This is a genomic window from Curtobacterium sp. Leaf154, assembly GCF_001424595.1.
Taxonomy (GTDB): Bacteria; Actinomycetota; Actinomycetes; order Actinomycetales; family Microbacteriaceae; genus Curtobacterium; species Curtobacterium poinsettiae.
On the sequence record NZ_LMOS01000004.1, the window covers coordinates 681,115 to 738,785 of the forward strand.

47 protein-coding genes (2 of these 47 only partly in view) are annotated in these 57,671 nt (G+C 71.9%); 25 read left to right on the forward strand and 22 right to left on the reverse strand.

Translation table 11 applies throughout. From position 1 onward, the window contains the following. Nucleotides 1-913 carry the 5' portion of a glycosyltransferase gene (locus ASF75_RS09725; protein WP_056070839.1) on the reverse strand. Its footprint begins 290 nt before the window's first position, so 913 of the gene's 1,203 nt are visible here — the first part of the coding sequence; it begins with the start codon at nt 911-913; its stop codon lies beyond the left edge, outside the window. A 48-nt stretch (nt 914-961) separates the two neighbouring features. On the opposite strand from ASF75_RS09725, the gene ASF75_RS09730 reads away from it, so the two are divergent. Beyond that, on the forward strand, nt 962-2,185 hold the full coding sequence (locus ASF75_RS09730; protein WP_056070842.1) for a polysaccharide pyruvyl transferase family protein: 1,224 nt from the start codon (nt 962-964) through the stop codon (nt 2,183-2,185). A gap of 120 nt (nt 2,186-2,305) precedes the next feature. Here ASF75_RS09730 and ASF75_RS09735 read toward each other — a convergent pair whose 3' ends face one another. Together ASF75_RS09735 and ASF75_RS09740 are read right to left on the reverse strand one after the other, a co-directional pair. Continuing rightward, a complete protein-coding gene (locus ASF75_RS09735) occupies nt 2,306-3,304 on the reverse strand; it encodes a GH25 family lysozyme (RefSeq protein ID WP_200942684.1) in 999 nt (332 codons plus the stop codon). A gap of 125 nt (nt 3,305-3,429) precedes the next feature. Beyond that, nucleotides 3,430-4,713 carry an acyltransferase family protein gene (locus ASF75_RS09740; protein WP_056070845.1) on the reverse strand — a complete coding sequence of 428 codons (1,284 nt, stop codon included), beginning with the start codon at nt 4,711-4,713 and terminating at the stop codon, nt 3,430-3,432. A 115-nt stretch (nt 4,714-4,828) separates the two neighbouring features. On the opposite strand from ASF75_RS09740, the gene ASF75_RS17880 reads away from it, so the two are divergent. Both ASF75_RS17880 and ASF75_RS17885 read left to right on the forward strand, forming a co-directional pair. Further along, entirely contained in the window at nt 4,829-6,691 is a 1,863-nt protein-coding gene (locus tag ASF75_RS17880; RefSeq protein WP_235517599.1) for a hypothetical protein, read from the forward strand. 101 nt (nt 6,692-6,792) lie between these two features. Beyond that, entirely contained in the window at nt 6,793-7,824 is a 1,032-nt protein-coding gene (locus ASF75_RS17885; protein ID WP_017888770.1) for a lysylphosphatidylglycerol synthase domain-containing protein, read from the forward strand. Nucleotides 7,825-8,103: 279 nt separating this feature from the next. Here ASF75_RS17885 and ASF75_RS09755 read toward each other — a convergent pair whose 3' ends face one another. After that, nucleotides 8,104-9,660, reverse strand: a complete 1,557-nt coding sequence (locus ASF75_RS09755; RefSeq protein ID WP_056070849.1) for a DUF2142 domain-containing protein — start codon at nt 9,658-9,660, stop codon at nt 8,104-8,106. Nucleotides 9,661-9,675: 15 nt separating this feature from the next. Beyond that, nucleotides 9,676-10,164 carry a GtrA family protein gene (locus tag ASF75_RS09760; protein ID WP_017888771.1) on the reverse strand — a complete coding sequence of 163 codons (489 nt, stop codon included), beginning with the start codon at nt 10,162-10,164 and terminating at the stop codon, nt 9,676-9,678. Between the two features lie 113 nt (nt 10,165-10,277). Here ASF75_RS09760 and ASF75_RS09765 point away from each other — a divergent pair, with 113 nt between their 5' ends. From ASF75_RS09765 to ASF75_RS09790, 6 genes are all read left to right on the forward strand, one after another. Beyond that, on the forward strand, nt 10,278-11,414 hold the full coding sequence (locus ASF75_RS09765) for a 5-(carboxyamino)imidazole ribonucleotide synthase (protein ID WP_017888772.1): 1,137 nt from the start codon (nt 10,278-10,280) through the stop codon (nt 11,412-11,414). Nucleotides 11,415-11,620: 206 nt separating this feature from the next. Next, complete coding sequence (locus tag ASF75_RS18005; protein ID WP_056070852.1) at nt 11,621-13,276, forward strand: glycoside hydrolase family 6 protein; 1,656 nt, start codon at nt 11,621-11,623, stop codon at nt 13,274-13,276. Between the two features lie 57 nt (nt 13,277-13,333). Then, on the forward strand, nt 13,334-14,434 hold the full coding sequence (locus ASF75_RS09775) for a glycosyltransferase (RefSeq protein WP_056070855.1): 1,101 nt from the start codon (nt 13,334-13,336) through the stop codon (nt 14,432-14,434). Nucleotides 14,435-14,488: 54 nt separating this feature from the next. Continuing rightward, entirely contained in the window at nt 14,489-14,956 is a 468-nt protein-coding gene (purE, locus tag ASF75_RS09780; RefSeq protein ID WP_081612388.1) for a 5-(carboxyamino)imidazole ribonucleotide mutase, read from the forward strand. 66 nt (nt 14,957-15,022) lie between these two features. Beyond that, nucleotides 15,023-15,295, forward strand: a complete 273-nt coding sequence (locus ASF75_RS09785; RefSeq protein WP_056070860.1) for a hypothetical protein — start codon at nt 15,023-15,025, stop codon at nt 15,293-15,295. A gap of 239 nt (nt 15,296-15,534) precedes the next feature. Continuing rightward, entirely contained in the window at nt 15,535-16,302 is a 768-nt protein-coding gene (locus tag ASF75_RS09790) for a family 16 glycosylhydrolase (protein WP_017888776.1), read from the forward strand. 13 nt (nt 16,303-16,315) lie between these two features. On the opposite strand, the gene ASF75_RS09795 is transcribed toward ASF75_RS09790, so the two are convergent. The 5 genes from ASF75_RS09795 to ASF75_RS09815 form a co-directional block, all read right to left on the reverse strand. Then, nucleotides 16,316-17,458 (reverse strand): glycosyltransferase family 4 protein, encoded by a 1,143-nt coding sequence (locus tag ASF75_RS09795; protein ID WP_056071081.1) that lies wholly within the window; start codon nt 17,456-17,458, stop codon nt 16,316-16,318. Between the two features lie 204 nt (nt 17,459-17,662). Then, nucleotides 17,663-18,514, reverse strand: coding sequence for a dTDP-4-dehydrorhamnose reductase (rfbD, locus tag ASF75_RS09800; protein WP_017888778.1), 852 nt, complete (start codon nt 18,512-18,514; stop codon nt 17,663-17,665). Nucleotides 18,515-18,525: 11 nt separating this feature from the next. Continuing rightward, complete coding sequence (rfbB, locus tag ASF75_RS09805; protein ID WP_017888779.1) at nt 18,526-19,512, reverse strand: dTDP-glucose 4,6-dehydratase; 987 nt, start codon at nt 19,510-19,512, stop codon at nt 18,526-18,528. Nucleotides 19,513-19,602: 90 nt separating this feature from the next. Continuing rightward, complete coding sequence (locus ASF75_RS09810; RefSeq protein ID WP_056070863.1) at nt 19,603-22,521, reverse strand: hypothetical protein; 2,919 nt, start codon at nt 22,519-22,521, stop codon at nt 19,603-19,605. Further along, the gene (locus ASF75_RS09815; protein WP_017888781.1) at nt 22,511-23,452 is read right to left on the reverse strand and encodes a glycosyltransferase family 2 protein; all 942 of its coding nucleotides are present in this window, start codon (nt 23,450-23,452) and stop codon (nt 22,511-22,513) included. The genes ASF75_RS09810 and ASF75_RS09815 overlap by 11 nt, the downstream gene beginning before the upstream one ends. A gap of 85 nt (nt 23,453-23,537) precedes the next feature. Here ASF75_RS09815 and ASF75_RS09820 point away from each other — a divergent pair, with 85 nt between their 5' ends. The 3 genes from ASF75_RS09820 to ASF75_RS09830 are packed head-to-tail and all read left to right on the forward strand — an operon-like array spanning nt 23,538 to nt 26,843. Continuing rightward, entirely contained in the window at nt 23,538-24,146 is a 609-nt protein-coding gene (locus ASF75_RS09820) for a dTDP-4-dehydrorhamnose 3,5-epimerase family protein (RefSeq protein WP_017888782.1), read from the forward strand. A 10-nt stretch (nt 24,147-24,156) separates the two neighbouring features. Beyond that, complete coding sequence (gene rfbA, locus ASF75_RS09825; protein WP_056070866.1) at nt 24,157-25,020, forward strand: glucose-1-phosphate thymidylyltransferase RfbA; 864 nt, start codon at nt 24,157-24,159, stop codon at nt 25,018-25,020. Between the two features lie 8 nt (nt 25,021-25,028). Next, nucleotides 25,029-26,843, forward strand: a complete 1,815-nt coding sequence (locus ASF75_RS09830; RefSeq protein WP_056070869.1) for a glycosyltransferase — start codon at nt 25,029-25,031, stop codon at nt 26,841-26,843. Between the two features lie 53 nt (nt 26,844-26,896). Here the strand turns inward: ASF75_RS09830 and ASF75_RS09835 are convergent, their stop codons facing one another. From ASF75_RS09835 to ASF75_RS09860, 6 genes are all read right to left on the reverse strand, one after another. Further along, on the reverse strand, nt 26,897-27,436 hold the full coding sequence (locus ASF75_RS09835; protein WP_056070873.1) for a DUF805 domain-containing protein: 540 nt from the start codon (nt 27,434-27,436) through the stop codon (nt 26,897-26,899). A gap of 159 nt (nt 27,437-27,595) precedes the next feature. After that, nucleotides 27,596-28,450 carry a glycosyltransferase family 2 protein gene (locus tag ASF75_RS09840; protein ID WP_042538805.1) on the reverse strand — a complete coding sequence of 285 codons (855 nt, stop codon included), beginning with the start codon at nt 28,448-28,450 and terminating at the stop codon, nt 27,596-27,598. Further along, a complete protein-coding gene (locus tag ASF75_RS09845) occupies nt 28,447-29,598 on the reverse strand; it encodes a glycosyltransferase family 4 protein (protein WP_056070876.1) in 1,152 nt (383 codons plus the stop codon). Before ASF75_RS09845 ends, ASF75_RS09840 begins: the two co-directional genes overlap by 4 nt. Before the next feature lie 74 nt (nt 29,599-29,672). Further along, a complete protein-coding gene (locus ASF75_RS09850) occupies nt 29,673-30,689 on the reverse strand; it encodes a glycosyltransferase family 2 protein (RefSeq protein WP_056070879.1) in 1,017 nt (338 codons plus the stop codon). Between the two features lie 59 nt (nt 30,690-30,748). Next, entirely contained in the window at nt 30,749-31,978 is a 1,230-nt protein-coding gene (locus ASF75_RS09855) for an ABC transporter ATP-binding protein (protein WP_056070882.1), read from the reverse strand. A 3-nt stretch (nt 31,979-31,981) separates the two neighbouring features. Then, nucleotides 31,982-32,884: an ABC transporter permease gene (locus tag ASF75_RS09860; protein ID WP_017888790.1), complete on the reverse strand. Its 903-nt coding sequence runs from the start codon at nt 32,882-32,884 to the stop codon at nt 31,982-31,984. A 189-nt stretch (nt 32,885-33,073) separates the two neighbouring features. Between ASF75_RS09860 and ASF75_RS09865 the strand changes: the two genes are divergently transcribed. Further along, nucleotides 33,074-33,679: a hypothetical protein gene (locus ASF75_RS09865; protein ID WP_056070885.1), complete on the forward strand. Its 606-nt coding sequence runs from the start codon at nt 33,074-33,076 to the stop codon at nt 33,677-33,679. Nucleotides 33,680-33,756: 77 nt separating this feature from the next. Next, nucleotides 33,757-36,249 carry a hypothetical protein gene (locus tag ASF75_RS09870; RefSeq protein ID WP_156463839.1) on the forward strand — a complete coding sequence of 831 codons (2,493 nt, stop codon included), beginning with the start codon at nt 33,757-33,759 and terminating at the stop codon, nt 36,247-36,249. A gap of 80 nt (nt 36,250-36,329) precedes the next feature. Here ASF75_RS09870 and ASF75_RS09875 read toward each other — a convergent pair whose 3' ends face one another. Further along, the gene (locus ASF75_RS09875) at nt 36,330-37,616 is read right to left on the reverse strand and encodes a glycosyltransferase family protein (protein ID WP_162243015.1); all 1,287 of its coding nucleotides are present in this window, start codon (nt 37,614-37,616) and stop codon (nt 36,330-36,332) included. A gap of 138 nt (nt 37,617-37,754) precedes the next feature. Here ASF75_RS09875 and ASF75_RS09880 point away from each other — a divergent pair, with 138 nt between their 5' ends. Together ASF75_RS09880 and ASF75_RS09885 are read left to right on the forward strand one after the other, a co-directional pair. Then, complete coding sequence (locus ASF75_RS09880; protein WP_056070893.1) at nt 37,755-40,241, forward strand: glycosyltransferase; 2,487 nt, start codon at nt 37,755-37,757, stop codon at nt 40,239-40,241. Next, nucleotides 40,238-40,984 carry a polyprenol monophosphomannose synthase gene (locus ASF75_RS09885; RefSeq protein WP_056070896.1) on the forward strand — a complete coding sequence of 249 codons (747 nt, stop codon included), beginning with the start codon at nt 40,238-40,240 and terminating at the stop codon, nt 40,982-40,984. The genes ASF75_RS09880 and ASF75_RS09885 overlap by 4 nt, the downstream gene beginning before the upstream one ends. 155 nt (nt 40,985-41,139) lie before the next feature. Here the strand turns inward: ASF75_RS09885 and ASF75_RS09890 are convergent, their stop codons facing one another. Beyond that, nucleotides 41,140-42,441, reverse strand: a complete 1,302-nt coding sequence (locus tag ASF75_RS09890; RefSeq protein WP_056070899.1) for an O-antigen ligase family protein — start codon at nt 42,439-42,441, stop codon at nt 41,140-41,142. Between the two features lie 92 nt (nt 42,442-42,533). Here ASF75_RS09890 and ASF75_RS09895 point away from each other — a divergent pair, with 92 nt between their 5' ends. Beyond that, the gene (locus ASF75_RS09895) at nt 42,534-43,886 is read left to right on the forward strand and encodes a hypothetical protein (RefSeq protein WP_056070902.1); all 1,353 of its coding nucleotides are present in this window, start codon (nt 42,534-42,536) and stop codon (nt 43,884-43,886) included. Nucleotides 43,887-43,899: 13 nt separating this feature from the next. Here the strand turns inward: ASF75_RS09895 and ASF75_RS09900 are convergent, their stop codons facing one another. Beyond that, nucleotides 43,900-45,279, reverse strand: a complete 1,380-nt coding sequence (locus ASF75_RS09900; protein WP_056070905.1) for an O-antigen ligase family protein — start codon at nt 45,277-45,279, stop codon at nt 43,900-43,902. A gap of 66 nt (nt 45,280-45,345) precedes the next feature. Here ASF75_RS09900 and manA point away from each other — a divergent pair, with 66 nt between their 5' ends. The 5 genes from manA to ASF75_RS09925 all read left to right on the forward strand — a co-directional run bounded on the left by manA (nt 45,346) and on the right by ASF75_RS09925 (nt 52,600). Then, nucleotides 45,346-46,554: a mannose-6-phosphate isomerase, class I gene (gene manA, locus ASF75_RS09905; protein ID WP_056070907.1), complete on the forward strand. Its 1,209-nt coding sequence runs from the start codon at nt 45,346-45,348 to the stop codon at nt 46,552-46,554. Between the two features lie 143 nt (nt 46,555-46,697). Then, a complete protein-coding gene (galE, locus tag ASF75_RS09910; protein ID WP_031260600.1) occupies nt 46,698-47,660 on the forward strand; it encodes a UDP-glucose 4-epimerase GalE in 963 nt (320 codons plus the stop codon). 188 nt (nt 47,661-47,848) lie between these two features. Then, nucleotides 47,849-48,181, forward strand: coding sequence for a WhiB family transcriptional regulator (locus ASF75_RS09915; RefSeq protein ID WP_017888800.1), 333 nt, complete (start codon nt 47,849-47,851; stop codon nt 48,179-48,181). Between the two features lie 175 nt (nt 48,182-48,356). Beyond that, a complete protein-coding gene (locus ASF75_RS09920) occupies nt 48,357-51,194 on the forward strand; it encodes a glycosyltransferase (protein ID WP_056070910.1) in 2,838 nt (945 codons plus the stop codon). After that, nucleotides 51,191-52,600 (forward strand): DUF5719 family protein, encoded by a 1,410-nt coding sequence (locus ASF75_RS09925; RefSeq protein WP_056070913.1) that lies wholly within the window; start codon nt 51,191-51,193, stop codon nt 52,598-52,600. Before ASF75_RS09920 ends, ASF75_RS09925 begins: the two co-directional genes overlap by 4 nt. Nucleotides 52,601-52,684: 84 nt before the next feature. On the opposite strand, the gene ASF75_RS09930 is transcribed toward ASF75_RS09925, so the two are convergent. Beyond that, the gene (locus ASF75_RS09930; RefSeq protein ID WP_017888803.1) at nt 52,685-53,125 is read right to left on the reverse strand and encodes a metallopeptidase family protein; all 441 of its coding nucleotides are present in this window, start codon (nt 53,123-53,125) and stop codon (nt 52,685-52,687) included. A 59-nt stretch (nt 53,126-53,184) separates the two neighbouring features. Between ASF75_RS09930 and ASF75_RS09935 the strand changes: the two genes are divergently transcribed. Further along, the gene (locus ASF75_RS09935) at nt 53,185-53,400 is read left to right on the forward strand and encodes a DUF3499 family protein (protein WP_017888804.1); all 216 of its coding nucleotides are present in this window, start codon (nt 53,185-53,187) and stop codon (nt 53,398-53,400) included. Nucleotides 53,401-53,502: 102 nt separating this feature from the next. Beyond that, nucleotides 53,503-54,981, forward strand: a complete 1,479-nt coding sequence (ahcY, locus tag ASF75_RS09940) for an adenosylhomocysteinase (protein WP_056070916.1) — start codon at nt 53,503-53,505, stop codon at nt 54,979-54,981. Nucleotides 54,982-55,097: 116 nt separating this feature from the next. Here ahcY and ASF75_RS09945 read toward each other — a convergent pair whose 3' ends face one another. Beyond that, the gene (locus tag ASF75_RS09945) at nt 55,098-55,967 is read right to left on the reverse strand and encodes an RDD family protein (protein WP_017888806.1); all 870 of its coding nucleotides are present in this window, start codon (nt 55,965-55,967) and stop codon (nt 55,098-55,100) included. A 42-nt stretch (nt 55,968-56,009) separates the two neighbouring features. Here ASF75_RS09945 and ASF75_RS09950 point away from each other — a divergent pair, with 42 nt between their 5' ends. Next, entirely contained in the window at nt 56,010-57,008 is a 999-nt protein-coding gene (locus ASF75_RS09950) for a stage II sporulation protein M (protein WP_042538793.1), read from the forward strand. A gap of 13 nt (nt 57,009-57,021) precedes the next feature. Here ASF75_RS09950 and ASF75_RS09955 read toward each other — a convergent pair whose 3' ends face one another. Continuing rightward, nucleotides 57,022-57,671: the final stretch of a DUF58 domain-containing protein gene (locus tag ASF75_RS09955; protein ID WP_017888808.1), read on the reverse strand. The gene runs 703 nt beyond the window's last position; only the last 650 of its 1,353 coding nucleotides appear in the window; the start codon falls outside the window, past its right edge; the stop codon is at nt 57,022-57,024.

Below are 57,671 nucleotides of genomic sequence, written 5' to 3' on the forward strand. Positions count from 1 at the left end.
TCGCCGCCGGGATCGACGGAACGGCGACGACGGTCGCCGCGGCCAGGGTCTCGAGGACCTCGGTGCGGCCACGCTGGCCGAGGAACGACACCGGCAGCCCTGCAGCCTGCTGCTCGAGCTGGGTCCGGTACGGGCCGTCACCGACGACGGTGAGCCGCCACGGCACGTCGTCGCCCAGGCCGCGGAGCGCCTCGATCAGGTTGCCGAAGCCCTTCTTCTCGACCAACCGCCCGACGGCGACCACGTGGTGCTCCTGTGGCGCGACGCGCGCGCGGGTGTCGCGGGCCGGGCCCAGGTCGACACCCATCGGGATCACGGTCGAGCGTGACTCGGGCACACCCCACTCGGTCAGCCGATCACGCATCTCGGAGTTGACGGTGGTGACGTGCGCTGACCGCCCGAAGATCCACCGCTTGAGGCGGACGAGGGGAGCCGCACGGAGCGCGTAGATGTCCCCGCCGTGGGTGGTCACGACGACAGGCACGCCCGGAGCGGCCAGGGTCGCGACGAGGGCCTGGGGGATGGCCCAGTGCGCGTGGATGACGTCGGGCTTCGCGGAACGCACCACGCGCCGCACGGCCAGGTACTGCGCGAGCACCAGGGCGGGCACCTGCACGATGCGGGAGCGGCGTTCCTTGAGGTTGTCGAGGATCGCGCCGTCGGCCAGGTCCTCGAAGCGACGCGGGAAGTACGGGTAGCGACGGACCGCGACCTCGCCGATGCGCTCCTTCGTGGCACCGCCGGGCACGCGGGGCGTGAGGACGAGGGTGTCGAACTCGGTCGCCTCTTGGTGGGCGAGGTCGAGCACGAACGCCGGCACCCCGTCGTCCGGTCGGGCCGGGAACGTCGAGCCCAGGACGAGCAGGCGGGGGCGTCCCTGGGGGGAGCGGGCGGAGCGAGTGGTGCGGGACATCGTGCCTTTCCGGGGGTGGCGGGGGACGGTCCGGTAGGCTCTCACCCCGTGCGCGTACTGATCCACAATAGCGATTCGCCCCACAACCGCGGGGACCGGGCGATCCTCGCCGGCAACGTCGAGCTCGTCCGCCGCCGGTGGCCCGACGCCGAGATCGTGTCCCTGTCCCAGTACCCCGAGCGGGACGCCGCGTGGTTCGGGATCCGGTTCCTGCCGGTCTCCCCGTACAGCACGGGCATCGGCGACCTGTTCGCCCTGCTGCGTGCCGCCCGCGGCGCCGACGTGGTGCTCTGGGGTGGCGGCGAGATCCTGAAGGACTACACGAACAAGCTCGGCCTCGTGTACTGGTTCGGCAAGATGCTGCTCGTCCGTGCGGTCAACAAGAACCTCGTCGGGGCGTTCCAGGGCATCGGCCCGACCACCGCCGGGGTCAGCAAGCGCCTGATCCGCGCCACCGTCGACCTGTGCAGCGCGTTCGCCGTCCGTGACGACGAGTCCCGCGAGAAGCTCCTGTCCTGGGGCGTGACGACGCCGATCGTGTCGTCCTTCGACCCCGCCGTCGTCGGGACGGTCACCCCGCCCGACGCCGAGGTGCTCGAGCGGCTCGAGCGCACCACCGGCCTGACCGCCGAGCAGCTCGACGGCTCGATCGGCTTCGGCGTCCGCCGCTGGTTCCACTACAAGCGCAGCGGCTGGATCCCGTTCCGGTTCCTGCCGAAGCGTTTCCGCCAGACCGGTGTCGACAGCGACAAACTCGTGACCTACCGCCAGGCCGTCGCCGACCTGGCCGACCGCGTCATCGACCGCTGGGACGCCGACGTGGTGTTCTACCCGATGCACATGGAGGCGTCCGAGGGTGACGCCGCGTTCGCCCGCGAGGTCATCGCGCTGATGCGGCACGCCGACCGCACCCACGTGGTCGAGGCCGACGAGTTCTCGCCGTCCGAGTACGCCGGGCTGATGTCCCGCAGCCGCCTGTTCCTGGCGAGCCGCCTGCACTCGGCGATCGTGGCGACCATCGCCGGGGTGCCGGCCGCGGTGCTCTACTACGTCGACAAGGGCCGGCTGTTCTTCGAGCAGATGGGACAGCAGGCGTACTCGAAGCCGATCGAGGCCGCGCTCGAGTCCACGTTCGTCGACGACGTCACGGCGCAGCTCGAGGCGCTCGACGCGGACCGCGACACGGTCCGTGCGCAGCTCGCCGAGGGCGTGGCCCGCATGGCGACCGCACTCGACGCCGACTTCGCCGAGGCGACGCGCGACGTCCGCTGACGTCGTCCGCTGACACGACGGGCGCGAACGCGCGCCCGTGACGGACAGGAGGCCCGTGGCGACACCGCCACGGGCCTCCTGTCCGTCGTGCGCACGGTGCAGCCGCGTGCCTGACGGGCGTCAGCTCGTCCGGGAGGCGAAGCGCTTCAGGTAGGTGATGTCGTTGCGGTAGACGTCCTGGTCGCCGGGGAGCGTGCCGCTGGACGCCCACTGCCAGAAGGTCCACTTCGACCAGCTGCGGCCGAGGGTGCCGGGCGTGGTGAAGTCCTTCACCGGGTAGATCGCGACGAACAACGGGTTCTTCGAGAACTGGTTGCTGTTGTTCGTGCAGCGCTTCCACCAGTCGGTCGTGGTGTAGATCGCGGGGTACCGACCCGTCTTGGCGACGACCGTCCGGTTGAAGTCCTTGATCCAGCTGCGCATCGACGACCACGACTTGCCGTAGCAGGTGCCCTGGGCGGCGCTGCCGTACTCGATGTCGAGCAGCGGCGGCAGGGTCTTGCCGTCCTTGCTCCACTGGCCGCCGTGCGCGAAGAAGTAGTTCGCCGTCGCGGCGCCGCTCGCCTGGCTCGGCTGGGCGTAGACGTAGCCACCGCGGTACAGGTTGCGCTGCTTCGCGGTCGCGTACTGCTGCTTGTACGTCGAGCTGACGTACGAGGTGCCCTCGGTCGCCTTGACGTACACGAACCGGGCGCCGTTGCCGTACGCCTGCCGGAAGTTCACGCTCGGCTGCCACGCGCTGATGTCGAAGCCCTGCACCCGGCCCGGGGGCGGACCGCCGGCGGAGGCGGCAGCGGCGGAGGAGCTGAGGGCCTGCGCGCTCACGCCGCCGGACAGGGCGTCGGGCGAGGCGGTCGTGACGTGGGACTCGCCGGCGTGCGCGGCGATGCCGGCACCCATGGTGTGGTTGCCGGTGCGGTCCATCTCGGCGATGGACAGCTGCTCGGTGGGTGCCTCTGCCGCCGGCGCCGCTGCCGACGTACCCGCCGTGGGGGCCGGTGCCGCGGTCGCGGGGTCGGTCGTGGTGACGCCGACGGCCGGGCCGCTGGCGAAGGTGATGGCCCCGGCGACGACGGCGGCGGTGCCGAGTCCGAGGAGTCTGCTGATCGGTGCACGCATGTGGTCTCGTCTTCCCTGTCGAGATGCCGTGGGCCTGATCTCCCACGCCGAGGTCCGAGTGATGCTACCCGGCCTCGGCGACACATGTCCGTCAGGCGCACACGGGCGGCACCCGCCGCGGTGGGCTACCGCCGCCGGCGCGGCGCTGTGTCGGTGTCGTCGGTCTCGACCTCCGGCAGGCGCCCGCGCGAGGCGACCTCGCGCGTGGCGTGCTTCTGCCGGCGGTTGAGGAAGTTGCGCTCGACGAGCCACCACATCCCGACGCAGATGGCCAGGGTGACCGGGATCACCACGAAGACCATCAGCAGGAACTGCCACTTCGGGTACAGGCCCATCGGCAGGAGCAGCAGGTTGCCGAGTCCGAGCAGCGGGCTGTGGAAGAGGTAGACCGAGTACGACACGAGGCCGGCGAGCACGAACGGCTTCCAGGCGAAGAACCGTGCCAGCCAGGTGTGCTGCCCGGACACGGCTCGGCGTCCCATCCAGGTCAGCAGGATGCCGGCGAAGATGCCGAGGACGACCTCGGACGGCCAGGTCTGGTGCTGCCAGTAGTCGCGGTTGCGGAAGAAGACGAGGAGCATCCCGACGAACATCGCGGCGACGAACACGCCGCCCTGCCACCGCGGGCCGCCGAGCTTCGAGGCGTTCAGCTTGCCGGTCAGGTGCTCGTCACGGGCCTTCACGGTGAGTTCGGCGGCCAGCATGCCGACCGCGAAGAGGCCGACGAACCACGGGTGCATCCACGAGTAGCGGCTCTCGGAGCCCATCCACATGCCGATCAGGACCAGCGAGGACGCCGTCGCCCAGCCGCCGAAGACCCTCCAGAGCGGCAGGATCAGCAGCGGCATGAGGAAGTAGATCTGCCACTCGACGGCGACCGTCCACATCGGGCCGTTGATCTTGCCGATGTACTGCGGGAAGAAGTCGTGCACCAGGAAGAAGTGCGTGAGGAAGGTTCCCCAACCCATCGGCAACTTCGTGTCCCACTGCGTGCCACCCGGCTGCCCCATCACGGGGACGAACAGGATGATGAGCGCGAAGACGACGAGCGACGCCCAGTACGGCGGGATGATCCGTCGTGCGCGGCGCCAGATGAACTTCCAGAAGCCGCCCGGCAACCGGTAGCGGTCGAACCGGGTCACGACGGGGAGCATCAGCACGTAGCCGGACAGCACGATGAACAGCGGGACGCCGAGGTAGCCCCACCCGATGAACGGACGGAGCCACGGCAGCTCGGTCGGACCGGTGCCCCGCATCCCCGTGAAGAGGTACGCGTGGTAGAACACCACGGCGAGGGCGGCGAGTCCGCGGAGACCGTCCAGGTACGGGAACTCGAGACGGCCCCCGGCTCGGGGAGCGGCGGCCCTCGGTTCGGCTGCGGTTTCGGCTGCGCGGGTTTCGGTGGCCAACGAACGTCCTCGTGGTGGTCGGAGCGGGGTCCCCGGCAGTCTCCCACACGCCGAGCGTCCCTCGCGATCCGGCCCGGTGCGGTCCGACAAGCGATCGGATGTCATGATGAAGCACGTGACCGTGACGACGCCCGCAGCACCGCAGTCCGCCCACGAGCCCGTTCGAGGCCGTTCGGGGACGGCTTCCCGACGGTACCGGCACCTGGTCGCACCCCTGCTCCTCGCGGTCCTCACGGTGGTCGGCGTCGTCCTCTGCGCTGCGGTGGCCTACCACAACCGTCTCGGCGTCACCAACGTCGACGGCATCTCCTACATGGGCATCGCGCGCGAGTACGCGAACGGCTGGCTGCCCGATGCGATCAACGCGTACTGGTCGCCGCTGGTCTCGTGGATGATGGCGCCGTTCGTCGCGCTCGGCCTCGGCCTGCAGACGGCCTTCGCGATCGTCAACTGCTTCGCCGCGGCCGTGGTGCTCGGCATCGGCGGGTGGCTCGTCTGGTCGCAGAACCACCGCATCGTCCCGGCCCTGGTCTTCATGGTCACGGCGATCCCTGCGCTGATGAGCGCCGTGCCGGTGCAGACCCCGGACCTGCTCGTCGTCGCGTGGGTCGTCGGGTTCCTCTGGGCACTCCGGTGGGCCGACCAGGCGCTGCACGGATCGACGCGGGCGCGGGTCGTCTCCGGGGCCGTGCTCGGTGCCGTCGCAGCCCTCGGCTACTTCACCAAGCTGTTCCTGCTGCCGGTGGCCATCGGTGCCGTGATCCTCTGGCTGCTGCTGCGCGTCTGGTCCGCCCGCCGTCGCCACGAGCCCGTGCGGCACTGGTGGACGGCGCCCGTCGCGACGATCGTCGTGTTCGTCGTCGTCATCGCCCCCTGGGTCGGTGCCCTGACCGCCAAGTACGACACCGTGACGCTCGGGTCGTCGCTGTCGGTCAACATCGGATCGAAGTTCGACGACGGCGGTCGAGCCACGGACTGGCCGTTCCTGCCGGTCCCGCCCAACGACCACGCCTTCTCGCCGAACGAGGACTTCACCCCGTCGGTCTACAAGCAGGGCCCGATGGACAACCCGGACCCCGCCGTGGTGCCGCCGGCCACCTCGTCGTCCAGCGACGACACCGCGCCGAAGGTCACGAAGGAGTCCGGCATCGCCGCCCGCGCCGGCTACTACCTGCACGAGCGCATGCTCGCCCTGCCGTACTACCTGCAGAAGATCAGCACGTTCGCCCCGTTCGCGGCGCCGATCGCGCTGCTCTTCGCCGCCGCACTCGTCATCGGTGTCGTGCGCTTCCGCCGCTACGCCTTCACCTGCATCGTCGCCGCGACGACCCTGGTCTACTTCGTCGGCTACGGCATGATCACGTCGTCGTCGAGCGGCGGCGGCAACGCGCGCTACTACTGGCCGCTCTTCTACCTGACCGCGATGATCGGTGCGCTCATGCTGCCGGCGGTCTGGCGACTGGTGCGCCGTCGTGGCGTGGTGCGGACGATCGTCGCGTGCCTGGCGATCGCCGTGGTGCCCCTGGCGTCGTACACGCAGAACTGGCTCGGATCGCCGGCGCCGTTCTACCCGTCGGTCAACCGGACCGAGCCGCTGCGCGTCCTCGGCCCGACCCGGGTGCCGGAGATCGTCCGGCTCGCCGACCAGATCCGGGCGAGCGGCGCGCTCCCCGAGGACGCCACCGTCATCGGGTCGAACTACCGGTCGCTGGCGTCGCTCGCCTTCCTGACCGACACGCGTGTGTACGGTCGCTCAGGTCAGGGGTACACCTACCAGTCGGACGCGATGCGCAAGCTGTTCCTCGACCAGGGCGTGCAGTACTTCGTGCAGTTCGACGCGGCCACCGCCCCGGCGCGCGACTACTCGGCGGCCGGCAAGGTCGTCGGCACGTACAACGCGACGATCTCGTGCAGCACCGACCGGTCGACCGACCCCGAGGTGCCCTGCCGCGTCCAGGTCATCAAGCTCGCCCGGTAGCGCGAGCGACGGGGCGAGCGAGGGCCGCAGCGGCACCGCAGGGAGCGGCCCGCCCTACCGTCTACCATGACCTGAGCCCGAGACCTGAGCAGGAGACCCGTTTGTCCGTCAGCACCAGCGACACCCCCGCGCCCGAGGGGAAGCGTCCGTCGAAGCGACGACGGTTCCTCGGCAAGGCGATCCCGATCGTCTTCTACGTCCTGCTCGCGGTGTTCCTCGTGCTGTACGTGCGCGGCGTCGACTGGGGGCAGCTCGCCGGACTCGACTGGCAGTGGTCGTGGGTGGCCCTCGCGACGGTGATCAGCCTCGGGTTCCGCTACTGGGGTGTCGGCATCTGGTTCTACCTGCTGCGACGACTCGGTGCGACCGGGCTGAAGGGCAGTGGCGTCACCCTGACCTACGTGTACGCGAAGTCCTGGATGGGCCGCTACATCCCGGGTGCTGCCACCTGGATCATCGGCAAGGTCTACTTCGCCTCGAAGCACGGCGTCTCGAAGGCCCGTCTCGGTGTGAGCGGCCTGCTCGAGGGAGCCCTGCAGATCGCCGCGACCCTGGCCCTGGCGCTCGTGCTGCTGCTCATCGACCCGCGCACCCACAACCTCGACCCGTGGCTCATCGTCCTGATGATCGCGGCGTTCGTCGGTTGTGTCGTCTGCCTGATCCCGCGGGTCTTCGTGTTCCTGATCGGGATCGCGCTGAAGATCCTGCGCCGCAAGCCGCTCGAAGCCGACGTCCGCCCGAACCTCGGCACCGTCCTCGGCGGAGCCGGTCTCTACGTCGCCGGAGCGGTGCTGTCCGGCACGGCGTACTACTTCATCACCCTCGGGGTGTACCCCTCGCTGAAGATCACCGACGCGGCCTTCGTGATCGGTGCCGCCAGCATGGCCTCGGCGATCAGCATGCTGGCCGTCTTCGCGCCCGGCGGGCTCGGTGTCCGCGAGGGCGTCCAGGCCCTCCTGCTGGCCCTCGTGATGCCGGTGCCGATCGCCCTCGTGGTCGTCGTCGTCACCCGTGTCTGGAGCCTCGCGGTCGACGGACTCTTCCTGCTCTGCGCCGCGGCCCCCACGTGGTTCCGGCGCGACCGGCCGACGGACGACCCCTCCGCGGTCGAGGGTGGCGTCCCCGCCGCCTGACGCGGCAGCGAGTGTGCAGAAGACGTCGGGTCCCGTGTCGGGACCCGACGTCTTCTGCACACCGGGCGGCCGTGGCGCGCCTGGCGACGGACGGGAGGCCCGGTGCCAGCTGGCACCGGGCCTCCCGTCCGTCTCGCAGGGGCGTCCAACCCGCGCCGTGCGCCGTCCGCCGAGGGGTCACGAAGTGTCGCCTCGAGCCGCTCCAGACGATGGTTCGCGACCCCTCGGGGCCGCGCTTGCGGCACGTCGTGCCCGCCCGGCGCTCCGCGGCCGGGCGCGTCAGCGGACGGGAACCGTCGTCGACAGGGCGCGACGGTCGGCGCGCGCGACCTGCACGACCGAGGCGACGAGCCCCACCGCGACCAGCGCCACGACGACCACGAGCACCGCGGGTGGCACCGGGCCGATCTCGGAGTAGCGCAGCAGCCCACGCCCCGTCACCGGGAACACCGCAGCGTTCCAGAACCAGGCGGACGCCACCGCGAAGCCGTACACGCCCACGGCGGGCAGCACGACCGCCAGTGCCACGGCGCCCCAGGCGCGTGCCCGTCCGGCCGGTACCAGCCGCCGCCACGCGAGCGCGCTCAGCACGATCAGGCAGACGATCGCGGGGAAGTAGTACCGGCCCTGGGTGGCGGCGACCTCGGTGGTGGTGAGGTACGAGTGCGCGCTCGTGCGGTTCTGGATGCCGATCAGGAGCGCCGGGAACACCGCGAGGCAGAGCGCCGTCCGCAGGTCCGGGCCGCGGCGGAACGCCCAGCCGACGAGCACCACGAGGGCGACCAGGGTGAGGACGGCGGTGAGCAGATCGCCGATCGTGACCTGTGCCCGGCCGCCGAAGCTGCCCCAGAACGTGCGGGCGAGGGTGCCCCAGCTGACGTCGAGGAAGTGCCCGAGCGTGGGGCTCTCACCCGGCGGGAAGTCCTTCGGGGGCCGCATGGCCGTGTAGCCGTTCGGCTGGATCCGCCCGTACGACACCAGGTTGTGCAGCCACCACCACGCGCCGACGCCGCCGGAGACCGCCATCGCGACGACCGAGCGCACGATCCGTTGCCGCAGGGACAGCACCCCGGCGCCGGCGAACAGCACCACCACCGCGACGAACGGCACCGCCGGCAACCCCGTGCCCTTGATCCAGACCAGGGCCCCGAGCACCGCAGCCAGTGCGATCGTGGTGCGCCAGCGGGTGTCCCCGGTGAGCAGACGCGTGGCGAGCCAGACGACGATCCCGGCGACGAGCAGGACGGGGGCGTCGTTGGAGAACGACGAGCCGATGGACGCGAGCTCGGGCGTCGCGAACACGGCGAGGGCGCCGATCAGCGCGGCGCGGGGGCTGCGGGTCACCCGGCGCACCGACGCCCAGACGAGCAGCGGCAGCGCGGTCACGGCCAGCACGTCGGCCAGGCGGAGGGCGATGAACGCGTGGTCCCAGCGGAGCTCGCCGAAGTCGACGGCACGGAGCACGGCGGCTCCGGCCAGGTAGGCGGTCGGCGGGTGCTGGGTCATCTGGTTGACCGTCGCCGAGGGGCCGGGGGCGTTCTGCAGCAACTCGCCCACCGTCGACCACTCGTCGGACGGCTTCGTCGCCTGCTCGACCTTGGCGGCCTGCACGGCGTTGGTGACGAACAGCTCGCCGGGGGCCGCCCACGCGTCGCCGAGGGCGAGGTGCACCGAGGCGTCGATGTGCGCGGTCTCGTCGGGCGCTTCGAACACCGGGACGATCAACGCCCACGCCACGAGCCACAGCCCGAAGGTCGCCGTGATCACCGCGATCGCGACACGTTCCCAGCGCGCGGTGCGGGGTGGAGCAGGGGTGGTGGTCGTCTCGGCCGTCACCCCACCGATCCTAGGTCAGGCGTCGTGGGGGACCCGCGGCCCGTCGGACACCGACTCGTCGGCGGTGGCCGGCTGCGTGGCGGTGCGCTCGGGGTGGTAGACCCAGACCTTGTAGAGCCAGAACCGGAAGACCGTGCCGAGCACGAGCCCGACGATGTTCGCGACGTTGTCGGCGAGCACCGAGGTGAGCCCCATGGCGTAGTGCGAGACCCCGAGGCAGGCGAGGGCGATGACCATGCCGCCGAGCGAGACGACGACGAACTCGACACCCTCGCGGGTGGCCACGGCGCGACGCTGCTCACGGAACGTCCAGTACCGGTTGCCCATCCAGTTGACGAAGATCGCCACGACGGTGGAGATGACCTTCGCCCAGAACGGGCCCGAGTGGACGTCCTCGGGGTTCAGGACGGTGATGCGCAGCACGTTGAACACCGTGGTGTCCACGACGAAGCCGACGGCACCGACGACGCCGAAGCGTGCCAGCTGGGCGATGAGGCGCCGCACGAGCCCTCCAGGATCCGTAGAGTTGTGACCGGTCGTCCAGAGCACGACCCGAACAGCGATTGTAGACAACGCGTTCCCACCGCACGGTGGGAGCGCCGGAAGGATCACACAGCATGGCGTTGCGCGTCGGGGTCATCGGTGGGGGACAGCTGGCACGGATGATGGTGCCGGCCGCGGTCGAACTGGGGATCGACATCCGGGTGCTCGCCGAGGGGCCGGGCATGTCGGCGAGCATCGCCGCCACCGCCGAGGGTGACTACCACGACGCCGCCACGGTGCTCGAGTTCGCCCGACAGGTCGACGTCGTCACCTTCGACCACGAACACGTGCCCCAGGACGTTCTGCGCACGCTGGTCGACGCGGGCGTGGCGGTCCACCCCGGCCCCGACGCGCTGGCCGTCGCGCAGGACAAGATCACGATGCGTCGCCGGCTGAGCGACCTCGGCCTGCCGGTGCCCGACTGGGCGGCCGTGCACGACCCCGACGAGCTCCGCGGGTTCCTGGCCGACCACGGTGGCCGAGCCGTCGTCAAGACCCCGCGGGGCGGGTACGACGGCAAGGGTGTCCGGGTCGTCTCCGACGCCGCCGAGGTCGACGACTGGTTCATCGCCGTGGCCGAGGCCGGCGGCGACCAGGCCCTCCTGGTCGAGGAGCTCGTCCCCTTCACCCGCGAACTCGCGCAGTCCGTGGCACGCCGCCCCTCCGGGCAGGTCGTCGCCTGGCCGCTCGTCGAGACCGTGCAGCGCGACGGCGTCTGCGCCGAGGTCATCGCTCCGGCCCCGGACAGCGCCGGCCGGATCGCCGACCTGACCGAGTCGATCGCCGTCCGCATCGCCGAGGAACTCGGGGTCACCGGCGTGCTCGCCGTCGAGCTGTTCCAGACCGACGACGAGCGCATCCTCATCAACGAGCTCGCGATGCGTCCGCACAACACCGGGCACTGGACCATCGACGGCGCCACCACGAGCCAGTTCGAGCAGCACCTGCGTGCCGTCCTCGACCTGCCGCTCGGCGCCACCGGCTCGTTCGCCCCGGCGTCCGTCATGGTCAACGTGCTCGGCGGACCCGCCGACGGCGACCTCGCCGCCCGGTACCCCGCCGCACTCCAGGCCTTCCCCGAGGCCAAGTACCACTTCTACGGCAAGGCGCCCCGGGCCGGACGGAAGATCGGGCACGTCACGGTGCTCGGCGACGACGTCGACGACGTCGTCTACCGCGCTCGCGCGGCCGCGGCGCACTTCGACGACTGAGGTCGCGTCCTCGACGTGACCGGATGACGACACGGGAGGCCCGTGGCGACGCCGCCACGGGCCTCCCGTGTCGTGTCGGCGCGGGACGCACTTGTCGGACGGTCTGCGGACACCCCCTCGGGTGGCACCCGCTCGGGAGGCTGGTGGGGGACGGGAACGCGTGTTCTCCTGGAGCAGTCAGGGAACACACGTCCAGGGGAGTCTCCATGCGCCGCCGTCCGCGCCGTACCGCCGTCTGCGCCGCCGCAGTCGCCCTCGTCGCTGCCGTCGCCGGCCTGCTGCCGACCGCGACCGCGTCGGCAGCGACCTCGGCATCCGCCATCCGCTCGGCGACGTCCGCGTCGCTCTACGGCGCCGGGCCGTACCGGTCGCCCACGAGCGAGGCGGCGAAGGCCCAGACCGCCCTCGCAGTCACCGACCCTGCCGGTGCCGCGGCGGCGGGGACCATCGCCCGCTACCCCGTCGCCACCTGGCTCGGCGACTGGACGCAGGGACCACAGCTGACCAAGACCATCAGCACCGCTCTGACGGGGGCCGAGCAGTCCGGCACCACCCCCGTGTTCGTGCTCTACGCGATCCCCGACCGTGACTGCGGCGGGTACTCGGCCGGCGGGTTCGACGAGCGTTCCTACGACGACTGGGTCGACCAGGTCACCGCGGCGCTCACCGGGCACCGTGCAGCCGTCGTCGTCGAACCGGACTCGCTCGCGATGCTCAGCAACGCCAAGTGCAGCACGGCGCTCGACGAGCAGCGCTACCGGATCCTCTCCCGCACCGTCGCCGGCCTGACCGCTGCCGGGGTCCCCGCGTACCTGGACGCCGGCAACTCGAACTGGGTGCAGCCCGCACTGATGGCGTCGCGACTGAACAGCGCGGGGGTGCAGCAGGCCCGCGGCTTCTTCACGAACGTCGCGAACTACTACCCGACCGCCCAGGAGCAGGCGTACGCGCAGAAGGTGTCCGCCGCGACCGGGGGTTCCCACTACGTGATCGACACCTCGCGCAACGGGCAGGGCTGGCGCGGCACGTGGTGCAACGGACCCGGCGCCGGGCTCGGTACCTCGCCCCGGGTGGTGTCCGACGGCACGGCGCTCGACGCCCTGCTGTGGGTGAAGACCCCCGGCGCGAGCGACGGCACCTGCAACGGTGCCCCGGCCGCCGGCAAGTGGTTCTCGGCCTACGCGCAGGCCCTCGTCGCGAACGCACGCCTGGGGGCACCCGCTGCCGACATGACACCCCGTGGGTCGCTCGAGGCCGTCGCCGGCACCGGCGGCGGCGTCCGCGTGTCCGGGTGGGCCTACGACGAGGACGACCCCACGCAGCCCGTGCGGGTCCGTGCCACCGTGGACGGGGCCGCGGCCGGCGTCGCCACCGCCGGGCTCGACCGTCCCGACGTCGACGCCCGCGCCGGTGTCGGCGCGACCCACGGCTTCGACGTCGTGCTGCCCACCGCGGCCGGCGCTCGCCGTGTCTGCGTCACCGCGGTGAACATCGGCGCCGGATCGGACACCGCGCTCGGCTGCTCGACCGTCCGCGCGTACCGGCACGACCCCTACGCCGGGCTCGAGTCCGCCACGGCCGTGGCCCGCGGCATCGCCGTGCGCGGCTGGGCGTTCGACGGCGACGCGGTGACCGCGGCGACCCGGGTGGCGATCACGGTCGACGGCAGACGGGTGACGTCACTGGACGCCGGCCGGAAGCGTGCCGACGTGGACGCGACCTGGGGCTCCGGCCGTTCGCACGGCTTCGCGGGCACGGTCCGGGTGGCGGCCGGCAAGCACACGGTCTGCGCGGTCGCGCACAACACCGGGACCGGAGCGGACCGCACGGCGTCAACGTGCCGGACGGTGCGGGTGCGCTGAGGCGGCGTGCGGCGTTCGGCGTCCGGTGCGAGGTTCCGGGTGCGAGAGGATGGACGCATGCCGCGTGATCTCGTCCGCCGGGCCGCCCGACGCCTGCGCCGTGTGGTCGTCGGGGACCCACCGCAGCCGGTGCCCCTGCCCGTGCTCGGGTACGTCGTTGCCGGCGGTGGGGGCGCGCACCCGGCCTCGGCACACGTCCGTGTGGTCCGGCGCACCGAGCACCTGGCGTCGAGCGGCACCGCCGAGGCCCGTCAGGTGGAACCGGCCGCGTTCGTCGACGGCTCCGACACGACGCCGTACGCCGCACTCCTGGTGCAGCGTGACATCCTGCCGCGTGACGACGTGCAGCCCTTCCTGGCGGCCGCCGCGGCCCGGGGCATCCGCGTCGTGGCCGAGGTCGACGACGACTTCTTCACCGATTCCGGGCGCGAACGACTGGCCCGTGCCGAGTACGACCCCGACCGGCTCGCCTCGATCGACGCCCTGGTGCGGGGTGCCGACACCGTCGTCGTGAGCACGCCCGAACTCGCCGACGTCGTCCGTCCGGTCGCGCGGGACGTCGTCGTCGTGCCGAACGCCCTGGACCCGGAGATCTGGACCGCCGGCCCGACGGACGACGATGACGACGAGCGCCCCGAGGGGGAGCACCGCGTGCTGTACATGGGCACGCTCACCCACGCCGCCGACCTCGAACTGCTCCGTGACGTCTTCGCCGACCTCGCCACTGCGGACGGCACCCCGATCCGGCTCGAGGTCATCGGCGTGACGGACGAGAGCGGCGCGGACTGGTTCCGCCGGGTCGTCGTCCCCGACGGGCACTACCCGGCCTTCTCCCGCTGGCTCGTGGCGCACCGGGAGCGCTGGCGAGCGGGTGTCGCACCCCTGCGCGACGAGGAGTTCAACCGCGCGAAGAGCGACCTGAAGTTCCTGGAGTACACCGCGCTCGGACTGCCCGCCGTGGTCTCGGACCGGCCGTCGTACGCGGTGGCACGGGCGCACGGCGCCGTGGCCGTCCCGGATGACGTCGGAGCGTGGCGGGACGCCGTGCGGACCGCTGTCGAACGTGGCCGACCGGACGAGCGCGCTGCGCGCTGGGTCGCCGGGGACCGCACGATCGGCCACGACGGCGACACCTGGCGGCGGGTCCTGCTCGGCTAGGCTCGTCGCGTGACCGACACCGCCGCACCCGCACAGCCGCTCGTCTCGATCATCATGGGGTCGGACTCCGACTGGCCGACCATGCGGGCCGCGGCGGAGATCCTCTCCGAACTCGGCATCCCGTTCGAGGCGGACGTCGTGTCGGCGCACCGCACCCCGGACAAGATGACCCGCTTCGCCCGCGCCGCCGCCGAGCGCGGCATCCGGGTCGTCATCGCCGGGGCCGGCGGCGCAGCACACCTGCCCGGCATGGTGGCCTCGATGACCACGCTGCCGGTGATCGGCGTCCCGGTGCAGCTCGCGCGCCTGGACGGCCTCGACTCGCTGCTCTCGATCGTGCAGATGCCGGCGGGCATCCCGGTGGCGACGATGGCGATCAACGGTGCCGCCAATGCCGGTCTGTTGGCGGCGCGCATCATCGGTTCCTCGGAGCCGGCCGTCGCCGCTCGGCTGACGGAGTACGCCGACGGGCTCGAGCGCCTGGTCGAAGAGAAGGCCGCGCGCCTCCGCGACGCGCTCTGACGCGGCGGGGCAGGGCTGGGCTGGGCTGGGCCGCGATCGGGTCCTGGGCCGCGCTACGGTAGCGGGATGCGCCGCGCCGTCCCCGTCCTCGTCCTCGCCGTGATCGCCGTGGTCGCCGCGGTGGTCTGCGGGTTCGCCCTGCACGCCGCCGGTCCGTTGAACCCGGTGTCCGGCTGGTCCGGCCCTGCTGAACGGGGCTTCGTCTCGACGAAGTCGCAGTACGACTCGATGCTCACCTCGGTGCACGTCGCCGAGGTCGCGGCCGTGGTCGTCGTCGTCGCGGTGCTGGCAGCCGTCGTGGTCGCGCTCGTCACGCGTCGTCGTCGCGCCCGGCCCTGATCGGACGGCGCAGACGACGACCCCTGCTCGAGTCGACGGGGCTCCCGGTCGCGCCACGCGCTCTGACCAGGACTCCCAGCCGACGGTTCGGTCATCGTGCAAGGCCCGCGCACTGGGGGTACGCAGCTGTGTCAACCCCCGGACGCACATCGTGGACAGCAACTACCGTGAACGCCGGGCAGCCGAGATCCGGTCGCCCGGCACCCACACCGAACGGGTGCGAACCGTCACGTCAGGGAGTGACCGAGCCCATGCAGGAACGCGCCACCAGGAGAGCCGCACTCGCCGTCGTGCTCCTCGGAGCAGCACTCGTCGCCGGCCCGCTCGGTCAGGGGACCGCAGCGACCGCCAGCTCGGCACCGCTCGGCGACGTCGGGAAGTTCAAGCAGACCTTCCGCGAGCAGTTCAGCACCCCGGCCAGCGCCAAGGGGGCCTTCGCGAAGCAGTACGCGAGGTCGTGGCAGCCGTACCCGGACGGCACCGGCGGCATGTACTACTCGGGGTCGCAGATCAGCTCGCACCACGGGTACATGGACGTCAAGCTCGACGGCAAGCACGGCGCCGCCGGCACCTTCGGCACGCCGACGGGCGCCTGGGGCCACAAGGGCGGGAAGTTCATCGTCCGCGCCAAGGCGACCGGTGGTGCCGGCAACGGCGCGGCCTTCATGCTCTGGCCGTCGTCCGACCGCTGGGCCGACGGGGAGATCGACTACCCCGAAGCCAACTTCGACCAGCAGCCGATGCTGCACCACCACTCGATGATCGCGGGACAGGAGGCGAACGCGGTGAGCGTGGGCACCGGTGTCTCCTGGCGGTCGTGGCACACGTACTCGATCGAGTGGATCCCCGGGAAGTCCGTCCGCTACCGCCTCGACGGCAAGGTGATCAAGACGGTCACCAGCCATGTGCCGAAGACGGCGCACCGGTACATGTTCCAGGTCGGCGACTGGGGCGACGCGGGGCACCTGTACATCGACTGGGTCAGCACCTACACGTACAAGGGCTGACGCGGTCCGACCGTCAGAGGTCGGCGTGCAGCTGCCAGGTCTCCGCAGCGGAGTCCGACCAGTCGTACATGCGTGCTCGGTCCGGACCCGCCACCGCCAGTCGGCTGGCCAGGTTCGGGTCGTGCACGACCTGGTAGACCGCCTGGGCGAGCCGTGCCGGGTAGGACTCCCGCGGGGACCGGGCGACGGTGACCCCGGCGTCCGACGCGACCTCGGCCACGGCGGGGTCGTCGGAGTGGATCACCGGGGTACCGAAGCTCATCGCCTCGATCACGGGCAGGCCGAACCCCTCGGCGAGGCTCGGGAACACGAACACCGTCGCACGGTCGTAGACCACCGCGAGGTCCGCGTCGTCGATGCGGCCGAGGACCTTCACCCGGTCGCGTGACAGGCCCGCACGCTCCGCGGTGCCGTACACGTCGACGTCACCCCAGCCGTCCGGGCCCGAGATGACGAGGGGGATGTCGGCCGGAGCGTCCGGGTGGGCCATCGCCTCGATCAGGGAGGCCAGGGCCTTGCGGGGCTCGAGCGTGCCGACCGCGAGCACGTAGCGGTCGGGCAGGCCGAGACGTTCCGCGCGCAGGTCGGCGTCGACGGGCAGCCGGAGGCGTCCGCTCGGGGCGCCGCCGATGACGCGGAGCCGGTCGTCGAAGCGGTGGATCTCGTTCAGGGCCCCCGCGACGGCGTGGGTCGGAACCACGACGGCGTCGGCGTGCTTCCACGCTCGCTTCACCATCGCCTTGTGGAAGTGGACGCCGCGCGGCGTCAGGGTCTCGGGGTTGGTCCACGGCACGACGTCGTGCACGGTGACCACGGTCTGCCGACCCGGGTCCTGGAAACGGTCGTGCTTGACCAGTGGTGCGAGCACGCTCGGCGCGTGCACCATGCCCTTCGCGATGCCGCCGACGAACCCGCCCTGCCAGGCGAGCGACAGCTCGCGCCGCGGCAGCGGGAGCCGCTGCAGGTCGGACAGCCCCGGCAGGAGCTTCCGCAGGTGCGCCATCTCGTCGGACCCGACGGCGGAGACCACGCCCGCGACCTCGCACCCGCTCGGCGCGTGCTCGACGAGGTGCCGCGCCAGTTCCTCGGCGTAGCGCCCGATGCCGCCCGGCACGGGAGCGACGATCTGGTCGACGATGACGTGGAGGGTGGTCATGGTGCTGTGCTCCTCGTCGTGGTTCGTGGACCGGTGGTCCGTGGACCCCTGGTCAGGGGCCGAGAGCCGGCCCCGCGCTCGGCTGCCCGACACTACCAGGGTGGTCCCGGCGCCCCCTGGGCGCGGTCGGTGGGCGGTCTGGAGGCGCGGGTCGGGTTCCCGACGTCCCGGGACCGACCCGCGCCTCCTGGCCGAGAGCCGCGCCTACGCGGTCAGCGCACCCGCCGCGACGGCGGCGTGCAGCGCCTCGCGCCAGTCGCGCATCGGTGCGAGGCCGGCGCGCGACCAGCCGTCGTGGCCGAGCACGCTGTACGCCGGACGCGGTGCCGGACGGACGAACGCCGCACTGTCCGTGGGCAGGACGCGCTCCGGGTCGAGCCCGAGCTCGCGGTAGATGGCCTGCGTGAAGTCGAACCAGGACCCCTGGCCCGCGTTCGTGCCGTGGTAGATGCCGGCCGGGGCGTCCCCGTCGACGAGTTCGACGATCCGGGCGGCGAGGTCGCCGGTCCACGTCGGCTGGCCGACCTGGTCGGTGACGACGCTGACGGTGTCGTGCGAGCCGGCGAGCCGGAGCATCGTCGCGGCGAAGTTCGGCCCGTGTGCGCCGTAGATCCACGCGGTGCGGACGACGTACGAGGTGTCCGGGGCGATCGCGCGCACCAAGGCCTCGCCGGCGGCCTTCGTGCGGCCGTAGGCGTTGATCGGGTCGGTCGGGGCGTCCTCGGCGTAGGGCGCCGTGCCGTTGCCGTCGAACACGTAGTCGGTCGACACGGTGACGAGCTTCGCGCCGTGGCGGACGGCGGCCTCGGCGAGGAGCTTCGGCCCGGTCGCGTTCACCGCGTGGGCGTCGTCCTCGTGGTCTTCCGCGTCGTCGACCTTGGTGTACGCGGCCGAGTTGACCACGACGTCGTGCCCGGCCACGGCGGCGTCCACCGCGGCCGGGTCGGTGATGTCGAGGTCGGCCCGCGACAGCGCGGTGACGTCGCGGCCCGCGAGCGCGGCCTGGAGGTCCTGGCCGAGCATGCCGGCCGCTCCGGTGATGAGGTACCTGGTCACGGTGTGCCGGTTCAGCTCAGGGCCGCACGCTGCTTGAGCGGCTCCCACCAGGCGCGGTTCTCGCGGTACCACTGCACGACGTCGGTCAGGCCCTGCTCGAACGGGACCTGCGGCTCGTAGCCGAGCTCGGCCTGGATCTTCGAGATGTCGACCGAGTAGCGCAGGTCGTGCCCGAGACGGTCGGCGACGCGGTCGACGTACGACCAGTCCTTGCCGGTGGCGTCGAGGAGCAGCTGCGTGAGCTCCTTGTTGGTCAGCTCGGTGCCGCCGCCGATGTTGTAGATCTCGCCGGCGCGGCCGCGGGTCAGGACCATCGCGATGCCGCGGGTGTGGTCGTCGACGTGCAGCCAGTCGCGGATGTTGTTGCCCTCGCCGTACAGCGGGACGTGCACGTCGTCGATCAGGTTGGTGACGAACAGCGGGATGACCTTCTCGGGGAAGTGGTACGGGCCGTAGTTGTTCGAGCAGCGCGTGATCGAGAGGTTCAGCCCGTGCGTGCGGTGGTAGCTGCGGGCGAGCAGGTCGCTGCCGGCCTTCGACGCCGAGTACGGCGAGTTCGGCTCGAGCGGGCGTTCCTCGTCCCACGAACCCTCGCTGATGGAGCCGTAGACCTCGTCGGTGGAGACGTGCACGAAGCGCTCGGTGCCGTGGCGGAGTGCCGCGTCGAGCAGACGCTGGGTGCCGACGACGTTGGTCTCGACGAAGATGCCGGAGTCGCGGACCGAGCGGTCGACGTGGGACTCGGCGGCGAAGTGCACGATCGCGTCGACGGTCGGGACGACCTCGTCGAGCTTCGCGGCGTCGCGGATGTCACCGTGGACGAAGGTGTAGCGGGGGGAGTCGGCGACCGGGGCGAGGTTCGCTTCGTTGCCGGAGTAGGTCAGCGCGTCGTAGACGACGACCTCGGCGCCCTCGAGGCCGGGGTACGCGTCCTCCAGCGTGCGGCGGACGAAGTTCGAGCCGATGAAGCCGGCTCCTCCGGTGACGAGGATCTTCACGAGGTCTCTTCCTTTGCGTTGTCGACGGCGACGCGGATGGCGGCACCGGCGGGGTCGTCGGATCGAAAGCCGATTGTACGGGGCCGGGGCTCAGTCGGCCGTGCGGGCACGTCGACGTCGACGACGGCCGACGACGAGCACGGTCACGGTCGTGAGCACGGCGATCCCGACGGTCCCGCCCGTGACGAGCCACCCGGCGGTGAGCCCGGGCACCGAGTAGGACACCCGGACGGTGTGCGAGCCCCGCGGGACCCAGACCGCGCCACCGGCGTTGTCCGCGGCGACGAGGTCGGTCGGCTCGCCGTCCACCGTGGCGTGCCAGCCCGGACGCCGGAGCGAGTCCGCGACCACGAGCCAGCCGCCACCGGTCGCATCGACGTCGGCGACGGTCTCGCTCGGGGCACTCGGCCGTAGCCGGACCACGGCGTCACCCGTCCGGTCGGCCCGGTGGTCGGTGGACGTGCTGAGGACGACGGTGTCGTCGGAGAGCGCGTGCCCGGCGAGTGCCGCGAGCCGGTTGTCCGTCGATGCGAGCACCCGCTGGTCGGACGCCCACCGCACCCGGTCGAGCGCCGAGCTGCGCTGGTAGATCGTTGCGTCGCCGGTGTGCACGACCGACACGCCCTGGCCGGCGACGGGCCGGACGGTGTCCAGGACGGCCTTCCCGCCGGTGCCCGTGCCGATCGCGACCGGCTGCGACTGCCCGGTGACCGTGATCTCGGCGTGCCACTGCACACGCGACGGGATGCTCGACCCCGCGACGGCGACGTTGCGGGGGCCGCCGAGGGCGGGCACCCAGCTCTCGGTCTCGGCGAGGGTCTTCCCGGTGCCGTCCGCGACGATCGCGACGGTGAGGGTCATGCCACGAGCCGACGTCGTGAGCTGCGGCGGGCCGGTGAGGGTCACGCCGTTCACGGGACCGGAGTTGCTCGGCCCGTCGACGGCCGGTCGCCTCGTCGTCAGGTCCGTCCACCCCGTACGGCGGGCGCCGGCCTCGGGGGTCCCGGCGATCGGGGCGGAGGGGTCGGCGACGACGTACTTCGTGGCGACGCGGTCGAGGACGGCGGAGTCGACCAAGTGGGTCATCTCGTCGGGCGCGAACGTCAGGTACGTGGCCGTCGGGTACGTCGTCGGGTCGACGGTCCGCATGAGCTGCTTCCACTCCCGCGTCTGGAACGCGTGCCCGGTGGTCGAGCGGATGCCGTAGTACGAGGCCGACCCGGGCAACGTCGCGGTGCCGGCGGTGGCGAAGCGGTCCTGGGCGGACACGTGCTCCTGCAGGTAGTCGATCGCCGGCGACGACGGGTAGAACGTCGAGTTCGGCGCGATGGGCCACCAGCGGACCGTCGCGGCGACCGCGGGCACGCAGACCGCGGCGACGATGCCCATCGCGGCGGCGACGCGGAGCGAACGGATCCGCAGGAGCCACGGGACGAGGACGAGGACGGCCGTCCCGGCACCGACGACCCCGGTGACGAGGACGAGGAGCTTGGTCCGGTGCAGCACGTCGGCCGGCACCGTGTCGAGCGCCAGCGCCGTCTGCAGCCCGACCGACGCGGTGAACAGCACGACGAGGACGACCGTCGCGATCCGGCCCGCGCGCCGGAGCGGCGTGGCACGGCGGAACCGTGCGAGTTCGTCGCGCAGCGTCTCGGGCTCGACGACGCGTCCGAACCCGATGCCGGCGAGCACCGCGGCGAAGAAGCCCACGAGGACACGCGCTCGACCGATCGGACTCGAGTCGAACACCGGGAGTTCCCGGACCGCGGCCAGGAGCGGGCCGCCGAGGAACACCAGCACGACGCTGAACGCCAGCAGCGACGCGACGATCGGCACGACACCGCGCTGCCGACGCCGGACCAGCGCGGCGTCGGCGTCGCGCGCCGGTGCGGTGGCGGGCGCTGCTCCGCCGGCGGACGCTGCGTCGCGTCGACCCGGGCGGATCAGGACGGCGGCGGCGATGAGCACCACCGCGGCGATGCCGATGTACGAGTACTCCTCGACCGGGTTGCGGAGGCCCCACGCGCGGCCGGTGCTCGCCAGCGACGTGATGTCCGGGATCCAGGAACTCACCAGGGGCGCGGACCCGATGCCGGCACCGCCGCGCTGACCGCGACCGCCGAAGTCGACGACGTTCGCGGCGCTGATCGCGAACGGCACGAGTTGCCAGGCGGCGAGCAGGACACCGAGGACGATCCCGCCGAGGGCGATCCCCGCACTGACGAGCACCTGGCGGAGTGCGCGGTGGGCCACGATCGTGCGGGCCAGGAAGAAGAGGCCACCGACGAAGAGCCCGTAGCCGACGATCGCCGGGAAGCCCCCGAGCAGCATCGCGGTGACGACGAGGCCGACGCTGAACAGGTCGCGTGCACGGAGCTCGACGGCGGCCCGGTCGATGGCCCAGAACAGCAGCGGCAGGAAGGCGGCCACCCGGGTCTGCGGCCAGTTCGACCACGCGACCATGAAGCCGGACGACGCGAAGACGAGCGAGGCGATCGGCCACGCGGCCCGCGGGACGCCCCACCGACGCAGCAGCAGGGACATGCCGGCCGTGATCGCGACGATCTCGAGGAGTTTCACCGCGCCGGCCGCGGCCGAGAACGGCAGGATCCACCAGGGGAGCGACAGCGGGGACCACGCCCCGGAGTTCGGCACGCCGCCGAGTTCGACGCCCCCGGCGACGTACGGGTTCCATGACCCGAACACGCCTTCGTGCGCGAGCTTGACCAGGAGCGTCGTCTGGGGTGTGACGCTGTCGAGGGTGTCACTGCTCAGGATGTTCGTCGAGTTCCGCAGGGTCTCGAGCGACTCACCCCACGGGGTGTACCGGCTGAGCATGCCGGTGTTCAGGAACGTGCCCTGACCGATCAGCGCGGGCCCGATGGTGCAGGCGATGAACGCCACGAGCGCGGCCCAGGCGACGATCTCGACCCAGGACGAAGGGCGACGGAGCCAGAGCGCGAACCGCGTTCGGCCCTTCAGCATCGCCGACGCCGGGTCAGTCGCCATACCGCTGCAGTTTCTGCAGGTCGAGCTGCTCCTCGGCCAGCGTGCGGTTCAGGCGGGTGAGGTCGGCCACGACGCCGATGACGATCGACAGGAGCGCGGTGATGAGCAGGACGACACCGAGGATGATCGACTGCAGGTGGTTGCCGCCGGTGTGCATCGCCAGGAGCACCAGGTACCGGATGAGCGGCCAGAGTCCGAGTGCTCCGAGCACCGCCGCGACCCAGAGGAACAGCGCCATCGGCCGGTACATCAGGTAGACGCGGGCGATCGCAGAGCCGGACTCGAACATGTGCTGGAAGATGTTGTTGAAGAGCCGCGACTCGCGGGTCTTCGGGTTCGTCGTGATCGGCACCGACGCGATCGCCAGGCGCTTGTACCCGGCCTGCACGATGGTCTCCATGCAGTAGCTGAAGCGCGTCACGATGTTCAGGCGGATGAGCGAGTACTTCGAGTACGCGCGGAACCCGCTCGCCGCGTCGGGCAGGTCGAGCCCGGCCGCACGGCTCGCGACCCACGAGCCGAAGCGCTGCATGGCCTTCTTGAAGCCGGAGAAGTGCTCGATGGTGCGCGTCTGCCGGTCGCCGATGACGATCTCGGCTTCCTTCCGCAGGATCGGCTGCACGAGTTCGGCGATCTGTGCCTGCGGGTACTGGTTGTCCCCGTCGGTGTTCACGACGATGTCGGCACCGTGGAGCAGCGCGTAGTCGACGCCGTCACGGAACGAGCGGGCGAGGCCCATGTTCGTGGTGTGGTGCACGAAGTGCTTGACGCCGTGCTCCTTGGCGACCTCGACGGTGCGGTCGGTGCTGCCGTCGTTGATCACCAGGATCTCGATCTCGTCGATGCCGTCGATCTCCCGTGGGATGGAGTCGATGACGCTGGCGAGGGTGTTCTCCTCGTTGAGGCAGGGGATCTGGACGAATAGCTTCACGGGCTCGCTTGGTCTCGTTTCGGGAGTCGGCAATGCGCAGAACCATGACAGCCTATGCGAACTCACGGCTTGCTAGGCTTCCACGGTGCAGATCCGCGAACTGAAGATCCCTGGCGCGTGGGAGTTCACGCCCGTCCAGCACGGCGACGCACGAGGAGCATTCCTCGAGGCGTACCGCGCCGACGTCCTCGAGGAGACCGTCGGTCACCCGCTCGACCTCCGCCAGGTGAACATGTCGATCTCCGCGGCCGGTGTCGCCCGCGGCATCCACTACGCCCTCGTCGCACCGAGCCAGGCGAAGTACGTCACCGCCGTGCGCGGGGCGTTCATCGACTACATCGTCGACATCCGCGTCGGGTCCCCGACGTTCGGCCAGTGGGACTCGGTCCGCATCGACGACGTCGACCGCAAGGCCGTCTACCTGTCCGAGGGGCTCGGCCACGCGATCGTCGCGCTCGAGGACCAGTCGACGGTGAACTACCTGGTCAGCGCGCACTACGACCCCGAGCGCGAGAAGGGGATCACCATCCTCGACCCGACGGTCGGGCTCGACCTGCCCGAGGGTCTCGGCGAGCTGGTGCTGTCCGAGAAGGACACCAGCGCCCCCACCCTCGAAGAAGCCGCGGCCCAGGGGCTGCTGCCGACGTACGAGGAGTGCGTCGCGTACACCGAATCGCTCCGGACGAAGAAGTAAGGGGAAAGCGATGAAGGGCATCATCCTCGCCGGCGGTTCCGGCACGCGCCTCTGGCCGATCACCAAGGGCATCAGCAAGCAGCTCATGCCGATCTACGACAAGCCGATGGTCTACTACCCGCTGTCGACCCTGATGATGGCGGGCATCCGACAGGTGCTGGTCATCACGACGCCGGAGTACAACGACCAGTTCCGGGCCCTGCTCGGCGACGGCTCGGCGTTGGGCATGGAGATCGAGTACGCCGTCCAGCCGTCCCCGGACGGTCTCGCCCAGGCCTTCGTCATCGGTGAGGAGTTCATCGGCGACGACAGCGTCGCGCTCGTCCTCGGCGACAACATCTTCCACGGCACCGGCCTCGGCACGAACCTGCGGAAGAACACCGAGGTCGACGGCGCGACGATCTTCGCGTACCACGTGGCCGACCCGAAGGCGTACGGCGTCGTGGAGTTCGACGACGACTTCACCGCCGTCTCCATCGAGGAGAAGCCGGCCGAGCCGAAGTCGAACTACGCCGTCCCCGGCCTGTACTTCTACGACAACAAGGTCATCGAGATCGCCAAGACCATCGAGCCGAGCGCCCGCGGGGAACTCGAGATCTCGACGGTCAACGAGCGCTACCTCGAGGCCGGTGAGCTCGGCGTCCAGGTCCTCGACCGCGGCACGGCGTGGCTCGACACCGGAACGTTCGAGTCGATGATGCAGGCGTCGGAGTACGTGAAGGTCATCGAGGACCGTCAGGGCTTCAAGATCGGGTGCATCGAGGAGATCGCCTGGCGCAACGGCTGGATCGACGACGCGCAGCTCGCCGAGCTCGCCGCGCCGCTGGTCAAGGGCGGCTACGGCGTCTACCTCCAGCGACTCCTCGGCGTCTAGCACCGCCCGTGGCCTCCGGTTCCGGGTGGTTCGGTCGCCGTCGTCGCGACGCGACCGCTGCCGACCACCCCGACCGGGAGGCCCGTCTCGCGCCCGCGACGACGGCTGAGGTCGTCCGCGTGGCCGGGTTCCCGGACCCGCTGCCGCGGCTGGACCACGACGTCACGGTGCTCGTGACGACCCGCTCGGACCGGCACGCCGAGGTCGCCCGGCTGGTGTCGGTCGCCCACGATGCCTTCGGTCGTGGCGCTGACGTCCGGGCCGTGAGCTACGTCGCCGATGCGTCGCCGGTCGACCCGTTCGGTCGTCGGTCGCCCTGGGTCCGAACGGAACCCGTCGACGGGCTCGGCTCGGCGATCAACGCCGGGGTGGCCGCCGGCGTGGGCCGGACGCTCGTGGTGGTCGACACGTCGGTGTCGCTCGAGGTGTCGGCACTGCGCGAACTCGCGGCGGCGGGCTCGGTCGCGCAGGCCCGCGTCCGGATGCCGGACGGCACGTTCCGCTCCGGTGCCCGGCTGCTGCGCCCCGGCGCGCTGCCGTGGTCGGACGACCGTGCCGACACGGTGACCGACGTCGACACCGTCTTCGCGGCGGACCAGCCGGTGCTCTCGGTGCCGGGGGCGGCGCTGGTGCCGGCACCGTGCCTCCCGGACGAACGCGTGACCCTGACAGCCTGGACCCGCGCGGTCGCCGATGCCCGCGGCGGACCGGTGCGCGTCGTCGGTCACGCGACCCGCACGGTCGAGGCCGGCCGCACCATCGACGCGGCGACCGTCGACGCGGTCGCCGCGTGGCGCGACCGCGAGCCCGACGGCGGCCCGGTCGTCGCCGGCCCGCCGCTGCCGCCGTGGGGAGCACGGCCGGTTTCCCCGGGCCCGGGAACGACCGACGGCGACGCCGAGCACCTGAGCTGGTCGCTGAAGATCGCCGCGCCTGCCGGGCCGGAGGGCGACGGGTGGGGCGACGTGCACTTCGCCGCCGAGCTGGCCGGTGCCCTCGAACGCCTCGGGCAGCGCGTCCGGATCGACCGGCGGGACGCCCACGTGCGCGACGACGATGCCGACGACGACGTGACGCTGGTGATCCGCGGGCTCGACCGGGTGCCGCCGAACCCCGCCTCGGTGAACCTGCTCTGGGTGATCAGCCACCCTGATGACGTCGCCGACACCGAGCTGCGGTCGTTCGACGTCGCCTTCGCGGCCGGTCCGGTGTGGGCGGCTGCCGCGGCCGATCGTTCGGGCGTGCCGGTCCGGACGCTGCTGCAGGCGACCGACCCCGCGGTGTTCCACCCGGGCTCGCGGGCGGCGACGAGCCCCGATGCCGACCGCGTGGTGTTCGTCGGCTCGACCCGCGGCGCCGCACGCCCCATCGTGTCCGACGCGGTCGGGCTCGGTGCCGACCTGCGCGTGCACGGTCCGGGGTGGGACGAGGTCGTCCCCGCGGAGTCGCTCGGCGAATCGTCGCTGACCCGGCCCGAGGTCGCGGCGGCCTACGCCTCGGCGCGTGTGGTGCTCAACGACCACTGGCCGGACATGGCCGCCGGGGGCTTCGTGTCGAACCGGGTGTTCGACGTGCTGGCGTCCGGGGGAGTCGTCGTCACCGACGAGGTCGCCGGGCTGTCCGACGTGCTCGACGTGCCGACGCTCGCGGTCGCGCGCTCCCGCGACGAACTCGCCGCGCTGCTGGACCCGTCGTACGCCTGGCCGACTGCTGCCGAGCGGGCCGTCGTGGCCGAGTACATCGCCGCCGAGCACTCCTTCGACGCCCGTGCCGCCGTCCTGCTCGAGGCAGCTCGAACCGAACGCACCCGCCTCCGCTCCTGACCCGACTCCTCGCGAACCAGGTTCCGGCGCGGGCGGGGTTCGGCTCAGGCGGGTCAGGCGGCGCGGTGGGCGACAGGGAGTTCGGCGCCTGACGGGTCCGGTTCCGGTGGGAGCGTCGGGCGCCAACTACGTCGGAGCGCGCCGAGTAGGAGGAACCAGTCGATGACTGGGAAGGCGCCGAAGAACGCCATCCACGCCGGGGTCCCGATGTCACGGAGCCGCCGTGCGCCGAGTGCCAGGTTCGGGATCGCGGTGACGATGCACCACGCGAAGAGCACCCACTGCGACGGGGAGCCCTCGGCGAGGATGCGCCATCCGTGGTCGCTGCCCTCGAGGATCAGGACGGACTGTCCGATCCCGAGGAACCCGGGGGTGTTCTGGAAGTCGGTCATCGAGTCGTCGGCGCCCCGGACACCGGTGATCATCGGCACGAGGGTGAGCACGAGCCAGACCACGAGCAGGTCGGCCCCGCGTGCCCACCAGAACTCGGCGCGGCTCGCACGGCCGCTGCGGAACGTGAAGGCTCCGGTCCAGTAGCGGCGGGCGGCGTCGATCGGGCCGCAGCCGAGCCAGGGTCCGGGATCACGTTGCACGGCGCCGAGCCTAGTGGCGCCGGGTACCCGCAAGACACCGGTGTTCGCACGTCGAACACTCCCAGATCGCGGTGTAACACGTGGACACCGGTGTTTTGCGACCTGGGCGACCTGGGCGACCTGGGCGACCGGGGCGACCGGGGTACCGGTGGGCGGGGGCTACTTGCGCGTCACCCAGCGGGCGCGGAGCGACAGGCCTGCGTGCAGGGCGACCCGCAGGGGCCAGAGCCACCACGCCCGGTACTTCCGCGACAGGAACCGGTACGCGCTCCGGTGGTGCTCGATCTCCATGCGGCGGCGGTTGGACGACGTCGAGTGGGCACCGGTGTGGGTGACGACCGACGACGGCACGTACACGTTCGCCCGGCCGGCACGACCGATGCGCTGCCCGAGGTCGACGTCCTCGAAGTACATGAAGTACGACTCGTCGAAGCCCCCGAGCTGGCGGAACAGGTCGGTGCGGATGAGGAAGCACGCACCCGAGAGCCAGCCGGCCTCGCGTTCGACGACCTTCGTGGTGGACCAGTACCGCTGGCTCCACGGGTTTGCGGGCCAGAACCGCGAGAACGCCGCGTGGCCGAGGCCGGTCCGGAGCGAGGGGAGCTGCCGGGCGGACGGGTAGGTCTCGCCCTGGTCGTCGAGGATCCGGGGGCCGAACGACCCACCGGACGGCATCCGGTCGGCCGCGGCCACGAGCTCGTCGATCGAGCCCTCGCCGAGCACCACGTCGGGGTTCGTCACGAGCAGGAACTCCGGTCGCACGTCGGGCAGTACGTCGTCGAGGGCGCTCAGGGCTGCGTCGATCCCGCCGCCGTACCCGCGGTTGCCGCCGGAGGACACCACGACGGCGCCGTAGGACTCACCGATCGCCCGGAGCGCGTCGATGTCGGCCGAGCCGTTGTCCGCGATGACGACGGCGACCGGGTCCTTCGAGGCGCCGGCGACGCTCGCCAGGAACGGCCGGATGGTCTCACCGGTGTTGTAGGTGACCGTGAGCACCGCGACCCGGATCACCGCGTCCCCCCACCGACGGACTCGTACGCCTCGACGTGCACGGCGGCGGTGGCGTCCCAGGTGAACTCGTCCGCCCGCGCCAGCGCCGCCGCACGGTGCGAGGCCACGAGCGCCGGGTCGTCGAGCAGCGCCGTCATCGCGGCGGCCAGTGCCGTCGCGTCGGGCTCGGTGTAGACGGCCGCGTCGCCACCGACCTCGGGCAGCGACAACCGCCGGGTGGTCAGGACGCAGGCGCCGGAGGCCATCGCCTCGACCACGGGCAGGCCGAAGCCCTCGCCCAGGGACGGGTAGACGACGAAGTCCGCACCGCCGAGGAAGCCGGCGAGGTCCTCGAGCGGCAGGTACCCCGCCTCGATGACGTGGTCGGTGGGCTGCAGGGCGTCGAGGCGTGCGATCGCGGTCTCGTCCCAGCCGCGCGCCCCCGACAGGACCAGCCACGGCGTGTCCGCGCCGCCGGCCGCACGCGCGGACCGCACCGCGGCGTACGCGTCGAGCAGCGCGGTGACGTTCTTCCGCGGTTCGATGGTGCCGAGGAACGCGATCCACGGAGCGCCCTCGGGCAGGGTGGCGGCGATCCGGGCGTCCTCGACCGCGGCGACGTCGGGCTCGTGGAACACCGTGCGGTCGACGCCGAGCGGTGCGACCCGGACGTCGGCACGGATGCCGCGGACGACCCGGGCGGCCTCGGTCGCGGTGGCCGCGCTCGGCACGATGACGACGGGCCGGGTGCGCAGCGAGCGACGGCTCCACCACGTGAAGAAGGTGCGCTTCAGGCGCGAGTGCCACTCGGGGTTCGAGAAGAACGTGGCGTCGTGCAGCGTGACGACGGACCCACCGCGCCAGCCGAACGGGAACGTGTAGTGCGGGGAGTGCAGCACCCGCGCCCCGAGCCGACGGCCGAGTGCCGGCAGTCCGGTCTGCTCCCACAGGAACCGCAGCGGTACCGAGTCGGTCCACGCCGGCGCCGTGTGCACGGTGGCGTTCGGCGCGAGCGAGCGGAAGTGCGCGGCGTGCACGGGACGGACGACCAGGTGGACGTCGAGCGACGGGTCGCTCAGGTGCGACACGACCCCTTCGACGTAGCGTCCGACGCCGCCGAGCGCCTGCGGTACCGCGGTCCCGTCGACGAGGACGGTGAGCTGCGGCACGCGTGGTTCCTTCCGGGCGGGGGCGTCGTGGCCGTGGCCGTCGACGGGGGAGTGTCCAGGATAGCCCGCTGCGCTCATGCGCCCGGGTCCACGCGGCGGCGCGGGACGGACGCGCGCCGGGTCTCGCGCAGCCGGCGCGCGAGGTGGACCGGCAGGGTCCCCGCGACGTCCGCGAACGCTGCCAGGACGAGCCGCGCCTCCCGGCGGGTGCGACCGGAGGCCAGCCCGCGCAGACCGCGGCCCAGCGTGCGGACGCTCGCCCGCGCGACGGTCGGCCAGGGGGCGTGCCAGAGGGCGACGACGATGCGGTTGCGGGCGTTCCGGAAGACGAACAGGTCGCTCTGCACGCCGGACGACGCCGAGTGGTCGTGCTCGACGACCGCGTCGGTGGCGTGCTCGACGCGCCAGCCGCGGCGGCGGAGTCGCCAGGCGAGCTCGGTGTCCTCGTAGTACATGAAGAGCGACTCGTCGAGCAGGCCGACGTCGTCCAGGGCCGTGCGCCGCAGCGCGGAGGCGCCGCCGGAGAACCCGAAGACGTCGACGTCGGCGACCCGGTCGACGGGCGCGAACCAGTCGCGGTCCATGCCGTTACCGTCGCGGTCGACGCGGACGCCAGTCGAGTTGAGCCGGACCTCGCCGTCCGCCGACGGCGTCCAGCGCCGCCCGTCGTGGTCGCGCATGACGCGCGCATCGGGCGCTGGTTCCGCACCGGCCGGGAGGACCGTCCAGCGTCCGGCGAGCACGATGCGGCCCGTCACCGCCGCGACCTCGGGCCCGGCGTGCGCCAGGTGGTCGCGGAGCGCCGCGACGAAGCCCGGCGCGGGCACAGCGTCGTTGTTCAGGAGCACGACGACGTCGGCGTCGGTGTGCCGGATGCCGGTGTTGGCGCCGGCCGCGAACCCGCCGTTGTCGTCCCGCGCGACGACGGTCGCGTCCGGCAGTGCCTGGCGGAGCACGGCGACCGAGTCGTCCGACGACCCGTTGTCGACGACGATGACGTCCTCGGCGGTGCCCTCGTCGAGCACGGCGCGGACGGCCGCGGTGGTCAGGTCGGCGCGGTTCCAGTTGACGACGACGACGGCGGTGCGCAACGTGTCGTCGGCTCGGGGAGCGCCGACGGCACGGGCCCCGGTGTCGCCGTCGACCGGGGTCAGTCGAGCTCCTCGACCGTGGGCCGCGCGTAGACGGTGCCGACGGCGTTGCCGAACGAGGGGACCTCGAACGAGTCGCACTCCGGCATGTCGTGCAGGTGGCGGCCCGCGGAGTCCATCATCGACACGTTGATGAAGTACTTGCCGGTGCCGAAGGCGGTGTCCGCGATGCGGAGACGGAGCTTCCGGCGGCCGTGCAGCGGGTGCAGTTCGAGGCCCATGATGCCGGTGGTGGTGCCGTAGACGACCTGGCCGCCGGCGTTGTTGATCTGGACTGCGGCCTCCCAGTCGGCGATGCCGTCCAGGTGCTCGAACTCCATGTCCACGACGAGGTCGTCGCCGGGCATGACGTCCGCGCGGGGCTCCTTGCCGTCGACGTGCACGCTCGCCCCGAGGACCTTGCCGCGGCCGACGGCGACGTCGGTGCTGAGCTCGCCCTGGCGGCGTTCCTCGAGCACCTCGCGGAACATGCTCACCGCCTGCACGGGGTCACCGTCGTGCAGCACCTTGCCCTTGTTGAGCAGGACGACGCGGTCGCACATCTCCTGCACCTGGCTGAGCGAGTGCGTGACGATGATGATCGTCTTGCCGGCTTCCTGGAAGGTGCGGATGCGGTCGAGGCACTTGCGCTGGAAGGCCTCGTCACCGACCGCCAGGACCTCGTCGACGAGCAGCACGTCGGGGTCGGTGTGCACGGCGACGGCGAAGGCGAGCCGCACGTACATGCCCGATGAGTAGAACTTCACCTGGGTGTCGATGAAGTCCCCGATGCCCGAGAACGCCAGGATGTCGTCGAATTTCTCGTCGGTCTGCTTGCGGCTGAGGCCGAGCAGGCTCGCGTTGAGGTACACGTTCTCGCGGCCGGACAGGTCGGGGTGGAACCCGGCGCCGAGCTCGAGCAGCGCGGCGAGGCGACCGCGGCGGGACACCGTGCCGGACGTCGGCTGGATGATGCCGCCGATCGCCTTGAGCAGGGTCGACTTGCCGGAGCCGTTCTGACCGATCAGTCCGACGGTCGAGCCGGCCTGGATCGACACGGTGACGTCGTCGAGGGCCCAGAAGTCCTGGCGGTGCTTGCGGCCGGCGCGACCGAGGGTGACGATGCGCTCGCGCAGGGTGTTGTCCTTGCGCACCGTGAAGCGCTTGCGCACGTGGTCGATGACGATGACGTCGGGACGGTCGGCGGTGTCGCCGGTGGTCGTCGGGGCGACGGGGGTGCTGATGGCCATGGTCTAGAGCTCCTGCGCGAAGTTGCCCTGCAGGCGGGAGAAGATCCGCTGCGCACCGATGAGGCAGAAGAGCCCGATCACGAAGGCGATCCCCAGCCGCAGCATCAGGTGTTCCGGGTACGTGACGTCGGCCGGGTCGTGCAGCCAGATCGCGTTCTGCAGGCCGAGCACCGCCAGCGTCAGCGGGTTGTTCGTGTACGCGGTGATGAGCCAGTCGGCGTTCACCGTGGCGACCACGCGCGCGTAGGAGTAGACGATCGGCGAGGCCCAGAGCAGGACCATCAGGCCGACGTCGATGACGAACTGCACGTCGCGCAGGTACACGTTGAGCGCGGACAGCACGAGACCGATGGCCGCGCCGTAGACCAGGATGACGGCGAGCGAGGGGATCAGGTAGACCAGGCCCTCGTGCCAGGGGAAGACCCCGATCACGACCGTCGCGGCGAGCAGGATCGCGAACTGGATGGTGAAGTTCACCAGGGCCGCGCCCACACTGGCGAGCGGGAAGACCTCGCGCGGGACGTAGACCTTCTTGATCAGCCCGGAGTTGCCGACGATCGAGCCCGTCGACCCGGCGACGATCTCGCTGAAGAGCGTGTAGGCGGTCAGGCCGGTGAAGACGTAGATGGCGAAGTTGTCGATGCCGTTGGCGGCGCCGAGGACCTTGCCGATGACGAAGTAGTAGATGAGCAGCTGGGTCAGCGGGCGCACGAGCGTCCAGACGAACCCGAGTGCCGAGTCCTTGTACCGGGCCTTCAGGTCACGTCGGACGAGCATGCCGAGCATCTCGCGCTGCCGGAAGACGTCGCGCAGCTCGCGGAAGGTTCCGCGGAAGGCGCTCGTCGGAGCGCCGATCACGACGAGGGGTTCCTTCGCGAGCGCGGTCATGCGGGCTTGGTCGACCATACGTCTCTTCGTTCGTGGGGGCAGGACCGGAACAGCATACTCACCGGGCCCGCGTGGCGGGGTTGGGCGACGGCCGTCGTGCACCCCGAGTGGGGGTGATTCCGGCCGATCCAACCCTCAACCTTCACTTTCGAGTTACCGTTGTTGCAACCCGGACCCTTGTCAACATCCTCAGGACGGCCCGTCAGCATGCTCCTCGCATCCAGGCCGATCGCTGCGTTCGCGGTGGTCGGTGCACTCAGTCTCCTCGTGGCCGGTTGTTCCGGCGGTGGCGACGACGCCACCCCGTCGCCGTCGGCCTCCGCCACGCGCACCCCGAGTGCGACCCCGACCGGCGACGCCTCGGCGACCGCGGCACCCACCGGAGCGGCCCCGTCGCCGACCGACGGTGCGTCCGGCGACGGCGGCTCCGACTCCGGCGCCGGAGACGACGACACCCCCGGTCCGTTCCCGGGCAGCGGCGCGACGAACCAGCCGGACACCGACCCGTCGGAGTTCCCGGCCACGGCCGTCGTGACCTACGCCGGCTGGGACACCGGCTCGAAGACGCTCCAGGCCGGTGGCCTGGTCTCCGGCACCACCGACACGAGCGGGAAGTGCACCTTCACCGCGACGAAGAACGGCGTCACGCGGAAGGCCACGAGCACCGCGCAGGCGAGTGCCTCGTCGGTGAACTGCGCGCAGGTGTCGTTCCCCGCGGCGAAGGTGCCGAGCGGCACCTGGTCCGTCACCCTGACCTACGCCATCGGCTCCGCGTCGACGACGTCCGACCCCCTGACCGCCGAGGTCCCGTGATGCGTCCCACCCGTTCCCCCCGTCCCGACAGCGATGACCGCCCCGTCCGGCGGTCCCTCCGCAGTTCCCTCGCGCTGGTGGCGTCCCTCGCCGTCGCGGTGAGCGGTCTGACATTCGGCACGGTGCTCTCGGAGCAGACCACGACCCGGTCGGCGTCGGCCGCCGTCGCCTCGGACTTCGACCCGGGCAACATCATCAGCGACGCGAACTTCTACAACGGCTCGGCCATGAGCGCCGCCGCCGTGCAGTCGTTCCTGACGAGCGTCGCACCGAACTGCCGCAAGGCCTCGGGTGGGCCCGCCTGCCTGAAGGACTTCTCGCAGAAGATGAGCTCGATCGGCGCGGTCTCCGGCCGGTGCAAGGCCATCGCCGGCGGCACCAAGAGCGCCGCGACGATGATCGCCCAGGTCGGTGCCGCGTGCGGCATCAGCCAGAAGGTGCTGCTCGTGCTCCTGCAGAAGGAGCAGGGCATCGTGACGACGTCCTCGCCGACGTCCTACATGTACCTGCACGCCACCGGCTTCGCGTGCCCGGACACCGCCCCGTGCGACCCGGCGTACTTCGGCTTCGGCCAGCAGGTCTACGCCGCCGCGCTGCAGTTCAAGCGGTACCAGGCGACGCCGACCTCGTGGGCGTACCAGGCGGGCCGGACGAACTCGATCCTGCTCAACCCGAACGCCGCGTGCGGCCGCAAGTCCGTCTACATCCAGAACCAGGCCACCGCGGCGCTCTACATCTACACGCCGTACACGCCGAACGCCGCGGCGATGTCGAACCTCTACGGCAGCGGCGACGGCTGCTCGGCCTACGGCAACCGCAACTTCTGGCGCATGTACACCGACTGGTTCGGCGCCTCCAGCGGCAGCGGCAACCCGGTCGGCAACGTCGACGCGGTGACCGCCACCGCCACCTCGACCCTGACGGTCCGGGGATGGGCCGCCGACCCCGACACGACGAACCCCCTGCGCGTCGCGTTCTACGTCGACGGCGACGGCGCGAAGACCATCACCGCCGACGCGAACCGCAGCGACCTGGCGGGCACCCTCGGGGCGAACAACACCCGGCACGGGTTCTCGACGACCCTGACCGGGCTGAGCCTCGGCAAGCACAACGTCTGCACGTACGCCATCAACCAGGGCCGCGGCGGCAACACCCTGCTCGGCTGCTACACCCGCACCGTCACGAGCGAAGCGCCGAAGGGCGTCCTCGACTCGGTGACCGGCGGCGTCGGCACGATCTCGGCGAGCGGCTGGGTCCTCGACCCCGACTCGTCGAAGCCCGGCTCGTGGAAGATCCTGGTCGACGGCGTGAGCAAGGCGACCGGCACGGCCGACACGACCCGCACCGACGTGGCGAAGGTCTACCCGGGCGTCGGCAGCACCCTCGGCTTCTCGAAGACGATCGGTGGGATGTCCGCCGGCAAGCGCGCGGTGACGCTCTACGTGGTGGACAAGCCCGGCACGAAGTACGTCAAGGTCGCGTCGAAGTCCGTCGTCGTCGACGCCCCCACCACCGGCAAGACGGGCAAGACCGGCAAGGTCCGCGGCTCGTACGACTCCGTCACCGGCGGCGTCGGCACGGCCACCGTGCGGGGCTGGGCGATCGACCCGGACGTCTGGGACCCGGTCAAGTACAAGATCCACGTCGACGGCGTGAGCACGAACAGCGGTGTCGCGGACGCCACGCGCACCGACGTCGCGGCGGACCACCCCACCTGGGGCTCGGACGTCGGCCTGACGCTCCGGCTCACCGGCCTGAAGGCCGGCAAGCACACCGTGCGCGTCTACTTCCAGGACCTGCAGGGCGGCAAGTACATCAGCTTCGGCACCAAGTCCGTGACCGTGACCGCCGCATCGTCCGCCGAACCCGACGCGTCGGGGACGACGGGCAAGACGGGCAAGACGGGTTCGGTCAAGGGCGCGTACGAGTCCGTGACCGGCGGCGTGAACAGCGCCACGGTGCGCGGTTGGGCGATCGACCCCGACGTCTGGGACCCGGTGCAGTACAAGATCCACGTCGACGGTGTCGCCATCGCCCCCGGAGCCGCGAACGCGAAGCGGACCGACGTCGAGGCCGTGCACCCCGCCTGGGGTTCCGACGTCGGCCTGTCCCTGAAGATCCCCGGGCTGACCGCCGGCACCCACTCGGTGCGGGTGTACTTCCAGGAGCTGCCGAGCGGCACCTACAAGAGCTTCGGCACGAAGAGCGTGCGGGTCACCGACCCGCCCACCACCGGCAAGACGGGCAAGACCGGTTCGGTCAAGGGCCTGTACGAGTCGGTCACCGGCGGCGTCGGCACCATCACGGTCGCCGGCTGGGCCATCGACCCGGACGTCTGGGACCCGGTCGGCTACAAGATCCACCTGGACGGCGTGGCCGTCTCGCCGGGCACCGCGAACGCGACCCGGACCGACGTGCAGGCCGCGCACCCGGACTGGGGGTCGGACGTGGGACTGTCGCGGAAGTTCACCGGGCTGAAGAAGGGCACGCACACCGTGCGCGTCTACTTCCAGGACCTGCCGAGCGGCACCTACAAGAGCTTCGGCACCAAGACCGTCACCGTGCAGTAGACGGTCACCACGACGGACGGGAGGCCTGGTACCAGCTGGTACCGGGCCTCCCGTCCGTCTGTTGGTCGCGTCGACCGCCGTCAGCGGCGTGCGCGCCGCGCCATCAGACCGACGCCGTGCAGCAGCCGGTACTCGGGCGAGCGCGTGAGGCCCTCGAAGCGGGCCGCGATCTGGTCGCGCTCCGCCTCGGCCCGGCGGCGTGCGGTGTCGTACGCGCCGACCTGCTGCTCCGACGCGATCAGGCGTGCGTTGATGTCGTGCACGCCGGACAGGTGGACGTCGCGGTCGTGCTCGGCCTGCCGGAGCGTCTCGCGCTGGGCGGTGGCCCAGCGCAGGAACGCCCCACGCTCGCCGCTCCGACCCGAGGCGGCGGCGACGGCGGCGTCGAGCGACGGGCCGACCTGCTCGGCACGGGTGCGGAACGAGTGCCGCTCGAGCACCACGGCGCGGAGCCGGGCGACCAGGGCCGTGCGCTCGTCGCGGGGCATCGCGAGCACGCGCTCGAGCGAGTCGGCGTCGTCGAACACCGGCACGTCGGACAGGCCGAGCTCGTCGAGCCCGAGCGCGCAGTCGGTGACGGGCAGCGCGCCGGACGCGAGCGACTCGTACAGGCGGGAGTTCAGGGTGCCGTACTCGGCGGCCGGCTCGATCACGTCGTCGACGACGAAACCGGCTGCGCGGTAGACCTCGGGCAGCGCGAAGTAGGACACCGCTGGGCGGAGCTCGACGCCGGCCGAGGCCTCGACGTGGTCGACGTTCGCGGCGAACCAGACGATCGGTTCGGTCGGGGCGACCTCGGCCAGGACGTCCTGCACACGGCGGCGGACACCCCAGAAGTTGACGGTGGTGACGGCGCGGTCGGTACGTTCGCGCGGTGCGTTGGCGTCGGTGGTGAACAGCTCGGTGTCCACGCCGATCGGCACGACCTCGACGGGGCCGCTGTAGGCCGCGGCGACCGCGTCGCGGGCGGCCTCGGACGAGGTCCAGACGGCGTCGAACTCGTCCAGGTACGGCAGGGCTGCCCACTTGGCGGTCCAGTTCCGCACCCACGCCACCAGGGCGGTGCCGGCGGGGACGTAGCCGGGCACGAAGGACTCGATCATGCTGACCACGACGGTGGTGTCGGCGGGGAGCTCCTCGCCCCAGCGCGCCAACGGCCACATCGCCACGCCCCAGCCCTCGGCCCGGAGTGCCCGCGCGAGGCCGAGCGCGACGAACAGATCGCCCTTGCCCTCGGCCGGATCGGCGGTCGAGACCGCGAAGCGGATCGTGCCGCGGGGGCCCTCGGCGTGCTCGTCGGCCGCGAGGGCCGCGTAGTCCTCGCGGAGGGGGGAGGGCATGGGGGAGCTCGGGATCACAGCGGTCACGCACGCCATTCTGCACGAATCCGCAGCGGCGGCAGGGAGTCCGTGGGCGCGCCTTGTAGGGTGTCATCGGCCCGCGGCACCCCGCTGGCCGAGCCACCTACCCGCGCCCGGTGCGCGGCAGCTGCTGGAGGAACTCGCGTGACAGAGCGCAAGCCGGGAGTCGTTTCCGTCATCCTCGTGAACTACAAGGGCACGGACGACACCCTGACGAGCATCGCGGAGCTCCGCAAGCAGGACTGGCCGCAGGACAAGCTCGAGGTGATCGTCGTCGAGAACGGTTCGGGCCCCGAGCACCTCGGTCGGCTGAAGGCCTCGTCCCTCGACTTCACCCTGATCGATGCGGGTGCGAACCTCGGGTTCACGGGCGGGTGCAACCTCGGCGTCGAGAAGTCCTCCGGCGAGGTCGTGGCGTTCCTCAACAACGACGCCCGTCCGGACACCGGCTGGGTGCGCGAGGCCATGGCCACGTTCGCCTCCGGTGCCGACATCGGTGCCGTCGCCTCGAAGGTCCTCGACTGGGAAGGCGTCAACGTCGACTTCACCGAGGCCGCGATGACCTGGTACGGCATGGGCTACAAGCCCTTCGCCGGGTCGCCGGACACCGGCCGGTGGGAGAGCGAGACCGACGTCCTGTTCGGCACCGGCGCCGCGATGTTCATCCGCGCCGAGCTCTTCGAGCAGCTCGACGGCTTCGACGACCGCTACTTCATGTTCTACGAGGACGTCGACCTCGGCTGGCGGCTCAACCTGCTCGGCTGGCGCTTCCGGTACCAGCCGAAGTCCGTCGCGTTCCACAAGCACCACGCGTCGATGAACAAGTTCGGCGACTTCCGCGAGACCTACCTGCTCGAGCGCAACGCACTGTTCACGCTCTACAAGAACCTCGGTGACGAACAGCTCGCCGCGGCGCTGCCCGGTTCGCTGGCGCTCGCCGTCCGCCGTGCCGTGGGCCGCGGGGAGCTCGACTCCACCGAGCTCGACCTGCGCAACCCCGGCGACGACAGCGTCCCCACCATCCCGGTGCCGAAGACGAGCATGGCGGGCATCTACGGCGTCGACCAGTTCGTCGAGCAGCTGCCGTCGATGACCGAGTCCCGCCGCCAGATCCAGGCGAGCCGTGTCCGGTCCGACCGCGAGCTCCTCCGCCTGTTCGGTAACCGCGACGAGCCCGCGTACCCGATCGAGAACTACCTGGCCGGCTACGACAAGATCGTGCACTCCCTCGGCGTGCTCGAGGTCGGCACCCGTCGCCGCGTCCTCATCATCACGGGCGACTCGATCGGCGCGAAGATGGCCGGTCCGGCGATCCGCGCCACCCAGATGGCGAAGCAGCTGGCATCGGAGCACGACGTCCGCGTGGTCAGCCTCACCCGCTCGTCGCCGATCGACCCCTCGTACGAGGTCGTCACGGTCCCGCACCGCCACCCGCGCCAGATGGTCGAGCACGAGGGCTGGGCCGACGTCATCATCGTGCAGGGCCACGCGCTCCGGCTGTTCCCCGTGCTCGAGTCGACCAGCAAGATCCTGGTCGTCGACGTCTACGACCCGCTGCACCTCGAGCAGCTCGAACAGGGCCGCAGCGACGACGTCGACAAGTGGAACCGCCAGATCCTCGACGCCTCGGACACGCTGAACCACCAGCTCGAGCTCGGCGACTACTTCATCTGTGCCTCGGAGCGTCAGCGGATGTTCTGGCTCGGGCAGCTCGCCGGCTCCGGCCGCGTGAACGCCCGCACGTACTCGCGTGACGCCGACCTGCGCTCGCTCATCGGCGTCGTGCCGTTCGGCCTGTCCTCGACCCCGCCGGTGCACGACCAGCAGCGGGTCAAGGGCGTCGTGCCGGGCATCGGCAAGAACGACAAGCTCGTCGTCTGGGGCGGGGGGATCTACGACTGGTTCGACCCGATCACCCTGGTCCGCTCGATCGCCCGGCTCGCCGAGCGCCGTCCGTCGGTCAAGCTCTTCTTCATGGGTGTGCAGCACCCGAACCCCGACGTCCCCGAGATGGACATCGTGGCGAAGGTCCGCGCCGAGGCGGACGCCCTCGGGCTCACCGGCAAGCACGTGTTCTTCAACGACCAGTGGATCCCGTACGAGGAGCGCGGCGCCTACCTGCTCGAGGCCGACGCCGGCGTCTCGACGCACTACGAGCACCTCGAGACGACGTTCTCGTTCCGCACCCGCATCCTCGACTACCTGTGGGCACGTCTGCCGATCGTCACGACGGCCGGCGACTCGTTCGGTGACCTCGTCGCGGAGCAGAAGCTCGGCATCGCGGTGCACGAGCAGGACGTCGACGGCCTGGCGACCGCGCTCGAGACGGCGCTCTTCGACAAGAAGGCCCGCACCGAGTTCATCGGCAACGTCGACCGTGTGCGCGAGCAGTTCACGTGGGAGAACGTCCTCGCCCCGCTCGTCGAGTTCTGCCGGAACCCGATCCGCGCTGCGGACAAGTCGGTGCGCGACACGACGTCCTCGATCGAGCCGCACAAGATGCGCGTCCGCGTGCCGGAGCGCAAGAAGCTCTCCGGTGTCCGCTACGACCTCGGTCGCGCCGTGCACTACCTGCGCACCGAGGGCCCCCGCAGCGTCGCAGGCAAGGTGAAGCGACGCCTGAACCGGTGACCCCGGGGGACACCGCCGCCCTCGTCATCGTCCCGACCTACGACGAGGCCGAGAACATCCGCGCGATCACGGCCGCCGTGCTGGCGGCGGTGCCCGGTGCCCACGTGCTCGTCGTCGACGACGGCAGCCCGGACGGCACCGGGGACATCGTGCGGTCGCTGGCCGCCGCTGACGACCGCGTGCACCTGCTGCAGCGCCCCGGCAAGGCCGGGCTCGGCACGGCGTACGTCGCCGGCTTCCGGTGGGGTCTGGAGCGCGGCTACCCGCTGCTGGTCGAGATGGACGCCGACGGCTCGCACCCGGCCGACCGGTTGCCGGCCATGATCGACGCCGTGACCGCGTCCGAGGACGTCCTGCTCGCGATCGGGTCCCGCTGGGTGCCGGGTGGCTCGGTCGTCGACTGGCCGCTCCGACGCCAGGCGCTCAGCCGCGGGGCGAACACCTACGCCCGCCTGGTGCTCGGCCTCGGCGTGCGCGACATCACCGCCGGGTACCGCGTGTACCGCTCGTCGGCGATCGCGCGGATGGACCTCGCATCGGTGGACTCGAAGGGGTACTGCTTCCAGGTGGACATGACGCTGCGCGTGGACGCCCTCGGCGGCCGCATCGTCGAGGTGCCGATCCGGTTCCGCGACCGCGTGCACGGGGTCTCCAAGATGAGCCGGTCCATCGTGGTCGAGGCGATGCTCCGTGTCACCCGGTGGGGTGTGCAGCGCCGTCTGGGTCGCCGCACGCGCCCGTAGCGCGAGGCCCGGAGCGCGCGCTCGCTTCGTGCGCAGGAACGGTCGCGTCGCGTCTACTGGGGCGACCGTTCCTGCTCACGATGCGCGGGCCCGGAACGTTCGGCGTGACGGCCTGGAGGCGCGGTGCGGGGCCGCCACGGGCCTCCGGTCCGGCGCTACACGCGCGGCAGGTGCCGGCGCCACGATCGCCGCCGCGCGGCGATCACGAGCACCGTCACGAAGAACATCAGCCCCGCGCCGTGCAGCAGGTAGCTCTCCGCCGTGCTGGTGACGGCGAGCAGCACGAGCACCGCGGCCGGCCACACGTACGCCACCCCGGGGAACGTCGTCGCCGTCACCCAGGCCCGCGCGAACGCGAGCAGCGCCGTGATCCCGAGGATGAGCGTGCCCGCGAAGCCGATCTGCAGCCAGGCGTCCACGAAGGCGTTCAGGCCCGAGGTGAAGCGGACGCCGGCGGGGTCGATGAGCGTCACGTACGGCACCACCGGCTCGGTCGGCCAGGTCCCCACCCAGCCCCAGCCCTGGATCGGGTAGCGCTCCACCAGGACCCGGATCTGGGACCACAGGTCCGTGCGCGTCGCGGTGCCGCCGGCCGCCCCGATCTCGGCGAGCAGCCGGTGCCGCGCGAGCACCCCGACGGCCAGGGTCAGCAGGACGACCGCGCCGAGGACGCCGTTGACCACCGGTCTGGTCGCCGGTCGCGCGTGCCGGAGTGACCAGAGCGCCAGTGCGGTGACGGCGAGTGCGATCATCGCCAGGCCGGTGATGGGGGACTGCACGAGCATCAGGGCGATGACGGCGAGCGAGGTCGAGGCGATCGCGCGCCAGAGCGTGACGGACCGGGTGAGGAACTCGACCACGAAGGTGACCAGTGCCATGGCGGCGATGAAGCCCATGAAGTTGCGTGTGCCGCCGATGCCCTGGATCGGGCCGCCGTACGCGATGTCACCGCGGATGCCGAACGCCGGGAACGGGACGTCGAGCACCAGGCCGGACAGGACCTCGAGCCCGAGGGCGGTCACGAGCAGGATCCGGAAGGCGTCGCCCGAGGCCCGGATCACCTGCACCAGGTCGCGGCCGAGCGCCAGGTACAGCCCGAGGCCGATGAAGCACACGGTCTGCACGAGCCCGCGGAGCGCGAACCAGGAGTACTCGCTCCACAGCACGCTCAACGCGCAGTAGCCGACGAAGGCCAACAGCGAGAGGGGGAGGACCCCGTGCCACTCGATCCGGTAGCGCTGTCCCAGCAGACTCAGCCCCGCGAGCACGAACAGCGTCACGAGCACCGCCCAGGTCCCCGCCTGACCGACGAGTGTCTCCACCGTGGGCTGGCCGAACCCGAACAGCACGATGACCGTCGCGAGCGCCTGGCTGAACCGTCCACCGGCCGAGAAGCCGATCCAGGCGGAGAGGTACCGGCGCCCGAGCACCTGTCTGCTCACCCGGCCGTCCGTCACGCGTCCATCTTGGCGCACGACCTTGTGACGAGCACACCACATCGCGGTGTGGCTGTATCGACGATGCGCGATGAGCGATCTATCCTCACCGAATGGACGTCGCGCGCAGGGTCGTCGGCGTCCCGCTCGTCGCGGTCCTCGTCGGCCTGCTCACGACCGCACTGGCCTGGTACCGCCTCGGTCCGGTGGCGCGGAACACCGTCTGGGCCGAGGACGGCGGCGTGTTCCTGCGCGAACGGATCGCGATGGGGCCCGTCGACACGCTGCTGCACCCCTACGCCGGCTACCTGCACCTGCTGCCCCGGCTCATCGTCGACCTCGGCTACGCGCTGCCGCCCGAACGGTACGCGCAGGTGGTGGCACTGGCGTCCTGCGCGGTGGTCGGCGGGGTCTGCGCCCTGGTGTTCGTGCTGTCCCGCGACGTCGTCCGCCCGTGGCCGTTCCGGCTGGTGCTCGCCGCCGTCCCCGTCGTCCTGCCGCTCGCCCCGTACGAGATCAGCGGCAACGCGGCGAACCTGCACTGGTTCCTGCTCGTCCTGGTGCCGTGGGTCTTCACCTTCCGCAGCCGCTCCTGGTGGGGCGCGGGCGCGCTCGCCGTGGTCGCTGGTGTCGCCGTGCTCACCGAACCCCTCACCGCACTGTTCGCGCCCCTGTTGCTCCTCGCGTGGACGCCCCGAGGCCGAACGCCCGGCTCATCCGGTCGGTGGTCCGCGCTGCCCGTCACGGTCGTCGTGGTCGTCGCCCTGGCCGCGCAGGGCGTCACGGCCCTGACGAACCCGCGTGCCCTCGCCACGGGGTCGCCGGCGGTCGTGGACGTGCTCGCCGGGTACCTGCTGCGTCCCGTGGCGGGTGCCTGGGGTCCGGACCTCGGCGCCGCGCTGACGGCGGTGGTGGAGCACGGCTGGGCCGTGGTCCTGGTCCCCGCCGCCCTGCTGCTGGTCGTCCTGGTGGCGGCCGTGGTCGTCGGGCCGACAGGCACCCGGTGGATGGTCACGGCACTCGCCGCCGGTTCGGTCGCGGTGTGGTGGGTGGCCGTCCTCGCCAACCACGGTGCCGGCGTCCGCTGGTCCGCGCCGGTGAGCGCGATGGCCGCCCTGCCGCCGCAGCGCTACGCCGCCGCTGCCGGCCTGCTGCTCGTGAGCGCCGCGGTGGTCGCCGCCGCCGCGCTGGTGGACGCGCCCCGCTGGTCGCGTGTGGCGGCACGGACAGGAGGCGCGGGTCGCCTCGTCGGTGCGCTGGCCGGTTGGTGCGTGGTCACCGCCGTCGTCGCGTCGGCCGTGCTGCACGTCGCGCCGGCGGACACGCGGCGCAGCGACGGCCCGGTGTGGGCCGGGCAGTTGCCGGCGGCGGTCGAGGCGTGCGACGCGGACCCGTCGCTCGAGGTCGCCCGGGTGCGGTCGAACCCGTGGTCGTCCCCGGTGGCGTGCTCCTGGCTGTCGCGCTGAGGGAGCGCCCGGGTCAGCGCGTGCCGGCCCAGCGGAACTCGCGCTTGGCCAGCGGCGTGCGGGGGCCGTCGCCGGTGGACACGGGTTCCTCGCCGGTCAGCACGATGCGGGTCTTGATCGCGAGCAGGGCGAAGAGCACCCAGTTCCCCTGGTAGAGCAGGCGGGACTCGGCGACGGACTGCACGAGCAGCGCGACGACGACCAGGAGCGGCAGGAGCGACACTGGGTCGAACGACCGCGGACGCAGCGTGGCGTCGTACCCGATGCGGGTCGCGCAGGCCCACGAGCGCGACAGCGTCGTCACCACGTAGATCGCGAAGAGCACCAGGCCGATGATGCCGGTCTGCATCCAGACGTCCAGGTAGGCGTCGTGGGCCTGCAGGTAGGTGACACCCTTGCGGTGCGCCAGGTCGGCGAGCGTCGGGATGCCGGGCCACCAGTACCCGATCCAGCCCCAGCCATCCACGGGGTGCTGGTCGATCAGCCCGAGCACCTTGCCCCAGATCTCGCCCCGACCGGTGGCGTCCGAGCCCTTGCCGAGCAGCTCGGAGACCGGACCACGCAGCACGGCCGCGGCGACGGCGACGACGATCGCGCCCACCGCGAGCAGCAGGTAGCGCGGGGTGCGGCGCTCGGTCGGCACACGGCGCATCCACACCGCGACCAGGGCGACCACGGCGACCACGAGGGCAGCGGCGATGACCGTCGACGAGCGGGTGAGGACGAAGCCGAGTGCGGCGACGAGGAGCCAGCCGATAGCTTGGTTGCGGCGGATCCGGCCCTCGGCGAACTGCACGGCGACCACGATCGCGACCAGCAGGGCGACCATGGCGAGCAGGTTCGCGTTGCCCGGCAGGCCCTGGATCCGGCCACCGGTGAAGAGCTCGGCGCGCGAGAAGTAGAACGCGTCGGGGACGTCGCGGTCGCCGTAGTCGGTCCAGATCGGCGCGATCGGGTGGCGGACGAACACCGCGACGACGGCTTCGAACAGCAGCGAGAGCATCAGGACCCAGCGGAGCGCGAGGCTCATGGCGTCGGTGATCCGCCGCCACGTCAGGGTCGAGGCGATCGTGAACGCCACGGCGGCGCAGATCACCTGCACGGTCAGGCTCGAGATCGTCGCGAACCGCCAGTGCGACCAGACCAGCGTCACCAGGCACCAGCCGAGGAACGCCCAGAGCGCCCAGGGGGTGCGGACGAGCGGCGGCTTCGCCCGGACCAGGATCGTGGTGCCCCAGGCGGCGACGAGGGCCCAGAGGACACCGGCCCCGACCCAGGTGAGGGTGTTCGGCACGGCGTCGCCCGCGAACAGCACGAACAGGGTCGTCGCCCCGAAGGCGAACGCCTCGCGCTCCGGTACGGCCCCGCGCGCCAGCGGCCAGGTGTTCGTCACGACGCCAGGGTACCGGCCGGTCGCCGTCCGCAGGACTCCCTCGGCGGCGCCGGTAGGCTCTGGCCCATGTTCCTCGGCATCACGAACACCCCCCGCGACTACGCCTGGGGCTCGGTCACCGCGATCCCGGAGCTCCTCGGCCGCACCGTCACGGGTGCCCCGCAGGCGGAGCTCTGGCTCGGCGCCCACGCCGGCAGCCCCAGCGTCGTCGTCAACCCCGCCATGGTGGGCGGAGCCGACACGCTCCGCGACTGGATCGCCGACGAGCCGGAGACCGCCCTCGGTCCGGACCGCACCGACCTGCCGTTCCTGCTCAAGGTGCTCGCGGCGGCCGCACCGCTCTCGCTGCAGGCGCACCCCACCCCGGAGCAGGCGGCGGAGGGCTTCGCCCGTGAAGAGCGCGAGGGCATCCCGCTCGACGACCCGGCTCGCAACTACAAGGACCCGTTCCCGAAGCCCGAGCTCGTCGTCGCGCTGAGCGAGCGGTTCGAGGCGCTGAGCGGCTTCCGCCCCGTCGAGGAGACCCTCGCCGAGGTGCGCGTGCTCGACGCCGGCACCGGACGGCTCGGTCCGCTCGAGGTGCACCTGCTGCACGGGCTCGAGGACACCGTCCGCTGGCTCGAGACCGCCGACGAGTCCGCACTCGCCGTGGTGCAGGCCGCGAGCGACCTGGCCGTCGCCCTCGACGACGACCTGCTCACCCCGAACACCGCGACCGTGCGCGACCTGGCGACCAGCTGGCCGGGCGACCCCGGCATCGTGGTCTCCCTGCTCATGCACCGTGTGACGCTCGGTACGGGGCAGGCGATGTACCTGCCCGCCGGCAACATCCACGCGTACCTCGACGGGCTCGGCATCGAGCTGATGGCGCCGTCGGACAACGTGCTGCGCGGCGGGCTGACGCCGAAGCACGTCGACGTGCCGGAGCTCCTGCGGGTGCTCGACTTCACCGCGTACCCGGCCCCGGTCCTCGAGCCGGAGCGCATCGCCGGCGGCGTCGACCGGTTCGCACCGGACGGCGTCGGCTTCGCGCTGCTGCGGGTGGACGGCGACGGCCGCCCGGCCGGCCTGAGCACGGGCGGGGTCGCGCCGCTCGTCGGACCGTCGATCGCGATCTGCACCGAGGGCGTCGTCACGCTCGTCGGCGCGCAGTCGGCCACCCTGCTCCGCAAGGGCGAGTCGTGCTTCATCACGCCGGACGAGGGCGACGTGACCGTCGAGGCGGACTCGTCCGACGGCATCACGTCGACGGTGTTCATCGCCACCGGCGCCTAGGACCGGCGCCCAGGACCCGCGCGCGCCCAGGACAGGCGTCCTGGCCGGGGACGCCGTCGCGGAACCGGCGCGGAACCGCACGCGGCGGCGCGGACCCGCACACCGCCACCGTGGCTTCGCCGACGTCCGCTAGCGTGGCGAGCATGAGTTGGCTGGTCACCGGCGGTGCCGGGTACATCGGGTCCCACGTCGTCCGAGCACTGCGCTCGGCCGGCATCGACACGGTCGCGTTCGACGACCTCTCGAGCGGCTTCCGCGCGTTCGTGCCGGACGACGTGCCGTTCGTCGAGGGCACGATCCTCGACGGGGAGCTCGTGGCGCGCACCCTGCGCGAGCACGAGGTCACCGGCGTGGTCCACGTCGCGGGGTTCAAGTACGCCGGCGTCTCCGTCGAGCGCCCGCTGCACACCTACGAGCAGAACGTCACCGGCATGGCGACCCTGCTCCGCGCGATGGCCGAGACCGGCGTCACCAAGGCGGTCTTCTCGTCGAGCGCGGCGGTCTACGGCACGCCGGACGTCGAGACCGTGGTCGAGTCCACCCCGAAGAACCCGGAGTCGCCGTACGGCGAGTCGAAGCTCATCGGCGAGTGGCTGCTGCGCGACATGGAGGTCGCCGCCGGATTCGCCACCACGTCGCTCCGGTACTTCAACGTCGTCGGCTCGGGGGAGCCCGACCTGTACGACGCCAGCCCGCACAACCTGTTCCCGCTGGTCTTCGACGCGCTGCTCGCCGGCCGGACCCCGCGGATCAACGGCGACGACTACGCCACCCCGGACGGCACCTGTGTCCGCGACTACGTGCACGTGGCCGACCTGGCGCACTCGCACGCCGTGGCCGCACGGAAGCTCGAGGCCGGGGAGCCGCTCGAGCGCGCCTACAACCTCGGCAGCGGCGACGGCGTGAGCGTCCGGCAGATCATGGACGCGATGGCTGCCGGCACCGGGATCGCCTTCGACCCCGAGATCGCACCGCGGCGCCCCGGCGACCCGGCCCGCATCGTCGCGACCGGCGAAGCCGCCGCCCGAGACCTCGAGTGGGCGATGCGGCACTCCCTGGACGAGATGGTCTCGAGCGCGTGGGAGGCCCGCCGCAGCGCCTCCTGAGCGCCTGAGGACGAGTCAGTTGTCCCCCGGAAGGCCCACCCGAGCGGCGCGACACGCCCAAACGGGGGACATGACACGCTGGAGCGGTCAGTGCCTTCTATGATCCGCGACTTGACTCAGGCGAATGACACCGCTGTAATTACAGGCAACGGCCGCAAGAGTTGGGGTTCGTTGTCGAGGCGGCAGGGGTGATCAGGGTGAACGGTTCCGAGTTCCACGCCGGAGTTCCGGAGGACTGGCACGTCGATCCCGTGGCGCTCGGCGTCCCCGGGGTCCGACGTCCCGAGGCGGACGACGAGGAGAACCCGCTCGCCTGGCAGGTCGACTCGCTGTGCGCACAGACCGACCCCGAGGCGTTCTTCCCCGAGAAGGGCGGCTCCACGCGCGAGGCGAAGAAGATCTGCACCTCGTGCGAGGTCCGGGCGCAGTGCCTCGAGTACGCGCTCGAGAACGACGAACGCTTCGGCATCTGGGGTGGCCTCTCCGAGCGGGAGCGCCGCAAGCTGCGGAAGCGCGCCTGAGCGGTCACGGCGCGCCAGCGCCGTGCGAGGGCGCGCCGAGGAGCCTGCGACGAGGACGCCGGGACCAGCCGTTCTCCGCCCGCCCCGCACCGCGCGGTGAGCGCGTCCACAGCTTCACGGCGCGCCGCCGTACGCAGCCGACACCGCGCCTCCAGACCGTAGAGTGACGCCCGTCATGCAGCCCAGAGTCACCGCGATCCTCGTCGCCGCCAACGGGGCGGCCCACCTCGACCGGACCCTGGACGCGCTCGCCGCCCAGACCCGCCACCCCGAGAACCTCGTGGTCGTCGACGTCGGCACGACCGACGGATCGACCGCCGAACTGTCCTTCGGTGGGTCCGCGCAGCTCGTCCGCCTCCCGGCGGGCCGGTCGTTCGGTGACGCCGTCCGGCAGGGCGAGCGCAGCGCGCCGCCCGCCGCGACCGACGAGCCGGTCGACGAGTGGCTGTGGATCCTCGGCCACGACAACGCGCCGGCACCGACCGCGCTCGCCGACCTGCTGGGCGCCGTCGAGATCGCGCCGTCGGTCGTCGTCGCCGGTCCGAAGCTCGTCGCCGACGACGATCCGTCGCTGATCCGTGCGTTCGGCGAGAGCATGACCCGCTTCGGCCGCTCGATCGTCCTGGTGCAGGACGAGCTCGACCAGGGCCAGCACGACCGCAACACCGACGTGCTCGGCGTCACCGCCGGCGGCATGCTCGTGCGTCGCTCGGTCTGGAACGAACTCGGCGGCTTCGACCCGGCACTGCCGGACGTCGACGCGGCGCTCGACTTCTCGGTCCGGGTCCGCCTCGCCGGACACCGCGTGGCCCTCGTGCCCGAGGCCAGGGTCACCAGCGCCGGACCGATCGAGGAGTTCGGGCGCAAGCGTGTGTCCGAGGCGCGGCGCGTCCGGATGCACCGGCAGGCGCAGCTGCACCGTCGGATGACGTACGCCCCCGTCGCGCTCGTCTGGCTGCACTGGCTCACGCTCGTGCCCTTCGCCGTCGGCCGCGCCCTGGGGCACCTGGTCGCGAAGCACCCCGCCGCCGTGGTCCCCGAGCTCTCCGCCGCGTTCGCGGTCGCGTTCGGCGGCGGCACGGGCCGTGCACGCAAGAACCTCGCCCGCACGAAGCAGCTCGGCTGGGCGGCCGTCGAACCGCTCCGGGTGAGCTGGCGTCGGGTGTACGAGCACCGCACCACCTCGCGCGACGTCGAACTCGCCCGCGTCGAGGACGCCCCGATCGCCAGGGCGTCGTTCCTCGGCGACGGCGGGATCTGGGTGGTCCTGGCTGCCGCGGCGCTCAGCGTCGTGACGCTCTACCCGTTGCTCGGCTCGCCGGCCCTGACCGGCGGGGGACTCCTGCCGCTCTCCGCGACCCCCGGTCAGCTCTGGCAGAACGTCGGGTACGGCTTCCACTCGCTCGGCACCGGCTTCACGGGCCCGTCCGACCCCTTCACCGCGGTGCTCGCCGTGCTCGGCTCGATCGTCTTCTGGTCGCCGTCCACCGCGGTCGTGCTCGTCATGCTCGTCGCCTTCCCGCTGTCCGCCCTCGGTGCCTGGTTCGCGGTCCGCAAGGTCACGACCCGCACCTGGGTGCCGGTCATCGGAGCGTCGCTCTACGCCATCGCCCCGTCGCTCGTCGGCTCGGTGACGACCGGGCACCTCGGTGCCGTGATCGCGCACCTGGTCCTGCCGTGGCTGTTCGTCGCCGTGCTCGAGGCGCACCGCTCGTGGGCCTGGGCCTCGGGTGCGTCGCTGCTGTTCGCCGTGGTCGCCGCCTCGGCTCCGTCGCTGCTGCCGGTCCTGCTGATCGGCTGGCTCGTGGCGCTGCTGGTCGGCTGGCGCCGGGCCCACCGTCGCGTGTTCATCCCGGTGCCGACCGCGGTGCTGTTCCTGCCGCTGATCCTGGCGCAGGCGGCACGCGGCAACCTGCTCGCCGTGTTCGCCGACCCCGGGGCGCCGTCCGCGACCCGGGCACCGTCCGCCCTGCAGCTCGCCATCGGGCAGCCCCTGCCCGACTGGAGCGGCTGGCTGCCCGCGACCTCCGGGCTGACGCTCGTCGTCGGGGCCCTGCCGATCGTGATGGCCGTCCTGGCACTCCCGGTCGCCGTCGCCGCGATCGGGGCGGTGCTCGGCCACCGCTGGGCGGTCGCCGGCTCCGCGCTCGTCATCGCGCTCCTCGGCTTCGCCACGGCCTTCGCCGCCACCCACGTCACCGTCACCGGTGTCGGTTCGACCACCACCATCGTCTGGCCCGGCAGCGGGTTGTCCGTGTACTGGCTCGCCCTCGTGGTGGCGGCGTGCATCGGCATCGACGTGCTGCCGAAGGCCGCACCGGTCACAGGGCTCGTCGCGACCGTGCTCGCCGGGATCGCCGTCGCGCCGGCGTTCGCGGCGTTCTACCTCGGCACCGCCACGATCGAGCCGACCACGGGCCGCGTGCTCAGCGCCTACGTGAACGCCGAGGCCCAGGCGAACCCCGACGTCGGCACGCTCGTGGTCGTGCCGCAGGACGACGGGTCGCTCGCCGTCACGCTCGAACGCGGGCAGGGGTCCACCCTCGACGACCAGTCGACGCTCGACGCGACCGCGCTCCGGCTGAGCGAGTCCGGCTCGCGGCTGACCACGCTCGCGGGCAACCTGGCCAGTCGCAGCGGGTACGACCCCCGGCCGGCGCTCCGCGAACTCGGCGTGAGCTTCGTGCTCATCGACGACGCGGGCGACGACCCCGAGGCGCAGACGGTGCACGACCGGGCCGCCGGTGCCATCGGCCAGAACGCGCTCTTCACCAGCATCGGCGAGACCACCAACGGGCAGCTGTTCCACTACGACGGCGAGGTCGACCGCACGCGCTCCGGCTCCGCGGCGACCCAGGCCACCCACGTGCTGTACCTCGTCGTGCTCGGCGTGGTCTTCGGCGCCGCAGCCCTGCTCGCGGTCCCGACGGCCCCGCGCCGCCGCCGTGCCACCTCGAACGTCATCGAGGCCGAGGAACCCGCCACCACCTTCGACGAGGAGCGCGACGAATGAGCACCACCCCCTCCTCCGTCCGGCGCTGGATCGTCCGCGGCACCGCCACGGCCGTCGCCGTCGTCGTCGCGGCGGGCGCCGTCACCGCGGCGCACGCCATCGGCACCGAGTCGGAACCCGGCCGACCCGCCGGGCGCACCGTCACGCCGGTCCCCGCCGCCGCCGAACGTGTCTGCGCCGGCAGCGCACTGCGTCTGTCCGACGACGCGGGCAACGACGCGACGCAGGCGAGCACCGTCGGCACCGCCACCGTCGCGACCGCGACGACCGGTTCCACGGTCGAGCGGTCCGCGCTCGACGCCTCGACCACCGGCGGCAGCGAGCCCCGGCTCCTGACGGCGCCAGCGGGGGAGACGACCCCGCAGGTCGCGGGCAGCAGCTTCCAGAGCGTCTCCAGCGGCGACCTGGTGGGTGCCGGAGCGGCCTCGTGCGACGACCCGACCCAGTCCACGTGGCTCGTCGGCGGATCGACCGAGACCGGTCGCACGAGCCTCGTCACGCTCTCGAACCCGACGGACGTCAACGCCACGGTCGACCTGGCGATCTACGACGGCGACGGGACGGTCAGCGCCCCCGGGACCACCGGCATCGTCGTGGCACCGAACACGCAGAAGGTCGTCCCGCTGTCGGGCTTCGTGTCCGACGCCGCGTCGACGGTCGTGCACGTCACCTCGTCCGGCGGGCAGATCGTCGCGCACATGCAGGAGACCGTCGTCCGCACCCTGACCCCGGGCGGCTTCGACATCGTCTCCGGCGGCGCTGCGCCGTCCCGGTCCCAGGTCATCCCCGCCGTCGTCCTCGCCGACGCGCAGGCCGCCCAGCGTGGTGACGACACGGCCGACGCGGCACCGGTCGTCCGACTGTTCGTGCCGGGCACGAAGTCGGCCCGCGTCACCCTCGGCATCAGCACGGCCGACGGCGGCGGCACGACCGTCAACGCCACCGCCGAGCCCGGCGTCGTGACCGACGTCCCGCTCGACGACTTCCCGGACGGCCGGTACTCGTTCACCGTCACGTCGACCCAGCCGATCGTCACCGGGGCGCGCACCACGACGCCCACCGACGGCACCAGCACCGGCACCGACCTCGGGTGGTTCGCCTCCGCCGAGCCGCTCGGCGACGAGACCATCACCGCCATCGCGCCGGGCGAGGGTGTGCGGCTGAACTTCGTGAACCCCACGAGCGAGGACCGCACGGTCACGGTGCGGTCGGGCGACGAACGACGCACCCTGACGCTCCTGTCCGGCGCCACCGGGACACTGTCGGTGCCGACGGCGAAGCAGCTCACGCTGACCGGCACCGACGGCGTCGTCGCGGGGGTCACGTACCGCGGCGCTGACGGGATCGCCGGGTTCCCGGTGCGCCCGGCCACCGACGTCTCCACACCGGTGCGCGTCTACCCCTGACGGGTGGTGCCAGCGGCCCGGGTGGTCGGCACGGTGCGGTCGGTCCGGCTCACCGGCGGGTCGGCGCGGTGCGGCCGGTCCGCTTCACCAGTGTCGGTAGCGGTCCGGTGCCAGGTCCCACGGGTCCTTGCCGATCAGCTCGCCCACCGCGCGGAACACCGCGGTCTCGATGATGATGCGGCGGTCGGAGTCGTCCTTCTCGGGGCTCCGGTTCACCCGCTCCACGGGGATGCGGAACACGGTCACGCGGCGGGTGTCACGGTCGATGCGCCAACGTGGCATCTCGTCCGGCAGGGTCTGGTCGCTCGGCATGTCCGCCACCTGGAAGACCACGCCCGCGAGTTCCTCGGGCCACAGGCCGAGCAGGTAGTGCGCACTGTCACCGACGATGCGGTCGAACGCCTCGGCGCGGGTGATGATCGGCGCGAGTTCGGGTCCGGTGACGCTCGAACGCCCGCCACGGCCGTGCCGGGAGCGCCCCCGACCGCGGTCGACCGGGGTGACGAGGCGAGGCTTCCGACGCATCCCCACATCGTACGCGGGCACGGGCGCACGCCGGACGCTCCGCTAGGCTCCCTGACGACATGGACGTGCGGATCTGCAGCAAGGTGGCGTGTGCCAATAGCGCTTCGTCGACCCTGACGTACGACTACGGCGACTCCATGGTCGTCATCGGTCCGCTGTCGACCCGGGTCGAACCGCACGGCTACGACCTCTGCGCCCGCCACGCGGCCACCCTGCGCGTCCCGCGCGGCTGGCAGGTGGTGCGGCGCGAGCCGCTCCCGCGCGACGCGGACTGACGGCGCGCGTCCGCGACGTGGGTGGGGGCGATCTGGAGGCCCGGGGAACGTGACCGGGATCGGCTGGTGACCCGCGCCTCCCGGCATGGAAGACTGGCGGGCATGCCCACCGAAACCCGCACCGCTGCTGTGTTCCGCGTCGCCGACCTGTCCCTCGCCGAGGCGGGCCGGCACCAGATCCGCCTCGCCGAGAACGAGATGCCGGGCCTGATGTCACTGCGTGACGAGTTCGCCGCGGCGCAGCCGCTCGCCGGCGCGCGCATCGCCGGGTCCCTGCACATGACGGTGCAGACCGCCGTGCTCATCGAGACGCTCGTCGCCCTCGGCGCCCAGGTGCGCTGGGCCAGCTGCAACATCTTCTCCACCCAGGACGAAGCCGCCGCGGCGGTCACCGTCGGACCCACCGGCACCCCGGACGCCCCCGCCGGCGTCCCGGTGTTCGCGTGGAAGGGCGAGACGCTCGAGGAGTACTGGTGGTGCACCAGCCGCATCTTCGACTGGAGCGACGAGGCCGCCGCGGCCGGTGCGGACTGGACCGGCCCGAACCTGATCCTGGACGACGGCGGCGACGCCACCATGCTCGTGCACACCGGCGCCGACGCCGAGGCCGCCGGTGCCGCCCCGGTCGCCGAGCCGGACGCCAGCGCCGAGTGGAAGATCGTGCTCGACACCGTCGCGCGGTCGCTCGAGACCTCGTCCGACCGCTGGACCCGCATCGCGGCCGACATCCAGGGCGTCACCGAGGAGACCACGACGGGCGTGCACCGTCTGTACGAGCTGTTCCGGAACGGCGAGCTGAAGTTCCCGGCGATCAACGTCAACGACTCCGTGACGAAGTCGAAGTTCGACAACAAGTACGGCATCCGGCACTCGCTGCCCGACGGTCTGAACCGCGCCACCGACGTGCTCATCGGCGGCAAGGTCGCCTTCGTCGTCGGCTACGGCGACGTCGGCAAGGGGGCGGCCGAGGCGCTCCGCGGGCAGGGCGCCCGCGTCATCGTCAGCGAGGTCGACCCCATCTGTGCGCTGCAGGCGGCGATGGACGGCTACCAGGTCGCGCGCCTGGCGGACGTCGTCGACACCGTCGACATGGTCATCACGTGCACCGGCAACCTGGGCGTGGTCGGGGTCGACGAGATGCTCGGGCTGAAGCACCTGGCGATCGTCGCGAACGTGGGGCACTTCGACAACGAGATCGACATGGCCGGGCTCGAGGCGCTGCCCGGCGTCTCGAAGGTCGAGATCAAGCCGCAGGTGCACGAGTGGCGGCTGCCGACCGGGCGGTCGATCCTGGTGCTGTCCGAGGGGCGGCTCATGAACCTCGGCAACGCGACGGGCCACCCGTCGTTCGTGATGAGCAACTCGTTCACGAACCAGGTGCTCGCGCAGATCGAGCTGCACACCCGGCGCGACGAGTACCCGACCGGCGTGTACGTGCTGCCGAAGCACCTGGACGAGAAGGTCGCGCGCCTGCACCTCGACGCCCTCGGGGTGCAGCTGACGTCGCTGCGTCCGGAGCAGGCGGCGTACATCGGTGTCCCCGTCGAGGGCCCCTTCAAGCCGGACCACTACCGCTACTGAGGTCGGCGTTCTTGCGCTCCCGCACGACACCGGTGTTCGCACGTTGCACCCCGGCACGCGGGTGTTCGGCGCGCGAACACCGGTGTCGTGCGAGGAGCCCGGCGCCGCGCGCTGCGTCAGCGGGGGAAGCCCGGCGGGCGCGCCGACGCCGTGGACCCCGCTGCGGTGAGCAGCTCGGCGCGGGCACCCAGCGCCCGGACGTCCCGACGACGACGCAGCACGACGACCCCGGCCAGGAACACCTCGGGCGGCACGGGCGGCACGGGGTGGGCGAACGCCGACACCTCGGCCGCGAGCGACTGCGCCGCTGCCTCGCGCAGTTCCGGTCGCATCAGCGCCGCCCCGCGGAAGAACGCGCCGAGCCGGTTCTCCAACCGCTGCGGCAGCGCCGAGACGTCCGCGACGCCGGCCCACGCCGCCAGTTCCGGTGGCAGGAGCACCTCGGGGTCGCGCTGTTTCGGCAGGCGCTCGTGCTGCACGATCGTGCCTGCGAGCAGGTCCCCGAGGCGCCTCGGCCGGGTGCCGAACAGCGCGACGAGCAGGGCGACCGACCCGAACGTCATCCAGAGCTCGAACAGGCCGACGAGCGACCGGGTGAAGGCGTGCCGGAACCCGATCGAACCGCCGTCGAGCCGGACCACCCGGGTGCCGGTGGCGAACCGTCCGACGCTCCGCCCCTTCGTCACCGTCTCGACCGCGGCGGGGACCAGCACCAGCACGACGACGAGCAGCACGATGTTCAGCGCAGCACCCCAGGCGGGTTCGAGGCCCCTCGGCCAGAGTCGTGCGACCCCGAACATCGCGAGCACGAACAGGACGAGGACGCACAGGCCGTCCAGCAGGGCCGCTGCGAGCCGCAGCACGAGTCCGGCGGGTTGGACGTCGAGCGCGACGCCCTCGCCCACCACGAGCTCGTCGGCGGTCTCGTCGAGATCGCGCGAGAACCGGGCGTCGGCGAGGTCACGCGGCGTGCGGGGCTTCGGCATGGGATCATTCTGTCGGAGATCGCGCGACCTGAGGGGGAACTCGTGGACCTGGATGCCTACGCCGAGGTGCATCGTGACCGGTGGCAGGAGCTCGACCGGCTGGCGCGTGCCCGGCACCGGTCCGGTGCGGACGTCGACCGGCTCGTCGCCGGCTACCAGGAGGCCGCGACCGACCTCGCCCGCATCCGCGGTGCCGCACCGCGCACCGTGACCGGCGACCGGCTCTCGCTCACGCTGTTCCGCGCCCGACTGCGCTTCACCGGCACCCCCGTCGACCCGCTGACCGCGGTCGCACTGTTCTTCACGCGGCAGCTCCCCGCGGCGCTCTACCGGATCCGCTGGGTGACCATCTGGGTCGCGCTCGCCACGGTGGCGATCGGGGCGATCGTCGCGATCTGGATCACCACGACCCCCGGCGCGACGGCGACCTTCGGCAGCGACGAGGCCCTGCGCCGGTACGCCACGCAGGACTTCGTCGACTACTACTCGAACCGCGGTCTCGGGGCGTTCACGGCGCAGGTCTGGACGAACAACGCGTACATCGCCGCGACGATGGTCGCCTTCGGGATCACCGGGGTCTTCGTACCGTTCTCGATCATGCAGAACGCCGTCAGCCTGGGGGTGTCCGCAGCGATCATGCACTCCCAGGGACGCCTGGCCGACTTCTTCCTCTACATCTCCCCGCACGGGCAGCTGGAGCTCTACTCAGTCTTCCTGGCCGGTGGCGCGGGGCTGATGATCTTCTGGTCGTGGGTGGCACCGGGCCCCGGTCGCACCCGCGCCCAGGCTCTCGCCGAGGACGGCCGGGCACTCATCACCATCGCGATCGGCCTGACCCTGACCCTGCTGCTGTCCGGCATCGTCGAGGGCGTGGTGACGCGGCAGGACTGGCCGTGGCCGATCAAGATCGGCATCGGCACGATCGCCCTGGCCGCGGTGCTCGCGTACCAGTGGGTGCTCGGCGGCCGCGCCTACCGGGCGGGGGAGCGCGGCGACCTCGAGGAGTTCGAGCGCGGCTCCACCGCCCTGGTGGCCGGCTAGGGCCTGCCCGGGTTCAGAGTCGGCCGGAGGCCTTCGCCCGGATGTAGGCGTCGGCGACGAGCGGCGGGACGTCCGCCGGCGCGCCACGGACGACCTCGGCGCCGGATCGGCGTGCGACGTCGGCCGCTCCGTCCGCGTCGAGCAGCGTGCGTTCCGCGGCGGCGCGTCGGTAGACGTCGCGCTCCGCGCCGGTGGGGAGGCCCGGCACCCGTCCGCCCCGCGCGGTGCGGATCGACGTGGTCGGGTCCACCCCGCCGTGTGCCATCCGCTCGACGGCCGGGTCCTCGATGCTCGTCACGACCACCGCGTGCCGCCGGGACAACCGGGGGAGCACGGCGAGCAGGTCACCCGAGCCACCGACGGAGTCCAGGCTCGAGGCGAGGACGACCAGTGCGCGCGAGGTCGTGATCGAGTCGACGAGTGCGGGCACGGACGCCCAGTCGGTCGCGGCGAGCCCGGGTTCGGCCATCGCGAGTGCTTCGCCGAAGCGCTGCACGACGTCGGTGCGGGTGGCGCCGTGCACGCGGTCGTGCGCGGTGTCGTCGAGGACGACCAGGTCGACCCGGTCACCGGCGGCGGCAGCGAGCGCGCCGAGGAGCAGCGCCGACTCGATGAACGTGTCGAGCCGTGGCTCGTCGGCGACACGGCCGGCACCCGCTCGCC

Excerpts from the sequence above, each read along its gene's own strand:
- ASF75_RS09735 (WP_200942684.1), bottom strand. The coding sequence starts at position 3,304 with ATGCGTGCACCGATCAGCAGACTCCTCGGACTCGGCACCGCCGCCGTC.
- ASF75_RS09765 (WP_017888772.1), top strand. The coding sequence starts at position 10,278 with ATGGCGTTGCGCGTCGGGGTCATCGGTGGGGGACAGCTGGCACGGATG.
- ASF75_RS18005 (WP_056070852.1), top strand. The coding sequence starts at position 11,621 with ATGCGCCGCCGTCCGCGCCGTACCGCCGTCTGCGCCGCCGCAGTCGCC.
- ASF75_RS09775 (WP_056070855.1), top strand. The coding sequence starts at position 13,334 with ATGCCGCGTGATCTCGTCCGCCGGGCCGCCCGACGCCTGCGCCGTGTG.
- purE (WP_081612388.1), top strand. The coding sequence starts at position 14,489 with ATGGGGTCGGACTCCGACTGGCCGACCATGCGGGCCGCGGCGGAGATC.
- ASF75_RS09785 (WP_056070860.1), top strand. The coding sequence starts at position 15,023 with ATGCGCCGCGCCGTCCCCGTCCTCGTCCTCGCCGTGATCGCCGTGGTC.
- ASF75_RS09795 (WP_056071081.1), bottom strand. The coding sequence starts at position 17,458 with ATGACCACCCTCCACGTCATCGTCGACCAGATCGTCGCTCCCGTGCCG.
- ASF75_RS09810 (WP_056070863.1), bottom strand. The coding sequence starts at position 22,521 with ATGGCGACTGACCCGGCGTCGGCGATGCTGAAGGGCCGAACGCGGTTC.
- rfbA (WP_056070866.1), top strand. The coding sequence starts at position 24,157 with ATGAAGGGCATCATCCTCGCCGGCGGTTCCGGCACGCGCCTCTGGCCG.
- ASF75_RS09855 (WP_056070882.1), bottom strand. The coding sequence starts at position 31,978 with ATGGCCATCAGCACCCCCGTCGCCCCGACGACCACCGGCGACACCGCC.
- ASF75_RS09860 (WP_017888790.1), bottom strand. The coding sequence starts at position 32,884 with ATGGTCGACCAAGCCCGCATGACCGCGCTCGCGAAGGAACCCCTCGTC.
- ASF75_RS09865 (WP_056070885.1), top strand. The coding sequence starts at position 33,074 with ATGCTCCTCGCATCCAGGCCGATCGCTGCGTTCGCGGTGGTCGGTGCA.
- ASF75_RS09895 (WP_056070902.1), top strand. The coding sequence starts at position 42,534 with ATGGACGTCGCGCGCAGGGTCGTCGGCGTCCCGCTCGTCGCGGTCCTC.
- manA (WP_056070907.1), top strand. The coding sequence starts at position 45,346 with ATGTTCCTCGGCATCACGAACACCCCCCGCGACTACGCCTGGGGCTCG.
- galE (WP_031260600.1), top strand. The coding sequence starts at position 46,698 with ATGAGTTGGCTGGTCACCGGCGGTGCCGGGTACATCGGGTCCCACGTC.
- ASF75_RS09920 (WP_056070910.1), top strand. The coding sequence starts at position 48,357 with ATGCAGCCCAGAGTCACCGCGATCCTCGTCGCCGCCAACGGGGCGGCC.
- ASF75_RS09925 (WP_056070913.1), top strand. The coding sequence starts at position 51,191 with ATGAGCACCACCCCCTCCTCCGTCCGGCGCTGGATCGTCCGCGGCACC.
- ASF75_RS09930 (WP_017888803.1), bottom strand. The coding sequence starts at position 53,125 with ATGCGTCGGAAGCCTCGCCTCGTCACCCCGGTCGACCGCGGTCGGGGG.
- ASF75_RS09935 (WP_017888804.1), top strand. The coding sequence starts at position 53,185 with ATGGACGTGCGGATCTGCAGCAAGGTGGCGTGTGCCAATAGCGCTTCG.
- ahcY (WP_056070916.1), top strand. The coding sequence starts at position 53,503 with ATGCCCACCGAAACCCGCACCGCTGCTGTGTTCCGCGTCGCCGACCTG.
- ASF75_RS09945 (WP_017888806.1), bottom strand. The coding sequence starts at position 55,967 with ATGCCGAAGCCCCGCACGCCGCGTGACCTCGCCGACGCCCGGTTCTCG.